Origin of the sequence: Arthrobacter stackebrandtii (assembly GCF_017876675.1) — a bacterium.
Classification (GTDB): Bacteria; Actinomycetota; Actinomycetes; order Actinomycetales; family Micrococcaceae; genus Specibacter; species Specibacter stackebrandtii.
The window spans coordinates 745,916-802,353 of record NZ_JAGIOI010000001.1; the positions used below are offsets into that span (position 1 = coordinate 745,916).

The 56,438-nt window shown below is 66.0% G+C and carries 52 protein-coding genes, 1 pseudogene and 1 riboswitch (1 of these 54 cut by a window edge); of the genes and pseudogenes, 14 read left to right on the plus strand and 39 right to left on the minus strand.

Annotated elements, in window-relative coordinates:
- Positions 1-141 precede the first annotated feature (141 nt).
- Positions 142-690, plus strand: a complete 549-nt coding sequence (gene idi, locus JOF48_RS03070) for an isopentenyl-diphosphate Delta-isomerase (protein WP_209677190.1) — start codon at positions 142-144, stop codon at positions 688-690.
- A gap of 73 nt (positions 691-763) precedes the next feature.
- On the opposite strand, the gene JOF48_RS03075 is transcribed toward idi, so the two are convergent.
- Both JOF48_RS03075 and JOF48_RS03080 read right to left on the minus strand, forming a co-directional pair.
- Complete coding sequence (locus JOF48_RS03075) at positions 764-1,582, minus strand: SDR family NAD(P)-dependent oxidoreductase (protein WP_209677192.1); 819 nt, start codon at positions 1,580-1,582, stop codon at positions 764-766.
- Between the two features lie 71 nt (positions 1,583-1,653).
- Positions 1,654-2,460: a hypothetical protein gene (locus JOF48_RS03080; RefSeq protein ID WP_209677194.1), complete on the minus strand. Its 807-nt coding sequence runs from the start codon at positions 2,458-2,460 to the stop codon at positions 1,654-1,656.
- A 629-nt stretch (positions 2,461-3,089) separates the two neighbouring features.
- On the opposite strand from JOF48_RS03080, the gene JOF48_RS03085 reads away from it, so the two are divergent.
- A complete protein-coding gene (locus JOF48_RS03085; protein WP_209677196.1) occupies positions 3,090-3,884 on the plus strand; it encodes a hypothetical protein in 795 nt (264 codons plus the stop codon).
- 140 nt (positions 3,885-4,024) lie between these two features.
- Here the strand turns inward: JOF48_RS03085 and JOF48_RS03090 are convergent, their stop codons facing one another.
- The 3 genes from JOF48_RS03090 to JOF48_RS03100 all read right to left on the minus strand — a co-directional run bounded on the left by JOF48_RS03090 (position 4,025) and on the right by JOF48_RS03100 (position 8,753).
- On the minus strand, positions 4,025-6,973 hold the full coding sequence (locus JOF48_RS03090; RefSeq protein WP_209677198.1) for a glycoside hydrolase family 2 TIM barrel-domain containing protein: 2,949 nt from the start codon (positions 6,971-6,973) through the stop codon (positions 4,025-4,027).
- A gap of 162 nt (positions 6,974-7,135) precedes the next feature.
- Complete coding sequence (locus tag JOF48_RS03095) at positions 7,136-7,876, minus strand: hypothetical protein (protein ID WP_209677200.1); 741 nt, start codon at positions 7,874-7,876, stop codon at positions 7,136-7,138.
- 115 nt (positions 7,877-7,991) lie between these two features.
- Positions 7,992-8,753, minus strand: coding sequence for a TetR/AcrR family transcriptional regulator (locus JOF48_RS03100; protein ID WP_209677202.1), 762 nt, complete (start codon positions 8,751-8,753; stop codon positions 7,992-7,994).
- 156 nt (positions 8,754-8,909) lie between these two features.
- On the opposite strand from JOF48_RS03100, the gene JOF48_RS03105 reads away from it, so the two are divergent.
- A complete protein-coding gene (locus JOF48_RS03105; RefSeq protein WP_209677204.1) occupies positions 8,910-9,965 on the plus strand; it encodes a hypothetical protein in 1,056 nt (351 codons plus the stop codon).
- Between the two features lie 123 nt (positions 9,966-10,088).
- Here JOF48_RS03105 and JOF48_RS03110 read toward each other — a convergent pair whose 3' ends face one another.
- The 11 genes from JOF48_RS03110 to JOF48_RS03160 all read right to left on the minus strand — a co-directional run bounded on the left by JOF48_RS03110 (position 10,089) and on the right by JOF48_RS03160 (position 22,624).
- On the minus strand, positions 10,089-10,886 hold the full coding sequence (locus JOF48_RS03110; protein WP_209677206.1) for a CE1759 family FMN reductase: 798 nt from the start codon (positions 10,884-10,886) through the stop codon (positions 10,089-10,091).
- 41 nt (positions 10,887-10,927) lie between these two features.
- Entirely contained in the window at positions 10,928-12,064 is a 1,137-nt protein-coding gene (locus JOF48_RS03115) for a VanZ family protein (protein WP_209677208.1), read from the minus strand.
- 48 nt (positions 12,065-12,112) lie between these two features.
- Positions 12,113-12,586 carry a hypothetical protein gene (locus tag JOF48_RS03120; RefSeq protein ID WP_209677210.1) on the minus strand — a complete coding sequence of 158 codons (474 nt, stop codon included), beginning with the start codon at positions 12,584-12,586 and terminating at the stop codon, positions 12,113-12,115.
- A gap of 285 nt (positions 12,587-12,871) precedes the next feature.
- The gene (locus JOF48_RS03125) at positions 12,872-14,014 is read right to left on the minus strand and encodes an IS701 family transposase (protein ID WP_425353731.1); all 1,143 of its coding nucleotides are present in this window, start codon (positions 14,012-14,014) and stop codon (positions 12,872-12,874) included.
- A gap of 149 nt (positions 14,015-14,163) precedes the next feature.
- Entirely contained in the window at positions 14,164-15,708 is a 1,545-nt protein-coding gene (locus JOF48_RS03130; protein ID WP_209677212.1) for an amino acid permease, read from the minus strand.
- A gap of 73 nt (positions 15,709-15,781) precedes the next feature.
- Positions 15,782-17,215, minus strand: a complete 1,434-nt coding sequence (gene aspA / locus JOF48_RS03135; protein WP_209677214.1) for an aspartate ammonia-lyase — start codon at positions 17,213-17,215, stop codon at positions 15,782-15,784.
- Between the two features lie 56 nt (positions 17,216-17,271).
- A complete protein-coding gene (locus JOF48_RS03140) occupies positions 17,272-18,234 on the minus strand; it encodes an asparaginase (RefSeq protein WP_209677216.1) in 963 nt (320 codons plus the stop codon).
- A complete protein-coding gene (locus JOF48_RS03145) occupies positions 18,231-18,935 on the minus strand; it encodes a FadR/GntR family transcriptional regulator (protein WP_209677218.1) in 705 nt (234 codons plus the stop codon). Before JOF48_RS03145 ends, JOF48_RS03140 begins: the two co-directional genes overlap by 4 nt.
- A 224-nt stretch (positions 18,936-19,159) precedes the next feature.
- Positions 19,160-21,181, minus strand: a complete 2,022-nt coding sequence (locus JOF48_RS03150) for a DUF5107 domain-containing protein (protein WP_209677220.1) — start codon at positions 21,179-21,181, stop codon at positions 19,160-19,162.
- A gap of 280 nt (positions 21,182-21,461) precedes the next feature.
- Positions 21,462-21,962 carry a hypothetical protein gene (locus JOF48_RS03155; protein ID WP_209677222.1) on the minus strand — a complete coding sequence of 167 codons (501 nt, stop codon included), beginning with the start codon at positions 21,960-21,962 and terminating at the stop codon, positions 21,462-21,464.
- On the minus strand, positions 21,959-22,624 hold the full coding sequence (locus tag JOF48_RS03160) for a TetR/AcrR family transcriptional regulator (RefSeq protein ID WP_209677224.1): 666 nt from the start codon (positions 22,622-22,624) through the stop codon (positions 21,959-21,961). The genes JOF48_RS03155 and JOF48_RS03160 overlap by 4 nt, the downstream gene beginning before the upstream one ends.
- Positions 22,625-22,829: 205 nt before the next feature.
- Here JOF48_RS03160 and JOF48_RS03165 point away from each other — a divergent pair, with 205 nt between their 5' ends.
- Positions 22,830-23,447, plus strand: a complete 618-nt coding sequence (locus JOF48_RS03165; RefSeq protein WP_209677226.1) for a hypothetical protein — start codon at positions 22,830-22,832, stop codon at positions 23,445-23,447.
- Between the two features lie 12 nt (positions 23,448-23,459).
- The gene (locus JOF48_RS03170; protein ID WP_209677229.1) at positions 23,460-23,966 is read left to right on the plus strand and encodes a hypothetical protein; all 507 of its coding nucleotides are present in this window, start codon (positions 23,460-23,462) and stop codon (positions 23,964-23,966) included.
- An 18-nt stretch (positions 23,967-23,984) separates the two neighbouring features.
- On the opposite strand, the gene JOF48_RS03175 is transcribed toward JOF48_RS03170, so the two are convergent.
- The 6 genes and pseudogenes from JOF48_RS03175 to JOF48_RS03200 all read right to left on the minus strand — a co-directional run bounded on the left by JOF48_RS03175 (position 23,985) and on the right by JOF48_RS03200 (position 27,957).
- Complete coding sequence (locus tag JOF48_RS03175) at positions 23,985-24,395, minus strand: helix-turn-helix domain-containing protein (RefSeq protein ID WP_209677231.1); 411 nt, start codon at positions 24,393-24,395, stop codon at positions 23,985-23,987.
- 578 nt (positions 24,396-24,973) lie between these two features.
- The gene (locus JOF48_RS03180; RefSeq protein ID WP_209677233.1) at positions 24,974-25,735 is read right to left on the minus strand and encodes an ABC transporter permease; all 762 of its coding nucleotides are present in this window, start codon (positions 25,733-25,735) and stop codon (positions 24,974-24,976) included.
- Positions 25,732-26,569, minus strand: a pseudogene (locus tag JOF48_RS03185) (ABC transporter ATP-binding protein). The gene JOF48_RS03180 and the pseudogene JOF48_RS03185 overlap by 4 nt, the downstream one beginning before the upstream one ends.
- An 11-nt stretch (positions 26,570-26,580) precedes the next feature.
- Complete coding sequence (locus JOF48_RS03190) at positions 26,581-26,946, minus strand: DUF1048 domain-containing protein (protein WP_209677235.1); 366 nt, start codon at positions 26,944-26,946, stop codon at positions 26,581-26,583.
- The gene (locus JOF48_RS03195) at positions 26,946-27,278 is read right to left on the minus strand and encodes a PadR family transcriptional regulator (RefSeq protein ID WP_342591141.1); all 333 of its coding nucleotides are present in this window, start codon (positions 27,276-27,278) and stop codon (positions 26,946-26,948) included. Before JOF48_RS03195 ends, JOF48_RS03190 begins: the two co-directional genes overlap by 1 nt.
- Before the next feature lie 409 nt (positions 27,279-27,687).
- Positions 27,688-27,957 carry a helix-turn-helix transcriptional regulator gene (locus JOF48_RS03200; protein ID WP_209677237.1) on the minus strand — a complete coding sequence of 90 codons (270 nt, stop codon included), beginning with the start codon at positions 27,955-27,957 and terminating at the stop codon, positions 27,688-27,690.
- A gap of 83 nt (positions 27,958-28,040) precedes the next feature.
- Here JOF48_RS03200 and map point away from each other — a divergent pair, with 83 nt between their 5' ends.
- Positions 28,041-28,811 (plus strand): type I methionyl aminopeptidase, encoded by a 771-nt coding sequence (map, locus tag JOF48_RS03205; protein WP_209677240.1) that lies wholly within the window; start codon positions 28,041-28,043, stop codon positions 28,809-28,811.
- Between the two features lie 186 nt (positions 28,812-28,997).
- A complete protein-coding gene (locus tag JOF48_RS03210) occupies positions 28,998-29,162 on the plus strand; it encodes a hypothetical protein (RefSeq protein WP_209677242.1) in 165 nt (54 codons plus the stop codon).
- A gap of 2 nt (positions 29,163-29,164) precedes the next feature.
- Here JOF48_RS03210 and JOF48_RS03215 read toward each other — a convergent pair whose 3' ends face one another.
- The 5 genes from JOF48_RS03215 to speB form a co-directional block, all read right to left on the minus strand.
- Positions 29,165-29,791: a CG0192-related protein gene (locus JOF48_RS03215; protein ID WP_209677244.1), complete on the minus strand. Its 627-nt coding sequence runs from the start codon at positions 29,789-29,791 to the stop codon at positions 29,165-29,167.
- 119 nt (positions 29,792-29,910) lie between these two features.
- Positions 29,911-32,802, minus strand: a complete 2,892-nt coding sequence (locus tag JOF48_RS03220; RefSeq protein ID WP_209677246.1) for a hypothetical protein — start codon at positions 32,800-32,802, stop codon at positions 29,911-29,913.
- Between the two features lie 92 nt (positions 32,803-32,894).
- Complete coding sequence (locus JOF48_RS03225; protein ID WP_209677248.1) at positions 32,895-34,733, minus strand: HSP90 family protein; 1,839 nt, start codon at positions 34,731-34,733, stop codon at positions 32,895-32,897.
- Positions 34,734-34,873: 140 nt separating this feature from the next.
- A complete protein-coding gene (locus JOF48_RS03230) occupies positions 34,874-36,568 on the minus strand; it encodes a thiamine pyrophosphate-binding protein (protein ID WP_209684087.1) in 1,695 nt (564 codons plus the stop codon).
- Between the two features lie 20 nt (positions 36,569-36,588).
- Positions 36,589-37,671, minus strand: a complete 1,083-nt coding sequence (gene speB / locus JOF48_RS03235; RefSeq protein WP_209677250.1) for an agmatinase — start codon at positions 37,669-37,671, stop codon at positions 36,589-36,591.
- A 312-nt stretch (positions 37,672-37,983) separates the two neighbouring features.
- On the opposite strand from speB, the gene JOF48_RS03240 reads away from it, so the two are divergent.
- On the plus strand, positions 37,984-39,963 hold the full coding sequence (locus JOF48_RS03240) for an APC family permease (protein ID WP_209677252.1): 1,980 nt from the start codon (positions 37,984-37,986) through the stop codon (positions 39,961-39,963).
- 170 nt (positions 39,964-40,133) lie between these two features.
- On the opposite strand, the gene JOF48_RS03245 is transcribed toward JOF48_RS03240, so the two are convergent.
- Entirely contained in the window at positions 40,134-40,718 is a 585-nt protein-coding gene (locus tag JOF48_RS03245; protein ID WP_209677254.1) for a helix-turn-helix domain-containing protein, read from the minus strand.
- Between the two features lie 153 nt (positions 40,719-40,871).
- Between JOF48_RS03245 and JOF48_RS03250 the strand changes: the two genes are divergently transcribed.
- The gene (locus JOF48_RS03250; protein WP_209677256.1) at positions 40,872-42,395 is read left to right on the plus strand and encodes a sodium:solute symporter family protein; all 1,524 of its coding nucleotides are present in this window, start codon (positions 40,872-40,874) and stop codon (positions 42,393-42,395) included.
- 164 nt (positions 42,396-42,559) lie between these two features.
- A riboswitch (SAM riboswitch) is annotated at positions 42,560-42,670 on the plus strand.
- A 12-nt stretch (positions 42,671-42,682) separates the two neighbouring features.
- Entirely contained in the window at positions 42,683-42,967 is a 285-nt protein-coding gene (locus JOF48_RS03255) for a hypothetical protein (RefSeq protein ID WP_209677258.1), read from the plus strand.
- A gap of 15 nt (positions 42,968-42,982) precedes the next feature.
- Here JOF48_RS03255 and JOF48_RS03260 read toward each other — a convergent pair whose 3' ends face one another.
- The 6 genes from JOF48_RS03260 to JOF48_RS03285 all read right to left on the minus strand — a co-directional run bounded on the left by JOF48_RS03260 (position 42,983) and on the right by JOF48_RS03285 (position 47,397).
- On the minus strand, positions 42,983-43,357 hold the full coding sequence (locus JOF48_RS03260) for a VOC family protein (RefSeq protein ID WP_209677259.1): 375 nt from the start codon (positions 43,355-43,357) through the stop codon (positions 42,983-42,985).
- Between the two features lie 276 nt (positions 43,358-43,633).
- Entirely contained in the window at positions 43,634-43,867 is a 234-nt protein-coding gene (locus JOF48_RS03265) for a biotin/lipoyl-containing protein (RefSeq protein ID WP_209677260.1), read from the minus strand.
- Positions 43,864-44,931, minus strand: coding sequence for an alpha-ketoacid dehydrogenase subunit beta (locus tag JOF48_RS03270; protein ID WP_209677261.1), 1,068 nt, complete (start codon positions 44,929-44,931; stop codon positions 43,864-43,866). Before JOF48_RS03270 ends, JOF48_RS03265 begins: the two co-directional genes overlap by 4 nt.
- Positions 44,928-45,950 (minus strand): thiamine pyrophosphate-dependent dehydrogenase E1 component subunit alpha, encoded by a 1,023-nt coding sequence (locus JOF48_RS03275; protein WP_209677262.1) that lies wholly within the window; start codon positions 45,948-45,950, stop codon positions 44,928-44,930. The genes JOF48_RS03270 and JOF48_RS03275 overlap by 4 nt, the downstream gene beginning before the upstream one ends.
- A 185-nt stretch (positions 45,951-46,135) precedes the next feature.
- Positions 46,136-46,912: an IclR family transcriptional regulator gene (locus JOF48_RS03280; protein WP_209677263.1), complete on the minus strand. Its 777-nt coding sequence runs from the start codon at positions 46,910-46,912 to the stop codon at positions 46,136-46,138.
- A gap of 266 nt (positions 46,913-47,178) precedes the next feature.
- Entirely contained in the window at positions 47,179-47,397 is a 219-nt protein-coding gene (locus JOF48_RS03285; protein WP_209677264.1) for a hypothetical protein, read from the minus strand.
- 195 nt (positions 47,398-47,592) lie between these two features.
- Here JOF48_RS03285 and JOF48_RS03290 point away from each other — a divergent pair, with 195 nt between their 5' ends.
- Positions 47,593-48,684 (plus strand): VIT1/CCC1 transporter family protein, encoded by a 1,092-nt coding sequence (locus tag JOF48_RS03290; protein ID WP_209677265.1) that lies wholly within the window; start codon positions 47,593-47,595, stop codon positions 48,682-48,684.
- Between the two features lie 158 nt (positions 48,685-48,842).
- Here JOF48_RS03290 and JOF48_RS03295 read toward each other — a convergent pair whose 3' ends face one another.
- Positions 48,843-49,964 carry an LOG family protein gene (locus tag JOF48_RS03295; RefSeq protein ID WP_342591142.1) on the minus strand — a complete coding sequence of 374 codons (1,122 nt, stop codon included), beginning with the start codon at positions 49,962-49,964 and terminating at the stop codon, positions 48,843-48,845.
- A 168-nt stretch (positions 49,965-50,132) separates the two neighbouring features.
- On the opposite strand from JOF48_RS03295, the gene JOF48_RS03300 reads away from it, so the two are divergent.
- A complete protein-coding gene (locus JOF48_RS03300; RefSeq protein ID WP_209677267.1) occupies positions 50,133-50,441 on the plus strand; it encodes a rhodanese-like domain-containing protein in 309 nt (102 codons plus the stop codon).
- 307 nt (positions 50,442-50,748) lie between these two features.
- On the opposite strand, the gene JOF48_RS03305 is transcribed toward JOF48_RS03300, so the two are convergent.
- Positions 50,749-51,576 carry an aldo/keto reductase gene (locus JOF48_RS03305; RefSeq protein ID WP_209677269.1) on the minus strand — a complete coding sequence of 276 codons (828 nt, stop codon included), beginning with the start codon at positions 51,574-51,576 and terminating at the stop codon, positions 50,749-50,751.
- A gap of 69 nt (positions 51,577-51,645) precedes the next feature.
- Positions 51,646-52,881: an MFS transporter gene (locus JOF48_RS03310; RefSeq protein ID WP_209677271.1), complete on the minus strand. Its 1,236-nt coding sequence runs from the start codon at positions 52,879-52,881 to the stop codon at positions 51,646-51,648.
- 147 nt (positions 52,882-53,028) lie between these two features.
- Between JOF48_RS03310 and JOF48_RS03315 the strand changes: the two genes are divergently transcribed.
- Entirely contained in the window at positions 53,029-53,487 is a 459-nt protein-coding gene (locus JOF48_RS03315; protein WP_209677273.1) for a MarR family winged helix-turn-helix transcriptional regulator, read from the plus strand.
- Between the two features lie 54 nt (positions 53,488-53,541).
- On the plus strand, positions 53,542-54,912 hold the full coding sequence (locus JOF48_RS03320; protein WP_209677275.1) for a pyridine nucleotide-disulfide oxidoreductase: 1,371 nt from the start codon (positions 53,542-53,544) through the stop codon (positions 54,910-54,912).
- Between the two features lie 152 nt (positions 54,913-55,064).
- Here JOF48_RS03320 and sucD read toward each other — a convergent pair whose 3' ends face one another.
- Together sucD and sucC are read right to left on the minus strand one after the other, a co-directional pair.
- Complete coding sequence (gene sucD, locus JOF48_RS03325) at positions 55,065-55,967, minus strand: succinate--CoA ligase subunit alpha (protein WP_209677277.1); 903 nt, start codon at positions 55,965-55,967, stop codon at positions 55,065-55,067.
- A 14-nt stretch (positions 55,968-55,981) separates the two neighbouring features.
- Positions 55,982-56,438: the 3' end of an ADP-forming succinate--CoA ligase subunit beta gene (gene sucC, locus JOF48_RS03330; RefSeq protein WP_209677279.1), read on the minus strand. It continues 713 nt past the right edge of the window; 457 of the gene's 1,170 nt are visible here — the last part of the coding sequence; its start codon lies off the right edge, out of view; it ends in the stop codon at positions 55,982-55,984.

Genomic DNA, 56,438 nt, shown 5'->3' on the forward strand with positions numbered 1-56,438 from the left:
GTTCGGCTGTTTCCACCAACGCCGCCGGCCCAAAATTCCAGCGGCGGGTACGACGGATACACTGGACCACAATGCTACTTGCCCGGCGGAAAGACCTACCGGCCCTGTTGAGCTTGGACTGCGCGGAAGGATTTGTGCCCCATGGGTGAAAACGTTGAACTTGTCAGGCTGCTCGATGAAGGCGGAAACGAGATCGGCACAGCCGACAAGTCAGTGGTCCACACCGCCGACACTCCGCTGCACCTGGCATTTTCCTGCCACCTTTTTGATGCCCAGGGCCGGACGCTGCTGACCCGCCGGGCACTGTCCAAGGTGACGTGGCCGGGTGTCTGGACTAACTCCTTCTGCGGCCACCCGGCGCCGGGCGAGAGTTTCGAGGACGCCATCATCCGCCGCGCCGCCGTGGAGCTGAACATCATCGTGAGCAACATCCAGCCCGCACTGCCGGACTTCCGCTACCGCGCCACGGATGTCACGGGCATCGTTGAGAATGAGATTTGCCCGGTGTTCACGGCCGTTTATGAGGGCGACGGCGACATCTCGCCCAATCCCGACGAGGTCGCCGACTGGGGATGGTCCGACGTCGTCGATGTCGAGGAAGCCGTGTCGGCGGTCCCCTTTGCGTTCAGCCCGTGGATTGTGGAGCAGATCGCCGGGGGAATCTACACCGGCGGACGCCTGCAGTCATAGCCCGCCGGCCGGGATGCCCCGCCCCAAGGCTGTCCCGCACTGCCCGCACAAGCGGCGGCCCCGGGCCCGCGGTTCAGCCGTCCACCATGGCGGCGCTGTGCTCCCACAGTTGCACCGCGAGGGCACGGTCCTGCGCCAGCCTGCTCGTCTTGGCCGGTTTGCGCCGGGCGTAGTATTCCCCCGGTTCCCAGTCGATGCCCGGCTGCGTGGTTGCGAGCCAGACAAGCGTGTCCGCCCCCTGCTCCGGGGACAGCATGAATCTCTTGGCCAGCCCGCCGTAGGTGAGCTTGACGGCCCTGGTCGACTCGGCGGAAAAGTTGCTGCCCACCACGCCGGGGTGGAATGCCGCGGCGTTGACTCCGTGGTCGCCGTGGCGGCGGTGCAGTTCCTTCGTGAACAGGACGTTGGCCAGCTTCGCATTGCCGTAGGCTGCGTTGGTTCCGTAGCGTTTTTCGGCGTCGAGGTCGTCGATGTCAAACCTGGCCATGGCCTTGTGCGCGGCGCTGGAGGTGTTGATGATGGTGGCCCTCGACGCCGCCAGCCGGTCAATCAGCAAGGTGGTCAGCAGGAACGGTGCCAGGTGGTTTACCTGGAACGTCTTCTCATGGCCGTCGACCGTCAGCTCGCGGTGCCCCATGATGCCGCCGGCGTTGTTGGCCAGGACGTCAATCCGCGGGTACTTTTCCGCCAGGGCGGCTGCGAGCGCCCGCACCTGCGACAGCTCGGTGAAGTCGGCCAGAAAATAGTCTGCGTCCAGCTCTTCCGCGATGGCTTTGGTCTTCGACGGCGAACGGCCCACCAGCACGAGAGTGTCCCCGGGGTAGGCCAGCATTTTTGCTGCCGCGGCGCCGATCCCGTCGCTGGCACCTGTGATGACTGTTGTGCGTGGCATTGAACGTCCTTAGATTGGTTTTCAGCCTACATCCGTCCTCTGGGAAGAACGTAGGAACCAGGGCTGGAGCGCTACTTGTCCGTCAAGGTCTCCAATGCCTGCCGCACCCAGCGGAGCATGATCTCCGGGTTGGTCAGGACCAAGCGCGCCGAGACCCGCAGGCAGGGCAGGCCCTCGATCATCATCAGGTTGTTGCGCACCAAATCCTCTTCCCAAGCCGTGGGGTTGTTATGGTACGCGGCGCCATCGGTTTCCAGTCCGAGCAGCCCCTCGATGAGCAAGTCAACGTGGCCCATATTTCTGACGTGGAACTGGCTCTGGACGTTGTACCCCGCTTGGCGCAGGTAATACCTGGCTAAGGTTTCAACGATGGACATCGACTGCGGATCGATCATGTCAATGATGGCCCTGCCGTTGGCCCTTTGCCGCCCGGCAAAGGCGGCCCGCAGCTCCGGAATGGTGCAACGCTTGAGCACAACCGCAGACTCCAGCACCGCCAGTGCTTCCACCTCGGTGCCGCACTGGACACATTGGCGCAGGATGTCAAAGAGCGTTGGTACTCCGCTGATCTTGTGCACCACGCATCCTGGCACCGGGCGGCCGTGGGCTGTGGCTACGTGCGGCTGATCCGGGGGCTTGACAACCCAGAGGCCCAATTCTTCGGCTTGGCTGAAGCATGCCCGCCTGGCTTGGTGTTGTGCGAGCCGGACATCCAACGGGTGGGCACCCGGCAGCGCAAAGTATCCCGGCGCTACCTTGGTAATCAGCCCGTCCCTCTGTGCCACCGCGATGCCCCAGTCGGTACACCCGTTCTCGATCAAGTCCCTGCGCCGGGCAACCTTGCCGAACTGCGCAATGTGCTCCACCACTAGATTCATTTCATTCCCTCCGCCGTTTGAGCACCATGTTTCCGGCTCGGAAACATTGCAGTAAGGGCCGTCTGCTCGATTGTGCACAAGGGGGCCCGCGGCATAGCCTGTGGAGGAATGAATGCGGGCTCACCGGCCCGGGCCAGGGTACGTCCTGGCGCCTGCGATGCGATGTGCAGGTCGAATCCAGGGTGAATCTTTGGGCATGCGCCAGCCAGGCCGCCGGCATTGTGCATGCCCACGGGTCCACTTTGCACATGCGAACGGCGGACCCCCTGCGGTTGCGCCACCATGATGGTGGCGCATTGCCGGCCCCCAAGCCGGAGCATGTCCAAAGTCGGTGGGCGATGGCAGGGATGGTCGGTGGGCGATTGCAGGGATGGTCGGTGGGCCATTACAGGGAGACGCGGCAGGAAATCGCACAGAAACCATGGATTCCGGAGCGTGTGCGTGCGTACAATCAACTCGTCGTGACCGCGGTCTTACGATCCGGCAACCGTCACGCATCCCATGCGCAGATCCCCGGCCTGCCGGGCCTCCCCGCCGCGGCCACACCCCGTCCCGCCCCGCCCTTTCCGGGCGCAGCGCACCGGCCTTGGCCTGCGGAAAACTGCACCACCTTTCCAAAAGGTCCCAACATGAAACACCTCAGAGCATTGCTTCTTGTCCTGTTCGCCGCATCCGCCATGGTCGTCACGGCCGGTTCCGCCAGTGCAAGCCCGGCACCCACATCCACGTCGTGCTCCTCCGGGAACATCGCCTCGGGCAGCTATGCCAGCCTGTCCATCACGGGCAACTGCACCATTCCCGACGGCGCCGTCGTCACCGTGGCCCGCCAGGTCACGCTGGCCAGGGGCGCCACCCTGAACGCCATGACGGCATCCACCGTGCACATCAGCGGCAACATCCTGGTGGTTCCCGGGGCAACCCTCTCGCTGGGCTGTTCCTTTGAGCTGACCCAGCCGCCGTTCCCGGGCGGGCCAGTTTTCTGCCCGGCAGGCGTTTCGCATGACCAGGTGGACGGCAACATCGTCGCCACAGGGGCCAAGACACTGAAAGTCAACGGCATCATGCTGAACGGAAACCTGGTGTCAGTTGGCGGCGGAGTGGCCGTCACCGGACCGGACGCCAGCACCTGCGAGCAGCATCCGGCACCCCTGAACTTCCCGATCAAGGACAACACCATCAACGGCAACGTGATGATCGCCGGCTGGCAGGGCTGCTGGCTGGGCTACATCCGCAACGTCCAGAACGGCAATGCGATCATCTTGGGCAACCACACCGGTGACGCCGACTCCACGGAAATCGTCACCAATACGATCCATGGCAACCTGATCTGCCGGGCCAACACCCCGGTGCCCCAGATCGGCGATTCCCATGGCGAGGTGAACACCGTTTCCGGCCACAAGTTGGGCCAGTGCGCGGCACTGTAGCAGGCACACGGCGCAGGCACGCCAAATAACCGCAAGGGGGAAACGGCCAGGCGTCCGCTCCCTGCCAGGCCGGCACCCGTACGTTCCCCGCACCGGTGCCGGCCTTCCCGCGTGGCGACATGTTCGCCGCGGCCGCGGTGCTACTCCATGACCACCCGGAAGTCGACCGGCCCGGGCGCCAGCTGGTAGGCCGGCAGCACGCCGGGCCCGCACGATGCCGTGCCGATTCCGTGCACGGCGGCATCCAGCGTCAGGTGGCTGATGCCGTCCGCCACCAGGTCCGGGGTGTGCCGGGCCGCGGCGAGCGCCTCCTGCGACCAAGGGCGGAGTGCAAATGACATGCCGTCGGACAGGAACGAGATGCCGCCGTCCGGCCCGTCCAGCCTGAGCGCCGACACCCCGGCCCTGGCGCCGTTTTCCTGCGGCCGCACGTACGGCACCTGCAACTCGTCAATCGAGGCGCTGAACCACCCCTGCTTCGCGGCCATGCCGGTGTCCGGGTACTTCTGCCCCGGCCCGAACCCTGTCCACGACGCCTGCCCAAAGCCGCCAGGCAGCTCAAAGTCGAAACCCACCCGCGGCCAGTTGCGTCCCCAGCCCGGCCCCGGCTCCACGTGCGCCGACAGCTCCAGCCGCGCACCGTCCGAGGCCCACACGTACTCCACGTCAACGTGCGTCCTGGCCACAGGCACACCGTAGCGCACCCGCACACGCAGCCGTCCGCCGTCGTCCTCCATGGACTGCAGGCGCCCCTCCAGCAGCGGCAGCCCGGCGGCGGCCCATACCTCGGCGTCGCGCGCCTGGCCCGGAACCGTCCAGTCCTTGCCGCGGTCGTTGTCGGTGGGCGCACGCCACAGGTTCAGCCTCGGCCCGTTGACCGGCACGCCGCGGAAGCTGCTGAGTCCGCCCGTTGCCACGTCAAACTCGGCCGGCCCGAGCCGCACCTCACCGCCGCGGGCCTCCACCCGCCCTGTGGCACCGACCGCCGGGACCGGTGCGGCGGGGCTGCCCTGCTGCCCCCACGCGACCTCATGCCCGGCCGGCGCCCAGGGCTGGTCCGCGGCCAGCACGGCGCTGACAGAAAGGACCCGCTGTCCGCCCAGGTTCTCGCGGATTTCTTCGGGAAGCACGACGGCGGCCACGTCGCCTGCCGCCGTCGCCGGCACCTCGAGCGTGCCTTCCGAGTGACGGCCTTCGGGGGTGTCGATGCGCCAGGTGAAGGCGAGGTGGGAGGTGCCCAGGAAGTCATGCTTGTTGTGGATGCCGGCAGTGGCCCAGTCCGCGGAGATCGCAATGGCGACGGGCTCCACGGCCTTCTTGAAGTCGAGCAGGCCCGGGCGCGGCTCCAGGTCCGCGGAGACCAGGCCGTCGATGACAAAGTTGCCGTCGTGGACCTTTTCCCCGAAGTCGCCGCCGTAGGCAAAGTAGGCTTCGCCGTCGAGGGTGTGCTGGCGGATGCCGTGCTCGATCCATTCCCACACGAACCCGCCCTGAAGGCGCGGGTACTTTTCGAAGAGGCCCTGGTATTCGCGCAGGCCGCCGGGGCCGTTGCCCATGGCGTGCACGTACTCGCACAGGATGAAGGGCAGCTGGCGGCGGTGTGCGTCCTGGGCCGCATCAGGCAGCGGCACCTCCTCCTGGCGGCCGATGAGCTCAACCTCGGCCGGGGTGGCGTACATGCGCGAGTAGACATCCACGTAGGGGCTGGCCCAGTCGCCCTCGTAGTGGACCAGCCGTTCCGGGTCCCGCTGCTTGGTCCAGGCGGCCATGGCTGCCAGGTTGTCCCCGGTGCCGGCCTCGTTGCCCAGCGACCACATGATGACGGACGGGTGGTTCTTGTCCCGCTCAACGATCCGAGCCATGCGGTCCAGCAGCGCCTCCCGGTACTGGGGTTCCGCACTCGGGTTGCCGGCCCAGTTCTGGTGGGCAGGACCGCCGTCCTCAAAGCCGTGGGTTTCGTAGTCGCACTCGTCGATGATGTAGAAGCCCAGTTCGTCCGCGGCATGGAGCAGCGCCGGGTGCGGGGCGTAGTGGGCGGTGCGGATGGCATTGATGTTGTGCTGTTTCATCAGGTGCAGCTCCGCCAGCAGCTGCTCCCGCGGCACCACACGGCCCAGGTCCGGGTTGTGCTCGTGCCGGTTCACCCCGCGGAACAGTAGGGGAACGCCGTTGAGCTTGACCTGGGCGTCCTCCACCGTGATGCTGCGGAAGCCGACGTTCAAGCGCAGGGTTTGCTTCGGCGTCGCAATTTCCAGGGCATGCAGCGAGGGCGATTCGGCGCTCCACGGGCTGGCCGGCCCGACGTCGAACACTTGGTCCGGGCTGCCGTCGAGCGTTGCGGTGAAGCCCAGGGCGGGGATGGTTGCCACGGCACCCGGCACCGGCGGATCCAGCTCGACGCGCAGCGTGCCGCGGCCGTCGGCCGTGTAGCCGGCCTGGACAAAGACGTCGCGGACGGCGCCGGCCGGGTGTGCCAGGAGCGTCACGTCGCGGAAAATTCCCGGCAGCCACCAGGCGTCCTGGTCCTCGAGGTAGCTGGAGGCGGAGAACTGGGAAACGCGGACCGCAAGGACGTTCTCCCCGGCGCGCAGCACACCGGTGACGTCGAATTCATGCGGCAGCTTGGATCCGCGGGTGGTGCCCAGCAGCGTGCCATTGAGCCAGACGGTGCCTGCATTGTCGACGCCGTCGAGGCGCAGCAGCGCGCCGTGCTGGAACTCCGGGCCCGCCAGAAAGCGGAGGCGGTGGTCGCCCACGGGGTTGGCGTCCGGCATGTGGGGCGGGTCCAGGGGGAACGGGAATTGCACGTTGGTGTATGTGGGGGCGCCGTGCCCGTGGAGGTTCCAGCTCGAGGGGACGGGCAGCGTGTCCCAGGCTGCGTCGTCGAACGTCTCCTCTTCAATGCCCTGAGGCGCGGCGGCGAGGGTGGGCGAGAAGTGGAAGCGCCAGTCGCCGTTGAGGGACAGCGTGGGCAGGCCGCTGTCCACGTGCGCCCGCGGGGCAGTGCTGCCGCGGCCGGGCCCCGGATTGAGCAGGTCCATGGCGCCCTCGTAGGGGCTGGCGGCAAGATTGGGGCGCGTGCTCGTCACGTCGGTGACTCCTTTGTCAGGTGGCATTCGGGTTTTGCGGGGTGCGATGGCGCGGGCGGGGGCTGTGCAGGATGGCCGGGCGGGCCTGTTTCAGGACGGTCGGCCCGGTTTCAGGTGGGGCGGGTGTCAGGCCGGGCTGGCGGGGTGCCGCGCGGGATCCGGCTAGGGAGCCGCCTGCTGTGGGCCGCTGGCGATCATGCGGGCCACCTGCTGCTCGAGGGCGGCGAGGGTGACATCCGGCAGGACTATCACGCCGTCCAGTTCACGCCGGACCCTCTTGAGCGCTGTCTGGCGTTCGGCCGGGGTGGCGCCTTCGTTTTCCGCGATCTTGATGAGCTTGCGGGCGGTGCCCAGGCGTTGCTGCTCATCTGCGTTGAAGGCGGAATCCTTGATCCGGTGGGCCTCCTTCTCCGCCACTTCAAAGGCGACGGCGAAGGCGTTGACGGCGTTGCGGTAGTCGTCCCAGCGGCTCTTGGCAGGGACCTCGGTGCCATCCAGCGGGCGCAGCGCATCGGCGTCGCGCTTGGCCCGGAGGAAGCCCACGGTCAGGGGCTCGCGGACGTCGCTCATCATGGGGAAGTCGATCAGCTTGGCGACGTCGAGTTCATAGCTGAGCCAGCGCTTGTTGATGGCGTCATGTTCGGCGAGGGTCTTGGCAACATCCGCCTCCGAATATCCGGTGCCGGCGGCCGGAGCGGCAGCCGCCTTCCCGTCCGCGGCGGCCGGCCGGTGTGTGGAGACATCGAGGCCGGCCACCTCGGGGTGCTGGAGCTTGTACAGCTCAATCTTGCGTTCGTGAGCCCGTTCCCGGGAGCCCAGAAAGGCGCGGAACCCGCCGGCGGCCATGCCTCCGAGGGGGAAGAGGAGCCACCAGTACGCGGAAAAAAGTTCAGGAAAGGACATATTCCCATCGTGTCACCTTGCCGGCAGGGCACCAATAGTTACGGCGGGGTGTCGGCGGTGATTGTTCGCCCCGCTTCCGTTCAGGACCTCGCAACGCGGAGGGCGGAGCCGTCGACTACGCGTCCGGTTCGGCCGGCCCGGCCAATACCGTCTGCCCGGCCAGGGCCTTCAACCCCACGGCGGAATTGCTGATGAGCTGGTAAGCGACCTCGATGATCCGGTCCCTGTTCGCGGTGGTGCCGCCCAGCACGGCGTCGATCAGCATGTTGTTGACCCCGCCCACCATGGACACTGCTGTCAGCCGGGCAACGTCCAGGACACCCGCCAAGGCGTCATCGCCCGGGTTGGCAGCGAGCCGGGCGTCGGCTTCGGCGGCGTCGATCCCGCTCAGGAGCAGCAGCTGGCGCCTGGATTCCTCGGCGAACGCCGTCATGGATGCGTGCCGCTTGGATTCGAGTTCGTGCGAGACCCCCACAATCTCCACCAGGATGATCTGCGCGTGGCGGGGGTCCACCAGCATGTAGTTGACCACGGCGGCCATGCCCGCACGGACGGATTCATGCACATCGCTGGCCGGCGCCGACAGCGCCGCCACAACATCCTGCATCAGCCCGGTGGAGAGGGAGTCATAGACGGTGGTGAGCAGCTCTTCGCGTGATTCGAACGACTCGTAGAAATAACGTTCGCTCAGCCCCGCCTGTTGGCACAGCACCTTGATCTTGGCCGCCCCGTACCCCACGGTGCCGAACACCTCGATGCCGGCCCGGACCAGCCTCGCGCGCCGTTCCTTGGCGCGTTCGGAGGGCTGCAGACCGGAGTAAATCCTCCCCGCGGCTGCTGCCCGCGGGCGCTTCGTTCCGGTACCGGCCGCTTCCATGCCCTCATACTAATGGACAGTCCCGCCGCAAACACGAAGGATCGTGCATGTTCTGCACTTGTTGCCGGATTGTCACATTCGGCCGCCCCGGCGCCCGGCGCCCAGCGGCTGGCCGGGTTTCGGGTGCGGGGCGTGGAAGAATGAGGGGGAGCCACCATGACAGTCAGAACAGCTTCCCCCAGCACCGCAGACCCGGGCGGCGGCCCCGAGCGCCCCGTCCCGGAGCCCCGGCACACCCGGCAGATTCCGGACGTGCCGCGGCGGCTGTTTTTCCTGACCATGGGGGCTGCAGCCGCGACTACCGCATTCCAGGCCAACATTGCCGCGGACACGCTGCTGACCGAGCGCACCCAGTACCGCGTCACCACCCCCGACAACGACGAGAACCGGGCGGCGGCGGAACAGTTCCCGGGCCGGACCTGGTACCTGCTGGCGGGTTTCCGGGTCAGCTACCGCGACGCCGGGCGCAAGCTGGCCGCGCTGCAGCCGGCCATGAACAAGCGCGCCCCGGCCTCCTACATCGGCTACTCCAATGAGGGAATTGACGTGGCGCAGCTGTTCATCGCCATCCAGCGTGACGTGTACGCCCGCAACCTCGACACGATCTACTTCTACGGCGACAGCTTTGGCGGCATGGTGGCGGTGGTCCTGGGCTCGCTGCTGGCCTCGGCAGGGTTCAAGGTGAAGATGGTCGTCATGGGCTCCAGCCCCAGCAACGTTTCCGACACCCTCGACCCGGGCAAGGAGTACATCGACCTGGCCGGTCGGGTGGTGCCGTACCTTGGCGTTGTGGGGCGGATCGGTGCAGGCATTTGGGGCGGGCTGGCCAACCCGAACGGGCAGGGCATGTACCAGGCCGCGCGCCGGGGCATTTCATACTCCTTTGACCCCAGGAACAATTCGCTCATACTGAGCACCACCCAGGCAACCTTCCTGGCCGCCTTCCCGCGCCAGTACGACGGCGGACTGCCCGCCTCCACGGGGATCGGTCTTATCTACGACCCCGACGACTTCATTGTGAACGCCTCCGCCGCCATCCGCGGCTGGGAGGCGCTGCTGCCGCGCAACCCGCGCTTTGAATACGGCGTCCCCAAGACCGGCCATGCCAGCCCGGAAATCCACCCGGATGTCTACCGCACGGCGCTCTCCGTGGTGCTCGACGAGCTGGACCCGCCGCCCGTCACGTCCAGGCCGGTCCAGCCCATCTTCTAGCCGCTGTGTGCGTCAGGGGACCCCCGTCCGTCCCCGCTCCGACTATGACGCAGTTGTTGCACGAAAAGTGCTAAAGTAAGCGCTTTCCACTGCAATAACTGCGTCATAGACGGCCGGGAGGGGTCAGCGGCGCTGGGTTTGCGCCAGGAGTTCCTCGAAGGGCAGGGACGTCATCTTGGCGGCCTCGTGCTGGGCGCGCCTGGCCTTGTGGTCCGGGAACGCGCTGCCGGCAAAGCCCACGGCCGGGCCCTCGCGGAACTGCCGGCCTCCGCGCACATATCCGCGCACGCCGCCGTCGGCGTCACCGGGCCCGTCCCCGGCGGAAGGTGCCGGGGCAGCGCTGGTGCCGTCCGGCGTCGGGCTTCCCATGGCGCCGGGGATGTGGCTGGCGATGACGGCGGCAAGCTCGGCGGCGCCTTGTCCGATGCGGCGTTCGAGGGTGTTCTCACCGGAGCCGCCCCAGTCCTCGGGCGAGGCGTAGATGGCGGTGGGCATCGTGTGGGCGCGCAGGTAGCTGAACAGCGGGCGGATGGCCATGTCCAGGACAAGGGAGTGGCGGGGCGAGCCGCCCGTGGCGCCGAAGAACACGGGCATGCCGTCGAGGAACTTCGGGTCAAGGATGTCGAAGAAGCTCTTGAACAGGCCCGAGTAGGAGGCGCTGAACGTGGGGGTCACGGCGATCATGGCGTCGGCGGCCTCGACGCGGCGAATGGCGCCTGCGACGTCCTGGCCGGCGTACCCGGTGACCATGTTGTTGGCGATGCCGGTGGCGAAGTCGCGCAGGTCGACCACGTCAAGCCGGGCGTCAATCCCCATGGAGGCGAGCCTGGACTGGACGTCGGCACCCATCTGGTCCGCCAGCATGCGCGTGGATGAGGGGACGCCGAGACCTGCCGAAATGACCACTACAGTACGCTGCATACTGACTCCTTTATTTATGCGTTTGCATCTAATGGGGTCAACTAGGCCTTACCCGTTGTTATTCCCTCGCGGCTGGTACCCGCACGAGAGCTGCGGGAATCCACCATGCGCGCTCCACTGAGAACCCCGGACAGCCCACGGCGTTCCTTGCCGAAAAGGACCATCAGGAAGTTCGCTGCCAGAAGCAATCCGCCCAGCATGGTTGCCAGCCCGGTCATTTTCGCACCGGTCCCCTGCGCCAACACCTGCAGGGCTAGGTAGAGGCCACCCACAACGCTGGCTCGCCATAGCCGCAGCAGCAGCGACGGCCGGGCCCACGACGGCGCGAGCCAGACTGCCCGCTGCCCCAGTGAACCACCGGCACCAAACAGGGCTGGCAGATAAAAGACGACAAGTGCGGGCACACCATAAGAGAGTGTCGCCTCAACCCAGGATGGCAGGGTATCGGCGTTCCAGAACAATCGAGCAATCAGGCGGGCTGCAATGGCCAGCACGGAACCGATGAATCCCAACAGGGCGAAGTCGACGATCATGCCCACCCAGCGCCGCGCCACGGTGACGGGGCGAGCCACGCTCCTGGCCGCCTGCAATTCCCGTTGCCTTGGCATAAACCAGAGCACGGCTGGGGCAACAATGGCGCCGAGGAGTGCTCCCAGGGTGTTGGTCATGACGTCGTCAATATCTGCCACACGATAAGCACAGTCATAGATGCCCCAGAGCCCGGTGAACTGTGTCGTCTCGATGGCCACCGAGGCCAGGAGCCCCGTCAGCGTCGCGGCCATGATCCCGCGGTCGAGATAGCGCCGCACAAAGATGCCCCACGGAATGAACAGCACAACGTTGAAGGCAACCTGCAGTACTACCCGGCTGCTCGCCGCTGCCACGGTTCCCATGCCGGTGGTCTCTCGTCGAATGTCGGCAAGAAAATTGAACGGCACGAGCTGCGCCGTCGAGCCTCCCGGCGAGCAGAACATTGCTGCGGGGTCCGGAAGCGGCAGCAGCGTGTAGGCCACCAGCGCCGTGGCATAGATACCGGCGGCGGCCGCCCCTAGGAATCGACGCCAGGTAAAGCGCCCGTACCGGCGGTATTGGATAACGACGATAGGAACGGTCAGCACGGCGAACAGCCCTATTCCGCCTAGTATCCCCACATATGCCGGCCATACCCACTCGCCCACGCCATCCTCATTCCCTCTGCTACTGTCGTCGTCAATCCAACGCCGGAACTAGCCTTGTTTCGTGAACTCCGGCGTTGTCGCCGTGCACGTCACCGCCTCCCCGGCGGGTGCGGTTTCACTTGCGATTTCCCGCGTTTCGTCCAGCAGAATACGGCAGCTGGCACTCGTTCCCTGACTCGGAGTGGCCGTTATCGAGCTCTCCTGGGTGGCCGTCACCAGGGCGATAGTACTCCACACGGCCTTGCTGGGATCGTCGGCCACGTTGCTTGTCGCAACGGTGCCCGCAGCCACGGTTTCCGAATCTTCTCCCCTGGAGGGCGCCTCCAGATAGGACACGTCATCGAGGCGGTTCAACTCTTCACCCACCACGGTAATTTCATAGCTCACGGACCAGGCGTCGCTTGTCTGTTTCTCTACGAATGAGCATCCGCTCATGGCGAGCACGCCGACGAGGGCGGCCACCAGCGTCACCGACATCCGAGTTCGTCGTTGTTTCAAAGGCAGGCTAAAAGACTTCTTCATAAGATTTATCCTCGCAGGATTAGCCACTCAAGTCCTCCGGCTGTGGTAGCTGATCCTGCGGCAATTTCTCATCCCTGCGGCTGAGAATCAGACTCGGCGGCGGTCCCACCCCCTAGTACTACAGTCGCGTTTGTGGGGTGTGGCCGCGGGCTTTGTAGTGGCATTGCTGGGCGCGGTATTGGTGTCGTCGTCGCCAAAGTGACCAGCGGATCACGTGGTGTGGGTCCGGTTCCCGATGCCAGATGATGCGGGTGATGAGGTGCCTGATTTCTGGCAGGGAGAGTCTTACCAAGTGCTCGGAGCCTGGGTGCGGGCCCCCTTTTTAGAGCGGATGACGCTCAGGAATGCGTGGGCGAACATGGAGAGGGTGATGTGCCTGTACCAGCCGGTGTATTGGCGCACCTGGTAGTGATCGAGTCCCGTTTCGCCCTTGGAGGTTTGGAAGGTTTCCTCGATGGCCCAGCGGGCCCCGGCGACTCGGGCCAGCTCGATCAGGGTGACGTTCTCGGGGGTGTGGCAAATGAAGTACGCCAGGTCGGTCGGGTCTTTCAGGGAGCGGCGGGCCAGCAGCCAATGCTCGCCGGTTTCGGCAGGGCCGTTAATGCGGATCCTGGCCCAGGCGTAGAGCCGTTCACCCTTGGTCCCGGTCCCGGCGGTTCGGGTGCGCCAGGCACGCCTGTCTAGGGCAGCGAAGAGCTCATCGGCACGGCCGTCCCCGCCCACTGAACCACGCGCCCGGGCGATGGCGTGTTGGTTCATAGGTACCGCCATGACGTAGTGCATGCCCCGGGCCTCGAGTCGGCGGCGCAGCCCTGTGTGTTGGCCGTAGACGGCGTCCCCGGTGGTCCATTCGGCCTGGATTCCAGCGTCCAGGGCACGTTCAATCATGTCCCCGGCCAGCACCGGCTTGGTGGCCATTTCCCGCTCTTCCGGGATGCCAGCGCGCTTGCACCGGGCCTCGTCCTCGATCCAGGCCTTGGGCAGGTAAAGCTCCCGATCCAGGAACGTGCGCCCCGCCGGTGAAGCGTAGCTCAGGAACACCCCGATCTGGCAGTTTTCCACCCTCCCGGCGGTGCCCGAGTACTGGCGGGCCACCCCGGCAGAAGCCGTCCCCTTTTTCAGGAAACCGGTCTCATCAATCGCCAAAATGCCTTCTGGATCACCGAGGTGCTTTTTCACGTAGCCGAACAAAGCATCACGGACCTTATCCGGGTCCCAATCGGTCGTCGAGAGTAGCCGCTGCATCCCATCCGGCGTGCCCTGCCCAGCGCGCTCGGACAGCGTCCAAGAGTTCTTCCGCTCCTCATCCGAAAGCAGCCCCCGAATGTAACTAACCGCGTTATTCCGCGGCTCAGTACGCGCAAACTGATCCCCGATCAACTCACGGATTTCCTCCAGGCCATCAGCCCATTCCTGTATCTCTGCCACCCAAATATCATCGCTCACCCATCATGATTAACAGGATTCTCGCCCAAAGTCCGATTAAACCGCCGACACGACCAAAAATAAACGCGACTGTAGTACTAGGAGTCCGTCTTACCTGCTGCCCCGGCCCCGTTCCCGGTGGCGCGTGCCGCTTAACCCTGTTCCCCGCCGTCGGCAGCGTCCCGTGCAGCGGTGGCGGCGCTGTGGTGGGCGATCACGGGATGGGCGCCGGTGTAGCCGTCGCGGGTGGCGGCGATGGCGTTGATGCGGCCGCGGCTGAGGTACCAGCCGATGACGAGCGCCGGGACGATGACCACAATGGAGGCGACGGTCCAGGTGCCGACCGGGCTGTCGAACGCCATGAGGACCAGCACAGCCAGCAGGAATGCGAGGGTGAGGTAGCCGGTGTAGGGCGCGCCGATCATGCGGAACGCGGGCCGGATGGCCAGGCCCCTCTTGGCCAGCCGGTACAGGGCCAGCTGGCACAGCACGATCATGGCCCACGAGGCCAGGATGCCCAACGCCGCCATGTTCAGCACAATTTCAAAGGCCTGTGACGGCACGATCGCGTTGAGGATGACGCCCAGGAACGCCACCGCCGCGGTCAGCGCAATGCCGCCGTACGGCACTCCGCGGCTGTTCAGCTTGGCCGCGAACTTCGGGGCGGAACCGGACATGGCCATGGAGCGCAGGATCCGGCCGGTGGAGTACAGCCCGGCGTTCAGCGAGGACATGGCGGCCGTGAGCACCACGAGGTTCATGATGGCGTCGATCCCCTCCACGCCGATGGAGCCAAAGAATGTCACGAACGGGCTCTCCCCCGCCTTGTACGCGGTGTACGGCAGCAGCAGCGAGAGCAGCACCAGCGAACCAACATAGAACACGGCGATGCGGATGATGACCGTGTTGATGGCCTTCGGCATGACCTTTTCGGGGTTCTGGGTCTCGCCGGCCGCCGTGCCGATCAGCTCGATGGAGGCGTAGGCAAACACCACGCCTTGCATGACCACCACCACCGGAAGCAGCCCGTTGGGGAAGAACCCGCCGTTGTCCGCGATCAGGCTGAAGCCAACTTCCTGCCCGGCCACCGGCGTGCCGAAGATGACGAAGTAGGTGCCCACCAGCAGGAACGACACGAGCGCCACCACCTTGATCAGCGCAAACCAAAACTCCAGCTCGCCAAAGACCTTGACCGAGACCAGGTTGAGCCCCAGCACCAGCAGCAGCGCCGCCAGCGCCCACACCCACTGCGGAATTCCGCCGATCCAGGGCACGTACTTTGAGAAGAAGTGCATGTACAGCGCGACGGCGGTGATGTCCACGATCGCTGTCATCGCCCAGTTGAGCCAGTACAGCCAGCCGGAGACGAACGCCGCCTTTTCACCGAAGAACTCGCGGGCGTAGGAGACGAACGATCCCGAGGACGGGCGGTGGATGACCAGTTCGCCGAGGGCGCGCAGGATCAGGAATGCGAAGAATCCGCAGATTGCGTAGCTGAACATGAGTGCCGGGCCGGCTCCGGCCAGGCGCCCGCCGGCACCCATGAACAGTCCGGTGCCGATGGCCCCGCCAATCGCGATCATCTGGATCTGGCGGGCTTTCAATCCCTTGTGGAGCCCAGCGTCCTCCGCCGTGAGGGCGGCGCTGGGCTTGTCTTGAACTAAATCATCTGACTCTTGCGTTTGCTGCTTGCTCATGGTTGCTGTGTCCTTTGTTGGGTGGAGCAGCCCTGCACCGTTGGAGGGCTGCTGTCATCTTGCAGTGCCGGGGTCAGTCGCCGAGGTTGGCGAGGTGTTCGGGGCGGAGCAGCCGGTCCAGCTGTTCCTGGGTGAGGAGTCCGTGTTCCAGCACCAGTTCGGCCACGCCGCGGCCGGATTCCAGCGCCTCGAGGGCGATCTTGGTGGAGGTGGCGTAGCCCAGGACCGGGTTCAGCGCAGTGACGAGCCCGATCGAGTGCTCCACCTGTGCGCGCAGCTTGTCCTCGTGGGCGGTGATGCCGCGGATGCACTTGTCGGCGAGGGTGGTGCAGGCGGCCTCCAGGTGGCGCATGCTCCTGGTCAGGCTGTAGACGATGACGGGCTCGAAGGCGTTGAGCTGCAGCTGCCCGCCCTCCGCTGCCATGGTGATGGTGACGTCGTTGCCGATGACCTCGTACGCCACCTGGTTCACCACTTCGGGGATGACCGGGTTGACCTTGCCGGGCATGATCGAGGAGCCTGCCTGCACGGCGGGCAGCGTGATCTCGCCGAAGCCGGCGCGGGGGCCGGAGGAGAGCAGGCGCAGGTCGTTGCAGATCTTGGAGAGCTTGACGGCCACGCGCTTGAGCACGCCGGAGAGGTGCACGAATGCGCCGACGTCCTGGGTGGCCTCGATCAGGTCCACCGAGGTGGTCAGGGGCAGGCCGGAGATTTCCACCAGGTGGCGGCAGGCCAGGGCCGAATAGCCGACAGGCGCATTCAGGCCCGTGCCGATGGCCGTGGCGCCGAGGTTGATCTCGTGCACCAGCAGCGTGGATTCGGCCAGGCGGGCCCGGTCCTCCCCCATCGTGACCGCGTAGGTGTTGAACTCCTGGCCCAGCGTCATCGGCACGGCGTCCTGCAGCTGGGTGCGACCCATCTTCACCACGGTGCGGAACTCCACGGCCTTCTCGGCGAACGCGTCGCACAGGTACTCCATGGCACCCACCAGCGACTTCGCCGCAAAGATCGTGGCGACGTTGACCGCGGTCGGATAGACGTCATTGGTGGACTGGCTCAGGTTCACGTGGTCGTTCGGGTGCAGGAACTGGTATTCGCCCTTGCGGTGGCCCAGGATTTCCAGGGCGCGGTTGGCGATGACCTCGTTCGCGTTCATGTTCGACGACGTCCCGGCACCTCCCTGGATGACGTCCACCACGAACTGCTCATGCAGGTCCCCGGCGATGATTTCCTGGCAGGCTTGGATGATCGCCGCGGCGCGGGTGCCGTCGAGCAGCCCGAGTTCCTGGTTGGCCTGCGCGGCAGCCTGCTTCACCATGGCCAGGCCGTTGACCAGGTGGGTGTTGTTGCTCAGCGGGATGCCGGTGATGGGGAAGTTTTCCACGGCGCGCAGCGTGTGGACGCCCCAGTAGGCGTCCGCGGGGATGTCGCGGTCGCCGATCAGGTCGTGTTCGCTGCGGGTTGCCTGGGTGGGGATGGAACTGGTGGTTGCTTCGGTGATGCTCATGATGCTCCTTGCTGCGGGCGCGCCGTTGCGCCGGGTCGGGTTGGTTCCTGCCTGGTTCAGTTGTGAATGGGGAGGCCGCGGAGTTCGCCCACGGGCCGTCCGCCGCCGAAGACGGGGAGGTTGTTGAAGGGTGCCAGCGCGCCGGGCTCGACGCCCAGGGCGAGCAGCGCCGGAACTGCCGCCGGCATGCGGGCCCGGTCGCCGCCGTCGGAAACCTTCAGCGCCACGGCGCTGCCGTCGGCAAGGGCGATGAGCTGAATGCCTTCGAAGCCGTCCTTGGCCAGCAGCCCGGGGACGGCCTGCATGAGGGCGGTGACGTCGCGGCCCTCGCCGGCAACAAGGACGGGGTGGGCGCGCATGGCGTCGGCGACGCGGCGTTCCGGGGTGCCGGGCTCGGCGGTGGCCAGCCGGCTGAAGGCGCGGGCCATTCCGGTCAGGGACAGGCCAAACACCTCCGTGCCGCAGCCGTCGGTGCTGATGGCGGTGATGGCCTCGCCGGTGAGGTCGGCGACGGTTTCACGGATGAGTGCGGTGATGGGATGGTCCGCATGCAGGTACGTGTCCAGCGGCCAGCCATTGCGGGCGGAGGTAGCCAGCAGCGCGGCGTGCTTGCCGGAGCAGTTTTGCGCCAGCTGGGTGGGGCCGTGGCCGTTCCTGAGCCAGGCCTCGCGTTCGGCCGTGCCGTAGGGCAGGTCGGTGGAGTTGCGCAGCTCGGACGGGGTGAGACCCGCGTCGGCGAGGATCTTCTCGGCGGTTTCCTGGTGCACCGCGGCGCCCGAGTGGCTGGCGGCGGCCAGGGCCAGCTGATCGTCCGGCAGCTCGAGGCCGGCACGCAGCATGGCGACGGCGATCAGCGGCTTGAGCGCCGACCTGGGGTACATGCGGGAGGTGGGCTCCCCCAGCGAAAGGAGGCTCCCGCCGTCGTGCTTAAGGGCGGTGAGCGAGCCGAAATGTACGCTCTCCACGAGCGCGCCGCGGGTTTGGACGGCGAGGGGTGCGTGGGCGGGGAAGGTGTTCATGCGTTTTCTCCCATAATGAGGCCGAGCGCGGTGTCGACGGCGGACAGGTGGACGGACATGGCGCGGCCGGCGTCGGCGGTGGCGCCGCGGGTGATGGCGTCGAGGATTTTTTGGTGTTCAAGGTTGGACTGGCGGGCGCGGCCGGTGATCAGGTTGATGGTTTCCGACTGGCTGGCCATGGCGTCGCGGATGTCGTTGACGACGCTTTCAAAGACGCCGTTGCCGCTGGCGCGGGCGATGGCGGCGTGGAAGGCGGCGTCGAGGTTGACCCAGATTTGGGGGTCGTCCTCCTCGGCCATGAGGTCAAGGATGCCGCGCATTTCCTCGAGCTGTTCGGCGGTGCGGCGGGTTGCGGCGAATTCCGCGGCAGGAACTTCGATGTGCGGGCGGGCCTCCATGAGGCTGCGTGCGGAGAAGTCGCCGAGGACCAGGTCGCTGGAGGCCCGGTTGGCGATGACGAAGGTGCCCTTGCCGGTTTGCGTTTCGGTGAGGCCCAGGGCGGTGCAGGAGCGCAGCGCCTCGCGGATGACCGAGCGGCTGACGCCGTATTGGCTGGCGAGCGCGGTTTCGCTGCTGAGTTTGGCGCCCACTTGCAGCTGGCCGTTCTCGATGGCGGCGCGGATGGCTTGGAATACGGCCTCGGCCGCGCTCACCCGGACGATCTGCTGCTGTCCGGCTGTCCAGTTGTCTGACAGGTTCATGGTTATGACTATGACAGGGCTCACAAGGTGCTGTCAATGTTGGATGTGGAGCAGGGTGATGCCAGGCAAGCAGGCCCTCCCCCGCCCAACGCCCTCCGCTCCCTCCCCAACGCCAGCGCAGCAATGGCCGTTAAAGGCGGAACGCCATCGCACCGGGTGCGATGGCGTTCCCAAAAAACCGACCAATGCTGCGACAGCGTCGGGTGGGCGGGTCAGTGGGCGGGTCAGTGCATGCTGAACTGGTACTCCGCCGGGACGGGCTCACCCGGGCAGACCCGGTTCCACAGGTCTGAGAGTGAGTTCACGCCTTCGCGCAGGTCGGGAACCTCGATCCCTTCCTTCATGATCGCTGCGGCCGCCGCGGCTTCCCCGGTGTCCGCCAGTGCGGAGGCCTGCAGGAACCGCACCCGCCCGAGGGACGCCAGCGATCCATCGGCACCGTTGAGCAGGCCAAGCGCCAGGTCGGGCTGGCCGTTGTCCAGCGCCAGCGTCATGGCCTCGACCAGCAGGTTCCGGTTGCCCGGCTCCAACGTGCAGGCGACGGCGCTTTCGGCCAGCCCGCCCGGCAAGTCGCCGGCGGCCAGCAGTGCCAGCCCCAGGCCCCGGTGGGCCAGCGCCCGGCTCCGCACGCCCAACGGCTCGCCGGCAAATGTTTCTTCCAGTGCCTTGCGGTACAGCGTTGCGACAACTGCCAGGTCGCCGGCGGAGTCGGACGCCCGGGCATGCACCATGACGGCGTGATGGAACGCCCCCTCGGCGCTGACGTTCCGCCCCGCCGTCAGCAGGTCCTCCCAGTCAACACCGCGCACAAACGCCCCCGCCCCGCCGAACGGCTGGCTGGGCGCCTCGCCGGCGGTCGCCTCGAACGGCTTCTCCACGATTCCCTCGTTGGCGCGGAGGAGCTCAAGCCACGGCGCCTGGTCCGCGGTCAGCGTCTCGTCCCCAAAGGGTGTGCCGGCCTCGTCGATCCAGTTCGCCTGCGAGTGCTGGCGGCGCACCCGCTCCAGGGCACCCCAGCCATTGCCGGCCACCACAAATTCCGACGGCGGCAGATCGGCCCAGCGTCCGGCGTCGGCCAGGGCGGCGTCAATGTCCGCGACGGAAACCAGCGCCTCCACCCGCTCGGCACCGTGCGCCACGGCGGCATCCCACTCCCCGGCTGCGAGCGCCGGGTCCAGCGCGGCGTTGCCGTAGGCCTCAACCCACTGCCAGCTGGCACCGGCGGGCATGGGCACGTGCTCATACTGGGTCTGCGCGATGCCGGCCTGAATTTCCGCATAGGGCTGCGGTGCGCCATCCCCGGAGGGTGTCAGCCATTCCTGCCAGCGGTGCCCGCCCACGGTCTCTCCCCACACAAACAGCTTCCGGCCGCGCAGCAGGGCCGAGGACACCAGCGCAAGCCCGTCGCCGCCGTCGTCCGCGGCAACCTCCCAGCGGCGCTCATCGGGGGCGATGTCGAAGAAGAAGTCGGCAGCCTGTGTGTTGCGCATGGGCCAGGTGGCGTCCACGCCGCGGAGGTTGGCCGTGTCCACACGCGTCATGGAACCGTCGTAATCCGTGGCGTACGACTTCCCTGCCGGCGCGATCACACGGGTCTGCGGCGTCTGCGGGACAGCCGCGTTGGTCCACCAGTACATGGGCACGGTCTTGTCATTGGGGTTCTGGATGCGCACGGCCACCAGCACCACTTTGGAGTCCTCAGGCAGCCACGCATCAATCTGGAACACCACCTCGCGCAGGCGGTCAAACTCCCACATCCGCAGGATTTCCTGCCCCTCCGGAGTGCGCACAATGGCGGTGTGCAGCGGGGCGCAGGTGGTGGGCGAATGCCCGCGTGTGCCGATGTTGTACTCAATGCCGCCGGCGAACCAGGCGTTGCGCAGCGCCAGGTTGGCGAACTGGATGCGGTCCTGCGTGTGCAGCATCTCCTTGCCGCTGGACTTGTCCGTCAGGCTCCAGAGGCGCCCGCCCAGCTGGGGCAGGAACGTCGCCTTCACATGCGCATTTTCAAGCACGACGGCGGTCAGCTCGCGTTCGCTTGTCTCGCGGCCGTAGTCCTCCTGCATGGAGTAGGGGTACAGGTTGCGGGCCTTGCCCCAACGGGAACCGGCGGCGATCTCCTCCGGGATGTCGCCGCCCACAATGTAGGGCGGCTCCAACATGGCCTGGACCGAGGGCAGCGGGGAGTCCGGGCCCAATTCAGCAAGCTCAATGGTCTGGGTGGTCAGCGACAGGGAGGAGGTCATTCAACGGTTCCAATCGGAGGTGGTTCGGCGGCACTGCCTTGGTCTCACCTTGAACCCTATAGGATTTGTTGCCGCTCCGGACGGCAGATTGGGTGCTTCCGGGGGGGGCGTTTCGCCGGGCAGTCATCTGGAATCGAAACAGCAGCAGATGCTATGGGCGCCTTCGAAACAGCAGAAGGCGCGATCCGCGAGTTTGAAGGAGCAGGACCTGCGGTGGTTTTTGTCGCAGGTGCTGCAGTCTCAACCTACGTGCCAGCCCGGAATCACATCAGCTGCTGATTCAAATCTGCGCAGGCGGCAGGGCGCCGGCAACCGGCAGGTTGCGCCGGGCAACCATCCCCATGACGCTGGCCCGGCCCATTGCGGCACTGACGGCAGTCCACAAAGCCAGCAGGAGAACCCACCATCCCGCCCCTTTGTCAAAACCGGAGATCAACGCCGTCGCGAGAGCCATGGCCGCACCAACCCCAAGCGCGAACCCCGCAACATGAAGCCACTGGTTGTCAACTCTCCGCAGTGGCCACGCGATCAGGATGGCCAGCGGCAGGCCGACGACTACCGCTACCGGAAAGCCGAAGATCAATGCCAGCGTCAGGAAATTCCATCCAAACCCGGTGCCGCCCTCGGCCACAACGTGGGCCGCCGTCAGGCCCAGGCAAAACACAAGAAACGTCACGAACCACCCAGTGAGCAGCGCGGTCGCGCCGTAGCGCATGCTGAACCGGTCCTCCTTGGCCCACCGCGCCGCCTGGGCATGATGACGGCCGGCCTCGGCCATCACGACTGCACCCGGGCCTTCAACGCAAGCGCCTCCTCAACCAGCGGCTTCACGACGGGCAGCTTGGAGAACGCCACCAGCTTCGCCATGAGCGGTGCCGCGCCGTCGATCAGCATTCGGGTGCGGCGCTGGCTGTCGGAACGGTCGTACACCCAGAACAGCACCACGCCCATGTACCCGAGCCACAGCAGCTCGGGCAGCTGGGCCCGCAGGAATTGCGGCACTTTCGCCCCCTCCACCACGTCACTGAAAATTCCGACGGCGGACTCCCGGACTTCCCGCGACGGCTCACCAAACGGGTTCACGGCCGACTCCGGAGGCAGCGCCCTGCCAATGAACGCGCCGCCGAAGCCGTGATACGGAGTGAGCGCGTCGATACCGGCGTGCATCGCGGCATGGATGCGCGCCGCGAGTCCGCCCGCGTTGGCCAGGGCTTCGGTTGCTGCGGCCCTCTGCTCGGTGACGGATTCTCGGTAGAGCTCCAGGACCAGGTCGTCCTTGGAGGCGAAGTAGTAGTAGGCACTGCCCAGGGAAACCCCGGCCTCTGCAGCAATGGCGCGCATGGTGGTTTTCGCGTACCCCTTGGCCCGGAACATGCCGAGTGCCGTTTCCAGGACGAGCGCCTTCGTTTGTGCGCCCTTGCCGTCCTGTTGCCTGCCATCCATGCCGAACCCCTTCTTTTGAACGTGTTCAGTTCCAAGTACAGCACCATTCTTGAACGCGTTCAAATAGCGCTGAGGCTCGTGGGGTCGTTTGGGGTCTCATTTTGGATGTCACCGCTTTGCATTTCGGAGCGGGCCCAGAATGTCAGACCCTCATGCAAAGCTGAATTCACTCCGCCACCGCGGCGGACAGGCAGAGGAGGCACAGATGTGGGGATCACTTGAAGACGGCGTTGAGATTGATATTGAGGCGCTGGCGCCAAAATTGCTGCGGGAATGGCTGGGGCGGGACTCGGCCGCGGGCTTAATGGACTACCTGTGGACCTCGTTTCTGGGCGACCGCGCCGTTGCGGAAGAGGGTTTGGAGAATGCCGAGGATGCGTTGCATTTTCTGGCCATCGCCAAGCTGGCAGCGGAGGCGCTGGATATTGCCTCCGGGTCGGACTCGGATGATGCCTGGGCCTGGGTGGAAGTGCCGGAGACGCTTATCCACCCCTTTGCGGTTGGCTACCTGCTGGCTACACAGGGCCAAGCAGCCGACCTTCAGAACGGGCTCGGCGGCAACCTCACCGCACTGATCGAGACTTACGAATCCGAGGTATTGCGCAGCCTGGCTTCCAAGCTTAGTGAAACCGACTTCTTCATTGCCATCTGGTCTGCGCACCTGGGCATTCGGGAGTTCCCTCCTGGCGGCCCAGACATGGCCGAGCACGACTTCTACCTTGACACGGCGACGGCGGACCAGGGCCGGCTCTTGGACCAAGTCAGCAACGCGTGGCCTGCTGTGCCGCGTGCGATTGCCTACGCAGGCGACCCGTTGTTCTGAGGTTAAGGCAGCATGGGACCGGACCCGAAGCAGCGCAGGGAAGCGAAGAAGGCTCGTCAGCCGACGGCCGCTTCCGGAGTTCCTGCTGCGGCCCCGAATGCCGACGATGAACATGCCATCGCCTACTTTCAGAGGCACGTGCTTGATGATCCCAACGAAACATCTCCTGGAAGGGTGTTCCTGAGGTCATGTCCACCGAAGACAAGGGCCAAGCTAAGTTCAATCCTGGTTGCAGTGGCCGCAGCGCCGCCAAGGAGGTTCTCAGGCGGCGGGTATTGGGAGGCCATGCACGGCACCATGGCCGGATGGTTCGAGATCCGCGTCGACGGCCCAAATCGGCATCACTACCGGCTCTTTTGTCAGCTTGACTACGAGGCAAGCGGAATTTCAAAGCCTTTGTTGGTTGTCATCGATGGACGTGACAAGCCTTTTCGAACTGCACTGGCAGAGTCTGACTACACCCGCATCCGTGCCTACGGCCACGAATACTACAAACGAAATCCGCGCTCCATTATTTAGTCCGTCGGTTCGCCGGGGTTACAGGACATGGCTTTCCGGGTGGCGGAATGTCGCCAGGTATCGCGCGAGTTTTTGGGTATCAACCGCCTCCCCGTCGATCAACGGGCGTGTGACTTGGGACCGCTCAATTTCTGAGAATGGCTCAAGTTTGACCTTCAGCCCCAGTGCAGCCGCCACTTCAGCCAAGGTTCCGAGTGTGGGGTTGCTGGCGCCGCCCGAAAAGAGCCTCCGCATTGTCGCAGGATCCATGTTGATTGCGCGTGCGAGAGCCGCTTTTGAAAGCCCGGAAGATACTCGAGCGGCATCAAGCTCATTCACCATTGAATCCACTGCTGCAATGCGGATCGATTCAACAACGTATTCACGCAAGAACTCGGGATCCTTTAGATCCTCTGCCAGATCGGCCCAAAAGGCACCCGGTGCGTCCATGCGATGCACCTCCCTCGAAATAACACAAGCGTAACATATACGCAACACTGTCGATGGTTGGGGCCACACATGACCTCAACGCCGGGCCTGCTGGAAGTAGCGCATGGGCGTGTGAAGTGCGACTGAGACGCCGGCACCCCCCGCAAAGGCGACAAATACCACCGTGGCCTGGCGAATTCGACAACACTTCAGCATTCGGCCTAGAACGGGAGTCTGGTCATGGATGCTCGGCGATGGCAAGTGTGGGCAGATCTCGCCACTGGTGGCCTCGACGAAAATGAGGTATCTGGCAACTCAGTGGCGATGGGCATGCTCGGCTTCCTGCTCTTGTTCACGGTTGCGGTGATCGCATATGTCGCGAGCCTTCCCCGTGCGGAGCAGGAACCAGTCATCCAGCACTAGGACCCGCCCAACATCGCCTCCGCAAACCGTGAAATCCGTCCACTTCCCCAACCCCTGAGCTCGACAATACAGACAAGGCCCCCAAAACACGGTTTTGGGGGCCTTGTCTGTGGTCCCAATCTGGAGTCAGGGCCTTATCTGCACACTCGAGCTGTGATGCAGTGGTGTGGCGACAGCTATGCGGTCTTCTTCTTGTAGACCGCCATCGCCACTGCATAGGCCACCACCAGGATGCCGACGCACCAGGCGAGGGCAATACAGATGTCGGCACCCACGGGCTGCTGCTCTAGCAGGTTCCGGATGGTGTTGACAATGGATGTCACCGGCTGGTTTTCGGCGAACCATGCCAGCGGGCCGGGCATGGTGCCGGTGGGGACAAAGGCGGAGCTGATGAACGGCAGGAAGATCAGCGGGTAGGCGAAGGCGCTGGCGCCGTCGATCGACTTTGCCGTGAGGCCCGGAATGATGGCGATCCAGGTCAGGGCGAGGGTCAGCAGGAGCAGGATTCCGGCCACCGCCAGCCAGGCCAGCACACCGGCACCGGAACGGAATCCGATGGCGAAGGCCACCAGCACGACGACGATGACGGCCACCATGTTGGCGACCAGCGACGTCAGCACGTGCGCCCACAACATGGCGGAGCGGGCAATCGGCATGGACTGGAAACGGGCAAAGATGCCGCCCTGCATGTCTTGGAACAGCCGCAGGGCGGTGTAGGAGATGCCGGAGGCGATGGTGATGACCAGGATGCCCGGCAGCAGGTAGCTCACATAGGACTCCGAGCCGGTGTTGATGGCGCCGCCGAACACGTAGACAAACAGCAGCAGGAACGCGATCGGCATCAGGGTCGTGGTGATGATGGTGTCCATGCTGCGCGTGATGTGCCGCAGCGAGCGGCCCAGCAGGACGTTGGTGTCGGAGAGGAAATGGGTGCTCATGACAGTTCCGTCCCGTTCGTGGCGGCATCGTGGGCGCCGTTTTCGGACGCTGCGGCGCCGTTTCCGGCACCGCCCCCGCCGACGACGGCGAAATAGACGTCTTCCAGGGTGGGCTGCTTCTCCACGTATTCAATCTTGGCCGGCGGCAGGAGTGCCTTGAGCTCGGCCAGGGTGCCGTTGACGATGATGTGGCCCTCGTGGAGGATCGCGATCCGGTCGGCCAGGTGCTCGGCCTCGTCAAGGGTCTGCGTGGTCAGCATGACGGTGGTCCCGGCGCCTGCCAGGGCCTTGACGGCGCCCCAGACTTCCAGGCGCGCCTCCGGGTCCAGGCCGGTGGTGGGCTCGTCCAGGAAGATGACCGGCGGGTTGCCGATCAGGCTCATGGCGATGTCCAGCCGGCGGCGCATGCCGCCGGAGTAGGTGGCTGTCCGCCGCCCGCCGGCCTCTGTCAGGGAGAAGCGGGCCAGCAGCTCGTCGGCAATCCCGCCGGGGTTTGGCAGGTGCCGCAGCCGGGCCACCAGGACCAGGTTCTCCCGTCCCGAAAGGATTTCATCGACGGCGGCGAACTGCCCGGTGAGGCTGATTGACGCCCGCACGTCCCCCCGCGGCGGAGGTGACGTCGAAGCCGTTGACGGCGGCAGCACCGGCGTCGTGCTTCAAGAGCGTGGAGAGGATGTTGACGATGGTGGTCTTGCCCGCGCCGTTGGAGCCGAGGAGGGCGAAGATGCTGCCGCGCGCCACCTCGAAATCAACGCCGCGCAGCACGTGCACGTCCTTGTATGACTTTTCCAGGCCCGCCACCGTGATGGCGGCCTGCGTTGTTGAAGTTGCCATGGCTGGCTTCCTTAGTTTTCCGCGTCCGCGATGCCGTTGATGGCATTGACCAGGCGCTGGCGTTCCTTGCTGATCCACTGGCCTTCGGAATAGTTGGCCAGGAAAGTTTCGACGAATTCGACGGGGTCGGCGCCGACGATGCTGCGCACCGGCGTCCCGTCCGCGGCGGCCTGTTCGAAGAGCTCACCGAGGTCGTCCAGCATGGTGAGCATGACCCCACCGTCGCTGATGTTGCCGAAGTACATCAGGTAGCGCTCGATCGCCTCGGCGGCCGTGCGGTATGGGGCCGGCAGCGCCTTCACGAGTGCTTTGTGTTCACGGTATTGCTTCTTTTGCTCGAGCGATCCGGTGACCGTCTCGATCCACTTTGCAGCCATTATTTCTTGTCTCCTTCGCGGAGCGTTTCGAGCCGTTCGGCCACGAAGCCCCAAGTTTTCCAAAATTCATCCAGTTCCGCCCGGCCCTGCGGGTTGAGCGAATACACCTTGCGCGGCGGGCCCTTTTCAGACGGCTTCTTTTCGACGTCGACCAGCCCGTTGCGCTCGATTCTCACCAACAGCGCATAGACGGTGCCTTCGGCGATGTCGTCAAAGCCCTTGGCCCGCAGCCGCGAGGTGATCTCGTAGCCATAGGCCGGGGCCCTGGCCAGGATTGCCAGGACGATGCCTTCGAGAGTGCCCTTGAGCATCTCTGTCATTTGCTTTCCCACTGTGCCGCTCCTTTCTACTTAGTAACGCTGACTACCAGTACATAGTAGCGTTAAGTAGTGAGGGTGCAACAGTGCGAGGGAAGTTTTTTGGGAAGTTTTTGGCTCTTGGAACCTGTCCTGGCAGCGATGGCGCGGCCTGCGCGGCCCGCCATGGTTCTGGAGCGGGGCCGTGCGCCGAGAAGGGGCTCAAACCGCGTGCTGTGGGGCCCGTTTTGCCGAAAATGGGTTAACCCCGCGAAATAGGTGTACGACCTGCACCTGTCTCGCAGGCCATGGCCCGGGTGGGTGAAGGGGGCGCGGCATGGTGCGGGTTAGACCCCGGTTCGGCAATGGCGCCAGGGCGGCGCTGCGGGTTTGACCCGAGGCTCAGCGCCCAGGGCCGGCGGAAAGATCCACAAGAGTCAAATTTTTAGGAGGCCAGGGCGGATTCGTTGCCGGCTTCGCCGGCGGGCGACCCGAGGTTGTCCATTGACATGCCCAGTTCGGCGCAAATGCGCAGGATCGTAAAGAACTCCGGCGAAGGACTGCGTCCGGTTTCGATTTTTCGCAGCGTTTCCACTGAAACTCCGGCACACAGGGCCACGTCGACCATGGTTCGCGCACCCCTCGCCATGCGCAGTGCAGCACCCAACTCCTGTCCGCGCTTGATTTCTTCCGCAGTGAGCGGCACCCGTACCATGGAACCAATACTACCGCCGGTATGGTTATACCGGTAATGTTTTACCTGCACTGTTGTACCGACTGGCGGAAAGGCCGGATCCCATGATCGAACTGCACTCCATGAAAGTACTCGGGGAAATGAAGGCTGCCGGCAGCTTCGTGGCTTCGACGCTCACGGCATTGAAGGAACATGCCGCTGTTGGCGTGGACCTCCTCGAACTCAACGCCATGGCCCACAACCTCATTCGGGAGCGCGGCGCCACTTCCTGCTACCTGGACTACGCACCGTCCTTCGGCTCCGGCCCGTTCGGCCACGTCTTGTGCACCTCGGTCAATGATGCGGTGCTCCATGGGCTGCCGCACCCCTACCGACTGCGAGACGGCGACCTGCTGACACTGGATTTTGCCGCCAGCGTGGACGGCTGGGTGGCCGATTCCGCCATTAGTTTCGTCGTGGGAACAGCCCGTCCGGAGGACCTGGAACTGATCGAACTCACGGAGCGGGCCCTCGAGAAGGCAATCTCCGTAGCCGTGGTGGGCAACAAAATCGGTGACATCTCCTACGCCATCGGCAGTGTCGCCCGGGAAGCCGGACTCAAGGTCAACATGGAATTTGGCGGCCACGGCGTGGGCCGGACCATGCACGGGGACCCGTTCGTTGCCAACGACGGGCGGCCCGGCCGCGGCTTTCCCCTGAAACCGGGGCTGGTCATCGCCATCGAGCCCTGGTTCATGCGGGGCACCGACAAGCTCAAGAAGGCCCCCGACGGATGGACCCTGCTCAGCGCCAACGGCAGCCGCACCGCCCATTCCGAACACACCATTGCCATCACCGAGGACGGGCCCCTGGTCCTGACACAGCGCGGCAACTAGGCGTCTGTCCGGCGTGATTGATGGCGCCGGCCCGGCTAACCCGGCTGGTTCGTTGTACTGGCGGGAACGGCAAATCCAGCGGTGGCTCCGGGACACATGATGGACGTGGCGCCGGGTTTTCACCGGTTGCCACAACGAGACCGTTCCGTGCTTGCAACCGCCGCCGCCATAACATTGACTGGAACCATGAGCCCGCTAATCCTGCCGCTGAGTTGTGTCAGCGGCGTTGCCGAGTGCCATGACACGCACGGTGTCAGCATCGGCTGGCCGGAGCTTCTGCTGTTCCTGCTGGTTGCCGCAGTAGTTGTGGGCGCCTTTGTCCTGATGTTCAGGAGCCAACGGCGCCGCTGACCCTATGCCGGGACAGTGGTTGCAATGACGACAGGAACATCCTGGCCGGCCCAGGTGACGGCGAGGAACGGCACGGCCGCGGTGGCATCCGCGTCAAGAACCCGCTGCAACTCCAAGGTCAGCGGCCCGGCGGGGACAGTGGTGACTCCCCCGGACGTCACGGCCGCGCCGAAGCGCAAGTCCGGCAGATCGGCGTCGGGCATCCCGGTGCTGGAAAGTTCAGCGGTGTGCGGCAGCACGACCATCTCACCGTCCACCTCCTTGTACTCCACAGCCTGCGGCTTGGCGGCCAGGAGTGCGGCGGCCAGTTCACCGGCGTAGACGGGATCGCCGGCGGCGTCGTACACCCACCGGCTGCCCAGGACAGAGTGCTCCATGGTGCCGACCAGGAACGCCTCGGCGCCTGCCAACGGTGTGCCCCGGTACGTCAGCGGCACTTGGTAGACCTCGTCCCCGGCACCCACGATGTGCGTCTCGATGCCCACCTCGCCGGCGGGGTCGTCGAAGCGGAACGACCCCAGCCGCACCAGCGACGAAGCATCCCCTTCAAACCAGGCCTGCTTCGGCAGCCAGTCAGCGACAAGTTCCATTTTTGACGGCTTCAGCTGTGCCGCATAGACAATTCCCATGCGGCCCAGTCTAGGCGGGTCAGGTCCCGGAAAGGCCCGGTTCCCGGCGGCCCGCGGCCGGAAGTGGTGCAGCGTCCGGGAAAACTGGTGTTTATGTGGTGCGGCGTCCGGGAAGTGGGCTACTTTTGGCGGCCCGCCTCCGCCTCGGCACGGACGGCGAGGGCCTCGGCGCTGCGGCCGGCGGACTCGAGGCAGTCGGCCAGCTGGTGGCGCACTATCTCCAGCCCCTGGGCGTCCCCCTCCAGTTCGTCGATGACGCTGTGGTAGATGGCCACGGCGTCGTCGTGCCGCTTGGCGTTGTCCAACATGTGCGCCGCCTGCAGGAGCGCCACCACCGACTGCTGGCCCGCATCTTCGAGCGTTTCCAGGGCGCTGGAGGCCTGCAGTGCATTGGCCACGGCCGCGTCGACGTCGCCCGCCCGGAACAGGTGGCGGGCCCGGATGAGCTGGATTTCGGCGGCCTGGACCGGCGAGTCCGCCTGGACGGCCAGCATCGCTGCCGCGTCCATGACGCCCTCGGCGGCTTCGTCGTCGTCCATGCTGAGCGCCTCGGCCAGCTGCATGTGGGCGGCGATCAGGAGTTCCGGGTCGATCCCGGGAGCTTCATCCTTCAAAGCCTCATTCAACGAGTCCACGGCGGCACGGGCGCTGCGGGCGGCCATGTCGTGGTGCCCGGCGCCCTGGCAGAGGGAGCTGGCGGCAAGGTGCAGCTGCGCCACGCGGTCCGCCTCCCCGTTGGCCGCGAAGCTGTCCACGCCGAGCTCCCAGGCGTTTAGTGCCCCGCCAAGTTCCCCGGCACCGCGCAGTGCGTTGCCGAGGAGGTCGAACAGTTCCCCTCGGTCGTGGTCGCCGATCTCCAGGCCGCCGTTGAGGGTCTCGTCCAGGAGCTCCACTGCTTCGTCGTGGGAACCGTGCTCCACCAGGTCCCGGGCCAGTGAGTGGGCCAGGCCCAGCACGTGCGGGGACTCCGCCAGCTGGGCCTGCTGGATGCCGAAGCGCAGCCGTGCCCGGAATTCCTCGGTGCGGCCCATGTCGTTCAGGATGGCGGCCGACAGCTGGGTCGACTGGGCCGCGGCTTCCCGCGCACCCAGGCCCAGCAGCAGCTCGGTCGATTCCTCGGCGTCGGACAGGGCCCCGGGCAGGTCGCCGTCCTGCGCCTTCAGTCGGGCACGCAGCCCGATCGCGGACGCCCTGCGGACCACCGAGGTTTCCTGCCCGAGGCTGGTTGCGAGCCAGGAGCGCATCTCGGGCAGGTTGCCGTCCTCGATGGCCAGGCGCAGCATCATCGACGAGTGCATGGCCCGGGCGCGGCAGCGCGCATCAGCCATGGCTTCCGCGCCATGCCCCTCCGGCAGCGGTGCGGCGTCCCATTCCAGCAGGGCCGCATCCATCCCGGCCAGCGCGGCGCGCGCCTGCCCTATTCTGTCCAGGCCCATCAGGACCATGGACTTCTCGGCGAACAGTTCAGCCTTGGCTTCCGCATGGCCGGAGAGAGCCTGCAATTCACGGTCAATGGCGTCGAGCTTGCCGGCGTTGGTGTCCTCGTCGTCCGGTCCGGCCAGCAGTTCGGCGGTCCGTTCGGCCAGCCCGGCCAGTTCCTCCTCACCGGCTTCGCGCAGTGCGGCGGCCCGCAGGGCGACGGCCTCCCGCAGCAGGGGAAGGTTCCTCTCATCGCCGATGCCGCCGATGATGCCGATCACGGCACCGTGCAGGGCGGCGGCTTCCCGGGGGTCATCCGTGCTGCGCAACCCGCTGGCGCAGGCTGCCATGGCGGCATCGCTTTGGCCGGTGGAGGCAAGATCGACGGCGTGCTGGCGCCACTGTGCGCCCGTGCGCGGCTCCTCGCCGGCCCGGGGTGCGGGCGGGGCAAAACTTTCCGTGCCAAGGCTCAGTTCGTGGCTCTCGGCTGCCATCTCCCGGCGCGCGGCCACGAGCCGGGCATGCCAGTCGTTGCCGTTGCGGGTGTCAAAGTCCGCCGCCAGTGCGTCCGCCGCAGCCCAGCACAGCGGCGCCAGTTCGACGGCGGTGAGGTCGCCGCTGCGCTGTCCGAAGAAGGGTGTGAGCAGTGCGCTGCCTGAGCCCCGGACCGGGATGTCGCCATGCCCGGCGGCGTCCACCTTGTCCAGCAGCAGTGCCACGGCGGTCAGGAAGCCCATGTGGCTGCGGTGCGAGAGCACGTCGTGCGCGAGCCAGGCGAGGTGGCGTTCGGCCAGGGCCAGGCCGCGGGCCTCGTTGCCCGTGATGGCGCAGAAGGCAATGTGGTTGGCGATGATGCCGATGTTGTCGGCATTGCCGCGGGCGTCGCGGTAGCTGCGCCGGTGCAGGGAAGCCAGCCCTTCGACGTCGCCCTTGCGCAGCAGCGGCACCAGGGCCGTGGACATGGCGTTCTCCGGCTCCTCCGCGCAGCTGAGGCCGCCCTCCATGATTTCGGTGAACTCGGCGATGCCCCTGTCCACCTCGCCGGTGCTGAAGTGGTAGTCCATGGCGACCGAGCGGACGCAGGCGTCGCAGTGCGAGTACTCGTCGCGGCTGGTGGACTGCACCGTCTCGAAGGCTGTGCGGGCCTGGTCCAGGTGCCCGTTTTGGAAGGCGGATTCAAAGCGTGCCGTGGCCACCCCGGACAGGCCCAGCCCGGCGCGGCGGTAGTGGGCGTCCATGTCGGCCATGACGGCGTCGATTTGTTCCGTGGAGAACTGCGGGTCGGCGCCCAGGGCACCCACCATCCACTTGAACTGCCACATCAGGTCGCTGCCCGGATCGGGTTCGTTGGGGAACCGCACGGGGTCCTCGTCGTGCTTGGCGAGGCACCAGGCGAAGTTGCTCAGCAGCCTGTCCGTGTCCCCGGTCATCTGGGCGTTGTTGCCCAGCTGCAGCCGCACCCGGTACTCGCCCGACTCATCCCCCTGCTCGACGGCCAGGGCCAGTGCCTTGTCCAGGATCTCGTCGAGGCCGGCACCCCAGTTCGTTTCCGTGGCTTCGGCGATCAGGTCTTCAAGTTCTTCAGAGCTCATGGCTGCTTTCTCCCCGGGGCGGGTGTCTTGCGGGGCACGGCCCCGCACGGCGGCACCGCCCGGGCGGGCGGCACACGGTTGGTCGGTTGGTCTTAGTGGTTCAGGCTCAGCTGGACGAGGTCGCCCAGCGATTCGGTCAGCAGGCTGCGCTGGGCCGGACCCAGGGGCAGGTGCGCGGCCAGCATCGACTGCACGTACAGCAGCTTGATGGTCCGGTTGAACACGGCCTCGTCACTGCTTTGGGCCAGGGTGCGGACCAGCGGGTTGTCCCAGTTGGCGCACAGCGTTGCCCTGGCCAGCTGGCTGTTGAGCTCCGCGGCGGCATCCATGGACTTCTCGGCCTTGGCGAGCACGCTGTTCCACAGTGTATTGGACACGCGCCGGGCGGCGTTGCGGTGCATGCCGCGCAGCACCGAGTCGTCGGCCAGGTAAAGGGCAGACACGTCCGCGGGTGCGAAGCTGCGCACACTGACCTGCATGTCCAGGCCCGCCAGCACGGCGCCGGCGCGCTGTTCAAAGGCGGCCACCGCGGCACGTTCGGCCAGGGCCGGCACCGCGAGCGAATCCAGCAGCGAGGCCAGCTCCACCTTTTCCACCGTGGTGCCCTCAAACAGGAACGGCAGGCGCCGGATGATCTCCGAGTCGTACACGTACCCGCCGTTGACCACGGGCGATTCCGCCGGCACAATCGCGGCAATCTGGCGGAACTCCTCCAGCGAATCGGTGTAGCGGATGTTCTTGCCCCGCGCGACCAATTCCTCGATCGTCATCCGTCCCGCAGTGGTCTCCACGCTGAGCCAGCGCGTCAGGAACGAGGCAAGGTCGTCGTCGTGCGCCACCAGGGACTTCAGACCCAGGTGGTGGACCGCCACAAACGCGGCCAGTTTGTCCGGGCTGCCGGTGCCCATGCGCATGATCCACGCCCGCAGCGCCGCGCCGAGCTCCTCGCGGGTGGCCTCCAGGGATTCGTCGGCCACGAGCGATTCGCGAGATGCCGTGGGCTTCAAGCCGGTGGAATCGACCACGGCGCGCGCAAAGAACGCCCACTCCGGCAGCAGGTCCTGGCAGCGCTCCTCCACCAGCATGCCGCCCACATGGACGGCGTGCGCGGCTCGTGCAGAGGGCGGCGGCGCGAACGGCAGGATGAACGCGGTGCCGCGGGTGCCGGTGGCGGGGCTGCTGAGCTCGACGGCGTCCAGCGGGCGCGCGCCAAGCAGGGCGGTGCCCAGCTCCATCAGCTCGCTGCGCCGGCCGGCCCTCTCCTCGCCCGCCACGGCAAATACCGGCGGGCGGTTGATGGTGTCGAAGCCGCCGGTGCCGTCCGCGACGAGGATGGGCACGGGCAGGTAGCGGGCGTAGCGGGTGGCCAGTTCGGTGACCTGCGTCCGGTGGCACAGCTCGGCGTCGTCGGCGCGCGGGCGCAGCTTCACGCTGGTTCCCACAGGAAGGTCGACGGCGTCCAGCACCTCCACCGTGAACGTCCCCGATGCGCTCCCCACCCACCGGACGGCGCTTTCGCCTTCCTTGCGCGAGACCACCGTGATTTCATCCGCCACCATGAAGCAGGAGAGCAGGCCGATCCCGAACTGGCCCAGCAGGTCCTGGCGCGGCAGGTCGAAGAGGTCGCGCTTGGAGCTGCGGCCCACGGTGGCCAGCAGCTCCGTCATTTCGTCGGCGTTCAGGCCCACGCCGTCGTCGTCGATCCGGAATTCGGGGTTGTCGGGGCCGGCCGGGAAGATGCGGATCTCGCGGCGGCCCGCGGCGTCTGGACCCTCAGCCCCGCGGCGGGCAACGATGGCGTCGCGCCCGTTTTGGATCAGTTCGCGCAGGTACACCTGCGGCCCCGAATAAATGTGGCGGCTCAGCAGGTCAACAACGCCGTGGAGGTCAACCTGAAACGGACGGGACTGCGCCCCAACAGTGTTACTCATGGGTTTCATCCTATCGACCGCCACCGACACGCAGGCATCCGTCCGTCTCCCGGACACCAGCCGTCCGACCGCCGTCGAACGTACAGAAGATGCCGATGTTGGCGGGCAGCATCGGCATCTTCTGTACGTTCGGCGGGTGCTTAGATGTCCAGGTGGGTGGGCCCAAACATCTTCAGGAGCACGTCCACCACGACGACGTTGGGCCCATCGGCGGCGAAGCCCGCCCTGAGCGCGTCCCCGACTTCTTCGGGGGCCACGCGCCGGGCCGGCACCCCGAAGGCCTCCGCGAGCTTGACGAAGTCCGGCCGGGCCAGCTCCGTGTGGGTGGCCTTGCCGAAGGCTCCCACCATGTACTCGCGCAGGATCCCGTAGCCGCCGTCGTCCACGATCAACCAGGTGACCGGGGCATTGTGCTGCTTCGCCGTGGCCAGCTCAGAGATGGAGTACATCGAGGAGCCGTCGCCGGCAACTGCCAGCACCCGGGCAGGCTTGCCCTGGCTCTGCAGGCCGAGTGCGCCGCCGATCGCCGCCGGGAAACCGTAGCCGAGGCCTCCTGCACCCTGGGCGGAGTGGAATTCTCCGTCGCGCGAATCCCAGCAGCTCCAGCCCCAGTAGGCGGAGATGGTCATGTCCCAGAACGTCTGCATGTCCGCGGGGACGGCCTCGCGGATGTCGGCCATGAACTTGCGTTCCAGTGTCAGGTCCTGCTCGTCGAGCCGGGCCTGCACCTTGGCCAGCGTTTCAGCGACAACGGCCTGCGGCGTGGACCCGTGCCAGTCGGCGTCGGCACTGAGCGAGGCGTCGAGCGCCTCATCGAGCGCACTCAGGGCCTGGCCGGCGTCGGCGCGGATGCCCAGGGCCGGGCGGTTGGACTCGAGGACGCGGGGTTCGGCGTCGATCTGGATGATGCGCCCGCGCGGCTCCATGGTGAAGTAGTTGCTGGACACCTCCCCCAGTGAAGATCCGACGACGACCAGCACATCGGCGTCTTCCAGGACCTCGGTGACGTAGCGGTCCTCCATCCACGACTGCAGCGAGAGCTCATGGTTCCAGGGGAAGGAGCCGTTGCCGCCGGGCGTGCACACCACGGGGGCGTTGAGCTTTTCGGCAATGGAGAGCAGGGACGCCTCGGCGCGGCCGCGGCGGGTGCCGCCGCCGGCCACGATCGCCGGGCGCTTCGCGTCGGTTAGCCACTTCACGGCCTCACGGACAAGCTCCACGCGCGGCGGGTTGTCAAAGGGCTCGGCCAGCGCATCCTCCACGGCCGGGACAAAGATGGGGTCCAGCAGCACGTTCTGCGGCACCTCAACCCAGACCGGTCCCTGCGGGGAGGACACGGCCTCGGTCCAGGCATCCTGGATGGCCGAGGGGATGCCGGAGGCGTGCTGGATGAGCCGCTGGCTCTTCGTCACGTTCGCGGCGGAGGCCTTCTGGTCGTCGAGCTGGTGCAGCATGCCCTTGCGGCGCGCTCCCAGCCCTTCGAGCGGGATCTGGCTGGCCACAACGATCATGGGCACGCCGGTCGCGTACGCTTCCTGCAGCCCGGCGAGTGCCGTCAGTGCGCCGGGGCCGGTGGACAGGAACAGCACGCCCACCTCGCCCGTGGCGCGCGAGTAACCGTCGGCGGCGAACGCGGAGTTGTTCTCCACGCGCGAGGAAACAAAGTGCAGGGGCGAGCGGCTGAGCGCATCAAAGAGGCCCAGGGCGTGCTGGCCGGGGATGCCGAACACCGTCTTCGCGCCGAGCGCGGTCAGGGTTTCAACGACGAGGTCCCCGCCGTTGCGCTGCATGGTGTCCTTCGTCGGGGCCGGCGCCCCGGGGTCAAAATCGGTCATGTGGCCGGTTGCCGCGTCGTTCACTTGCTCTCCCCTTCGGTGGTGGCGGCGGCGCGGAACCCGGCCGGCCGGCGTCGTGCTTCTGCGTCAAGGGCCTGGGCGGCGTAGCCGTTCGGCGTGCCGAAGCGGTCCCCCGCAACATGGTTGTCCGCCATCAGGGTGACGAGTTCGTAGCCGACATGGCTGGCCGCGATGCCCGTGATCTCGGCGTGGTCGTAGGCGGGCGCCACTTCCACGATGTCGGCGCCCACCAGGTTCATGCCGCGGAAGCCGCGGATGATCTCAATGAGCTCGCGGCTCGTGATGCCGCCGGCCTCGGGGGTGCCGGTGCCGGGCGCGTGCGCGGGGTCCAGGACGTCAATGTCCACGGAGATGTAGAGGGGGCGGCTGCCGATGCGGTCGCGGATCTTGGCCACCGTTTCCAGCACGCCCTGGTAGTAGACGTCCGCGGCGGTGACGATGCCGAAGCCGAAGCGGTGGTCGTCGTCGAGGTCCTTCTTGCCGTACAGCGGGCCGCGGGTTCCCACGTGGGAGATGGCCTCGGTGTCCAGGATGCCTTCCTCGACGGCGCGGCGGAACGGGGTGCCGTGCGTGTACTCTGCGCCGAAGTAGGTGTCCCAGGTGTCCAGGTGGGCGTCAAAGTGCAGCATGGCCACGGGCTCGCCGGCGCGCTCGGCGGCGGCGCGCAGCAGCGGCAGGGCAATGGTGTGGTCGCCGCCGATAGTCAGCAGCTTGGCGCCATCCGCCGTCAGGTCCAGCGCGTTCTGCTGGATGGTCTCGATGGCCTCGTTGATGTTGAAGGGGTTCACGGCCATGTCTCCGGCGTCCGCCACCTGGCAGTTTTCAAACGGGGAGACGTCCCAGGCCGGGTTGTACGGGCGCAACAGGCGTGAAGCCTCGCGGACGTGGTTCGCACCGAAGCGCGCGCCCGGGCGGTAGGAAACGCCGCTGTCAAAGGGAACACCGACCACGGCGACGTCCGCCTTGCCAACCTGGTCCAGCCGCGGCAGGCGCGCATACGTCGCAGCACCGGCGTAGCGCGGGATCTGGGAGGAATCGATCGGGCCAAGGTTCCCGTTGGCCTCGATGCGGATCTCTTTCATGGACGTCCTCGTTTCGTGTGGAAGCGTTTGGCGGCGGGTGCGCACGATTAGACGTGCGTCACACCGAAGTTGTTCACCATCGTACAACCGATGTTCACCAATGTGAACCAAAAGTTTTCTGGAAGGTACATTTTCGCGACCGTCCGCACCCCGCGGCGGCCTGCCGGCACGAAGTGCCGTGTCGGGCATCCCTTTTGGGGATTCGGCGCAAGAATGTCCGTAAAGATTTCGTCAATACAGGGCTCCGCAACCCCCAGCCGGTGCTAGTCTCCATAAGCCGCCAATGGACGGCCGGACAACGAAAGGCCGCCCGTGACATCCCTCGCCAAAGCTCCAGCAGACCCCGGGGCAACCGGAAAACCGCGGGGCAGGGCAGCCCTGCGCCACTGGCTGCTCGAGGGCATGCCGGAAAGTTCCGGCAAGCGGCAGGGCCCCCACGGCCGCCCGGATGAACACCACAAGCGTCACTCGTGGTGGCGTGTCATGTGCCTGACCGGCCTCGACTACTTCTCCACCCTCGGCTACCAGCCCGCCATCGCCGCGCTCGCTGCGGGCGTGCTCGCCCCGCTGGCCACCATCGTGCTGGTGATCGTGACCCTGTTCGGAGCCCTGCCGGTTTACAAGCGGGTGGCCCGCGAAAGCCCCCACGGCGCCGGATCCATCGCCATGCTCGAGCGCCTCCTCCCCCGCTGGTGGGGCAAACTGTTCGTCCTGGCCCTGCTCGGTTTTGCGGCCACCGACTTCATGATCACCATCACGCTCTCCGCCGCCGACGCCACCGCCCACGTCATCGAAAACCCCTTCGCACCCTCATTCCTGCAGGGGCACAACGTGGCCATCACCCTCGTGCTGATCGCCGCCCTGGCCGCCGTGTTCCTCCGCGGCTTCAAGGAGGCAATCGGCATCGCCGTGGCGCTCGTGGCGGTCTTCCTCACGCTCAACCTGGTGGTCATCGCCGTCGCGCTGGTCAATGTGGCGGGCAGCCCGCTGCTCACGGCCGACTGGTGGACGGCCCTGACCACGCAGCACGGCAACCCCGTCATGGTGGTGGCCGTGGCGCTCCTTGTCTTCCCGCGGCTGGCCCTGGGCCTGTCCGGCTTTGAAACCGGCGTGGCCGTCATGCCCCAGATCAAGGGCCGCCCCACGGATACGGAGGAAAACCCGGAGGGCCGCATCAAGGGCGCCCACCGCCTCCTGACGACTGCGGCGCTCATCATGAGCACTTTCCTCATCACCTCCTCGCTCGCCACCACCATCCTGATCCCCGCCAATGAATTCCAGCCCGGCGGCGCAGCAAACGGCCGCGCCCTGGCATTCCTGGCCCACGACCTTCTCGGCGAGGGCTTCGGCACCGTCTACGACATCAGCACCATCGCGATCCTCTGGTTTGCCGGCGCCAGCGCCATGGCCGGACTGCTCAACCTCGTCCCGCGCTACCTGCCGCGCTTCGGCATGGCCCCGCAGTGGGCCGCCGCGGTGCGCCCGCTGGTGCTGGTGTTCACCGCCGTCGCGGTTCTCATCACCATCATTTTCAAGGCCGACGTCGATGCCCAGGGAGGCGCCTACGCCACCGGCGTGCTGGTGCTCATCACCTCGGCCGCCGTCGCCGTGACGCTCTCCGCCCGGCGCAAGCGCGAGCGGGCCAAGACCATCGGCTTCGGCGCCGTGTCCGTGGCGTTCATCTACACCACCGTGGCCAACTCGATCGAGCGCCCGGACGGCCTGAAGATCGCCCTCCTGTTCATTCTGGGCATCGTCATTGTCAGCCTGCTCTCCCGCATGCGGCGCTCGTTTGAACTGCGCGCCACGTGGATCCGCATGGACGAGGCCGCCATGAACTTTGTGGCCGCGGTGGACGAGGGCACCATCCGCATCATCTCGCACGACCCCAAGACCCGCAGCGCCTCCGCCTACCGCCGCAAGCTGGCCCACGCGGCGTCCGTCAACGAGATCGGCGACCCCCGCGAGGTGCTTTTCATGGAGGTCATCGTGGACGACTCCTCCGACTTTGAAACCGCCCTCGAGGTCCGCGGCATCACCCGCCACGGCTTCAAGATCCTGCAGGTCCACTCCTCCAACGTCCCCAACACCATCGCAGCCGTCCTTCTTCACATCCGCGACGCCACCGGCCTGATCCCGCATATTTACTTCCGCTGGACGGAGGGCAACCCCATCAAGAACCTGCTGAAGTACCTGTTCATCGGCGAGGGCGAGATCGCACCCGTCACCCGCGAGGTCCTCCGCGAGGCCGAGCCGGAGCTGACCCTGCGCCCCTGGGTGCACGTGGGCTGAGGAACGGGGTAGCGCCCGACGGTGCGTGCTCCCTGCCGACCCATCTATGACGCCGTTGTTGCAGCGGAAAGCGCTTGCTTACTCGCTTTTTGTGCAACAACTGCGTCATAGTCGGAGAGACGGGCCGGCAACTCGGCTTCCACCACAATGCCGGGTGTCATGGGAAGCGCCTAGCCGCCGGAGCCCGAGGCGGCCGGCACCAGGATCCACAGCGCCTCAACAGGCCTGTCCGTGAGGTTTTCCCAGCTGTGCGGTTCCCGGCCCGGGAAGGACAGGGTGTCCCCCGCCTTGAGGTCATAGGATTCCTGCGTCATGCGCAGCCTCAGTTCGCCGCTGACGATGTGCAGCACGTCCACGTCGCAGTCCACGGCATAGAGTTCCGATTCCCCGCGGCCGAACGGTTCAATGGTGGCGCCAAGGATCTGCAGGCGCCGTTCGGAACGCGACGTCAGGAGCCGCTCGACAATCCCCTCGCCGCCCAGGGAGATGCGGGGGCCCTCCCCGCGGCGGGCCAAATGGATTTCCGGGGCGGAAAAGAGGTCGCCGATGGAAATCGAAAGCACCTGGCACAGTGTCACCAGTGAGGCCACACTGGGTGAGGTCAAATCCCGCTCGACCCGGCTCAGGAACCCCTTGGTGAGCCCGGTTGCATCGGCCACCTGCTCGATCGTGAGCCGCTGGTCCTGCCGAGCCGCACGGATCCGTGATCCGATCGCCACCGGATCGGTGCTGGGTTCCAGGGGCAGGGCTTTCATGGGGCTCCTTGCAGGACGTGGCCGCCCCGTGTTTTCAGACGGCATATTGACTGTAACTACCATCACAGTTTAGCCTAATAGACAACAATTGTTGCTTTAGAGGCAATTTATTACTTGGGGACCAATCATCAACTTCGCGCACTGGAGCTTCGCATGGACTTAAACATAGCCATTGTTGTCTTATATTTGGTGGCCATGCTGGCCTTTGGCTGGTGGGGAAAGTCCCGCACCAAGAACAACAGCGACTTCCTCGTGGCCGGCCGCCGCCTGGGACCCTTCCTCTACACCGGCACCATGGCCGCCGTCGTCCTTGGCGGCGCCTCAACCGTGGGAGGCGTGGGCCTGGGCTACAAGTTCGGCATCTCCGGCATGTGGCTCGTGGTGGCCATCGGCATGGGCGTGCTGCTGCTCAGCCTGCTGTTCGCGCCCACCCTGCAGAAGCTGAAGATCTACACGGTCTCGCAGATGCTCAGCCTGCGCTACGGCCAGGAGACCACCAAGATGTCCGGCATCGTCATGCTGGCCTACACCATCATGATCTCGGCAACCTCCACCGGCGCCTATGCCACCATCTTTGTGGTGCTCTTTGGCTGGGACCGCTGGCTCGCCATCGCCATCGGCGGCGTGATCGTGCTGATCTACTCCACGATCGGCGGCATGTGGTCCATCACCCTGGCCGACCAGGTGCAGTTCATCATCAAGACCGTGGGCATCTTCTTCCTCATGCTGCCCTTCGCCTGGAACGCCGCCGGCGGCCTGTCCGGCATCCAGGACAGGGTGGAAGCCAGCTTCTTCCAGTGGGACGGCATCGGCACGCAGACCATCATCACCTACTTCGTCATCTACACGCTGGGCCTGCTCATCGGCCAGGACATCTGGCAGCGCGTCTTCACCGCCCGCACCCCGCAGGTGGCACGGTGGGGCGGCGCCTCGGCCGGCATCTACTGCGTCCTGTACGGCATCGCCGGCGCCCTGATCGGCATGGCAGCCGCCGTCGCGCTGCCCACCATTGACGTGGCAAACCTTGGCAAGGACGCCGTCTACGCCGAGGTCGCAACCTACCTGCTGCCCATGGGCATCGGCGGCATCGTAATGGCCGCCGCCGTGGCCGCCATGATGTCCACCGCCTCCGGCGCCCTGATCGCCGCCGCCACCGTGGCCCGCAAGGACGTCGTCCCGTTCGTGGCCAGCTGGTTCGGCAAGAAGATCGACACCTCCGACACCTCCAACCCCGAGCACGACGTCAACGCCAACCGCTGGTACGTCCTGGTCCTTGGCATTGCCGTGGTCGCCATCTCGATCGTGCTCAACGACGTCGTGTTTGCCCTGACCATCGCCTATGACATCCTCGTCGGCGGCCTCCTGGTGGCCATCATCGGCGGCCTGGTCTGGAAGCGCGGAACCGGCCTCGGCGCCGCCTGGTCCATGGCCGTGGGCTGCATTGTCACGATCGCCTCGCTGATCCTGTACGCCACCGGCGCCATCCCCAGCGCCGACGGCATCTACGCCAACGAGCCGATCTACTTCGGCCTGGCATCCTCGCTGATCGTCTACGTGGTGGTGTCCCTGCTGACCCCGCCCACACCGGCGCACATCCGCAAGGCCTGGGACGACCGCCTGGCTGCAGCCGCCACCGACTCCAACCCGGACGAGGAAGCCCCCGCCCTGGCGAAGTAATCTGGCCCCCAGCATCCGGCCCGCAGAAAACGCCGGGAATCCGCAATTCTTCAAGGATTCCCGGCGTTTTTTGGTGCCGTTTATTAATGGTCGACGGCGGCGGGTTCCGTAATATATTTCGGAACCCGCCGCCGTCGCGCTTAAAGGACGTACAGTGGGACCAGCTTCAAGAGATGCGGCGCCAAGCTCCGACTGGCCGCACGCCAACCCCATGCTTCACGGGTGGTTCGGATGAGGAAGCGGCCGGCGGGGACCTCCGCAGGCAAGAGCAAGAGAAGGTTCAGGCCATGTCATTTTCCGTTGTCGCCCCCTCCACCCGCCCCGCCGCCGCCCACACGCGCGGGATTTCGGTGCTGCCCGCCGTTGACGTCAACCTCGGCGCCGTCACCTTCCTGACCCCGAACGGGCACCGCGCCTTCTGGTCGCCGGACCCGGCCCTGCTGGTCTCCGCCCTGGGCCAGGCGGTCCTGCCGGCACGCTGGATTCCGGAGATCAGCACCCTGGTGATCACAGTTGCGCAGACCGGGGTGCGCGCCGGGCGCGGCATTGGATTCAAGCTGGAAGCCTACTAAGCACCCGCCCCGCTTCTAAAAGTACGGCTGCGTGATGAGTTCCAGGCCGTGCCCGGCAGGGTCCCTGAAGTAGACGCCGCGGCCGCCGTGCTCGGTGTTCGTCTCGGCTGCGCGCGCCATCTGCGGGTCGGCCCAGTATTCGATGCCGGCCTCCTTGAAGCGGTTGAGCGCGCGGTCAAAGTGCGCGTCGTCCACCAGAAAGGCGTAGTGCTGCATCTGGATCTGAACCGGCGGCTCGGCAAACTGGAGCATGACCCCCTCGGCCAGGGTGATGTTGGTGAACGGGCCCCAGGACTGTGCGGGCTCGGCTTCCAGGATGTCGCAGTAGAAGCGGGCCGAGGCAGTCCGGTCAGTGGCCGCGATGATGGTGTGGTTGAAAGTTGCTGGCATGGTGTTTTCTCCTTCGCTGGGTGGTGTCGCCCGCCGTGCGGCGCGGTTCGCCGCGGGCGGGGCTGGGTTCAGCGGTGCGAAGGAGGTGCCCGGCTTCGGGCGCGGCCGGAACGGGCGCGGTTCAGGAGCCCGCCGGCTTGCCAATCCGTGCGTGGCGCGAGGCCGATCCGGTAATCACAAGCTCATATTACCTGGGCCGTCCCATGACACGGACACGAAGAACACCTGCCGCATGCGGCAGGTGTTCTTCGTGGGCCGGCCGGCCGCTTGGAGGAGTCAGGGCTCGATCACGGCGATGACAGCGCCCTGGGCCACCTCGTCACCCTCGGCCACCCGAAGCCGGACGGTGCCGGAAACGGGGGCGTAAATCTCGGCGTCGACCTTGTCTATGGCAACCTCGGCGAGCAGGTGCTTTTCCGCAACCACTTCCCCGTCGGCCACGTACCAGGTGGCCAGGACGCCGGGCTCGGAGCCATCCCCTGTCATCATCGGGAACAGGACTTCACTCATGCGGCAACCGCCTTTCGGACCGCGGCCTCAATGCGTGTGGCCGTTGGCAACACAGCATATTCGAGTTCTTGGGCGTATGGAATGGGTGTATCCGGCATGCAGACCCGGCTGAAGTGCGTCAGCAGGGTGGGGCTGTGCTCGGCGATCGTGGCCGCAATCTCGCCGGAAAGGCCAAAGGACTGGTAATCCTCGTCGACCACGATGACCTTGCCGGTCTTCGAGGCCGTGGCGATGATGGTCTCACGGTCCAGCGGAACCAGCGACCGCAGGTCCAGGACCTCGACGCTGATGCCCTCGTCCGCCAGCTTCTCGGCGACGTCCAGGCTGTGGTGCACCGAGAGTGAGAGCGTCACAATACTGACGTCCGTCCCCTCACGAACCACCTTCGCCTTGCCCAGCGGGACCTCATAGTCCTCCTCGGGCACGGCACCGATGGAGCGCTTGTTCTTCGCCATCCAGGCCAGGCCCATGACACCCTTGTGGAACATGTAGACCACGGGATCGTCGGAGCGGATGGCCGCCGTCATGAGCCCCTTGGCGTCGTAGGGGTTCGACGGGATCACGACCTTCATGCCTGGCAGATGTGCGAAGGTGCCCCACAGCGCCTGGGAGTGCTGGGCGCCGTCGGAATAGCCGCCGCCCACGGCCGTCATGAGGACCATGGGAACGCGGACGTTGCCGCCGGACTCGTAGTGAATCTTGGCCATGTGGTTGTAGATCTGGTCCATGCAGACGCCGAAGAAGTCCACGAACATGAGCTCCACAATGGGCCGCATGCCCTCCACAGCTGCCCCGATGCCCAGCCCGATGAAGGCCGACTCCGAGATGGGCGTGTCAATGATCCGCTCCGGCCCGAACTTCTCCAGCAGGCCAGTTGTGGAGGAGAAGATGCCGCCGTAGGCTCCCACATCCTCGCCCATGACAAACACGGACGGGTCCTGCTCCATTTGCGAGCCGATGGCCTCCTGCAGCGCCTTGGCCGTGTTGAGCCGGCGCGTCCCAGCGGGCGGTTCAAGCGGCAGGGACGTACGTGCCGCCGTCGTATTTTCCGTTGTTGCGCTCATGACGAGGCTCCTTCCACAAAGACGTACTTGAGTGCCTCGGCAGGGTTGGGCGTTGGCGAATTTTTGGCATGCTCGACGGCGTCCTCCACCTGGGCGCGTGCCTCATCTTCCATGGCGGCGACTTCAGCCTCGGTGACGGCTCCAGCGTCGAGCAGTTTCTGGCGATAAACAGGGATGGGGTCTTCGCCCGGTACGGTGGCCAGATCGGTCCGATAGCCCTGGGCGTCGCCCTCGAAGTGGCCCAACAGGCGCAGGGTGTGAACCTCGATCAAGCTGGGACCTTCCCCTGCCCGGGCCCGGGCAACAGCCTCGGCGGCCGCGGCGTAGACAGCTTCCACGTCGTTGCCCTCGATCCGAACACCCGGGATCCCGTACCCGGCGGCGCGGACGGCATTGGAGGGAACCGACGTCGAGGAGCTCCGAGGGACGGAAATGCCCCAGTCATTGTCCTCGATGACGAAGATGACAGGCAGCTTCCAAAGGGCGGCCAGGTTCAGGGACTCGTGGAAGGCGCCGGCATTGGCCGCACCCTCACCGGCCACAGTGACGGCGATGTTGTTGGTGCCGGCGTTGCGGAAAGCGAACGCCTGCCCCAGCGCGGGTGGAAAACCCTCGGCGACGATGCCCGAGCAGGAGAAATGGATCGACGGATCGAAGAGGTGCATATGCCCGCCGCGTCCGCGGCCCAACCCGGATTCGCGGCCGAAGATCTCACCCGTCAGCGAGCGCAGATTCATCCCCTTGGCGATGGCCAGGTGGTGCGGGCGGTGGGCTGCTGTGAGCCCGTCCCCTTGTTCGAGGTGGGCGCATATCCCGGCAGCCACGGGTTCCTGCCCGGCGGCCAGGTGCATTTCACCCGGAATCAGGCCCTTGCCAATGTCGAACCCCGGCCCTTTGTCCGCATGATATTCGCGGAGGATGGCCTCTTCAAAGGTCCTGATCAGAATCATCTGGCGCAGCAGTCCTTGGCGCTGCTCCGCACTGAGCGCCATTGCGGCCTCAGTCGTTTCGGTGGTCATAGCGACTCCTTTGTCCATCCATCGTGTCCGAACAGGTTGCGTCGATACCGGTGGTGGCATTGCGCATCGCGCTGCTCATTGCCGGATCAACGTCCCTGTCCTCAGAGCGTAGGCGGGCGGCGCGCCAGAAGATACGGCCCAGATTTCAGCCTGTGAAAAGGCGGGCCTTGACCGTGGCGCTCGGGTCAGGGCAAGTCCGGGCCGGTGCCAAGCACCAGCGATAGTTGCCCGGCCGCCTCGTGAAGCGCTTTGGCATACTCTGCGCGGGATGTTCCGGAGGCGGCGTCATGCGGTCCGGAGGGCAAGGAAAGCGCCAGGGCCCCAATCCACGAAGAGGTGGACACTGGAACCGCAAGGCAGGTGAAGCCCAGGGCGTACTCTTGGTGGTCCATCATGGCCGTGGAATTCTGTTCCAGTTCCCGCAGGAATTCCTTGGGTGATCGAATGGTGTAAGGCGTCAGTTCGGCCAGCGGATGGCGGGTGATGTAGTCCATGCGGGTGTTGCTATCCAGGGCGGCCAGAATCTGTTTGCCGAAGGCCGAGGCATGCGCACTATCTTGCATCCCCACCCAAAGATCCACGCGCGGTGTCAGAGGCGTGTCCACAATGTCCACCACCTCGATCTCACCATCCGTGAAGCGGCTGAGGTAAACGGCAGCACGCACCTCATCGCGCAGGCCGTTCATGATCCCACGGCTGCGTGCAAGCGTGACGGCCTGGCTGCCCGTGGCGAGTGCGGGGTGTGCCGGGCCCAGAACGAAACCGTCCCGCTCGGCCGCCACGTAGTTCGAGTGGGCCAAGGTGCGCAGTACGTTGTAGGTGGTTCCCAGGCTCTGGCCCGTGGCGCGTGCAATGGACTTGGCCGACAAAGGGCGCGAGGCCGATCCAATACAGTCCAAAACCGTCAGGGCACGGCCCACCGACATCAATAGTGTGCCCGGTTTCCCGCCCTCAGTAGCCATCGTGTGCATCGTTGCGCCTCCACTGCCAGAGTACATCGTGGGCCTGCTTTCGCGGGAGCCATGACTTGGTCACCTTCGCCGAGGCCGATGGCTTTGCTCTCAAAGTACGACGGCGGGAATTCACTTTTACCGCCAAAGGTGAACTCCCCGTTCACTGCCTCCCACCGCTCGCAAGCTCGCAGCGGGCCCCTCGGCAGCCATCTTACGCAGAATCGCCGAGATGTGAGAAAACGCCCACTAATAGAGTGGCGATCACATCGGTGGGGTCAGGCTGCAGCCTTCTTCTTGGCTGCCACGCTGGTCGAGGCCCAGGTGGCACCCAGCAATGCTGCGCAGCTGGAGGCCATGACCGTCATGCCGGCGCTGCCCTGGACGAGTCCGGCAATGAACAGCGCCGCCATGCACGCCAGACCCATGGCCATCCCGATCCCCATAATGCGGGTGGCGTAGTAGTCGTGGGTCCTGGTCTGTGTGGTGGTGTCCATGGTGTTCTCCTTGGTTGCGTTGCTTGCTTCGTTGACACAACTATACGAAAGTACTTTCCGTTACGTCAAGTACTTTCTGTAGATGGATTTTCGGGCCGTTATTCCGGTGTGCCGAAACTATTTCACGAGGGATCCCGGCCGAAAATCCGCGCGGATCCGAGCTACAGTAAGGGCTGACTTTGAGGAGCTTGACCCATGCCTGAACGGATTCCCACCCCAACGGAAATCAAGCGGTGGCGGCAGTATTTGGCCGATGAACGGGCCGAGGCTGCCGTATACCGCGACCTCGCCAAGCGCCGCGAGGGCGAAGAACACGCCATCCTGATGGCCCTTGCCGCCGCAGAGGGCCGCCATGAACGGCACTGGCTGGAACTGCTGGGCGAGCACGCCGGGCAGCCCGTCCGGCCGTCCATGAGGAACCAGCTTTTGGGTTTGCTGGCCCGCCGCTTCGGCTCGGTCTTTGTCCTGGCGCTGGCGCAACGGGCCGAATCGCGTTCCCCCTACGCGGAAGATGTCGACGCCACGGATGCAATGGCCGCGGATGAATCAATCCACGAAGAAGTGGTGCGTGGATTGGCGACGCGCGGGCGCAACAGGCTCGCCGGATCGTTCCGTGCTGCTGTATTCGGCGCAAATGACGGCCTGGTCAGCAACCTTTCCCTTGTTGCCGGCATGGCCGCCACGGGCGTCTCAAGCCAGGTTGTGCTCTTCAGCGGCATTGCCGGACTCCTTGCCGGGGCGCTGTCCATGGGCGCCGGCGAGTTCGTCTCCGTCCGCTCGCAGCGCGAACTCCTGGATGCTTCCCAGCCCACCCAGGTCACCCTGACGGCCGGACCGTCACTGGACGTGGAAAACAACGAACTCGTGCTTGTCTACCTCGCCCGCGGCATGTCCCGGGAGGCGGCCGAACACCGCGCCGCCGAGCGCATGGGGCAGTTCACCTGCGATTGCGATCCCAGCCTGTCGTTGAAACCGGAGAACTTCGAGGAAGCCGACGAACACGAAACGCTCGGCACGGCCTGGGGTGCTGCCTCTTCCAGTTTCTGTTTCTTTGCCTCGGGCGCCATCATCCCGATCCTGCCGTTCCTCTTTGGCATGACGGGCATCGGTGCGCTCGCGCTGGCCTGTGTCCTGGTGGGCGTGACGCTCATGGGCACCGGCGCTGTGGTGGGCCTGCTCTCCGGCGCGTCCCCGCTGTGGCGCGGCCTGCGCCAGCTGGCCATTGGCATGGGCGCCGCCGCGGCGACGTACCTGCTGGGACTGCTGTTCGGCACCGTGGTCGGCTAACCCCCGCGGCGCCCTCGCAGCAATGACGGCTTTCCTTGAGACGCTGTCGCAGCAATGACGGCTTTCCGGCCAACGCCCTCGCATTTGCCTGCGCTGGGGTCCCCGAAAAACCCACCATCGCTGCGAGGGCGTCTGATGTCAGCGCACGGGAGGCCGACTTAGCCGTGGTGGCTGCCGAGCACCTCGCAGGCTTCTTCCACCGTGTCCACGATGAAAACGAAATCTTCCATGGCGCGCCCCTGGGCCAGGGTCTTCAGCAGCGGCATCACGGGGACTTCAACCTCCCAGTACTTCCGGCCCACCAGCACCATGGGTGAGATGGCACCGTCGGCAGCGTAGTAGTTCTCGCAGGCGTCCTGGAAAACCTCCTGCACAGTTCCGGCCGCGCCGGGCAGGAACACGATCCCGCCCCGCGAACGCTGCAGCAGGATCGCCTCCCGCAGGGCGTTCGTGAAGTACTTGGCAATGGAACTGGCAAACACGTTGGGCGGCTCGTGGCCGTAGAACCAGGTTGGAATGCCCAGGCTTGCCGCACCGTCGGGATGCGCATCCACAACGTCGAAGGCCGCGCGGGCCCACTCGGTGACCGAGGGGCGGAAGCTGGGGACGGCAGCCAAGGTGAGCAGGGCGCGGTCCAGCGTTCCGGCGTCGTACGCGGAAAGGTATGCACCCAGGTTGGCGGCCTCCATGGCGCCGGGCCCGCCGCCGGTTGCTACGAAAAAGCCGGCCCGGGTCAGCGCCCGTCCCAGCCGGGCGGCCTGCGCGAACTGCTCGCTGCCGCGCGCTGCGGCATGCCCGCCCATGACGCCGACCACCGGAGCCTGGCGGCGGGAGAGGAATTCGTCGAGGGCGTCGGTGATGGCGTGGTCGTGGATTGCGCTGGCGAGCGTGGAGTGCAGCGCGGGCCCGGTCTGCAGGCTCCACTGGTAGATGCGGGCATCCGGCACGCGCTCGTATTCGCCGCCGCGAATGCCGTCGAAGAGCTCGGCGCCGCTGTACAGGCGGCCGCGATAGGCGTTGAACGGCACATGCGGAAGGGCCGGGAAAATGAGTGCGCCGCGGCTGCGCAGGAGGTCCTCCACGCCGGTGGCGAAGCGGCAGCCCATGAAGATGGCGCCGGGCGCGTGCAGCGAGACCAGCACTTCGGATCGCCCCCGCAGGTCCACGGACTGGAAATGCCAGCCGTGCATGGACTTCGCGCCGCCGGCCACGAGCTCATCGAGGCGGTCCAGCTGGTCGATCTCAACGTCGCGGGGCCGGGGTGTCAAAGGTGCATTCACACAGCCAAGCCTACCGGCCGAGGGGCCCCGGGCGAGCTGGCGAGTCCGGGGAGGGCGGTGGGCGCTACCGGCCGAGGGGCCGGGGAATCGGGCATAGGCTGGATGCAGTCATTCCATGCACGACGCCGGAACCCGGCACCGCGCATCAGCCCACCTTGAGGAGCACCCATGCAGGAAGTCACCACAGCCGACATTTTGGCAGCCGACCCCGACGTCCAGATCATCGACGTCCGTGAATCCGGCGAGCTTGCAACCGGCATGATTGAGGATGCAGTCCATATTCCGTCGGGCGAGATCCTGGAGCGTTCCGGCGAGCTGGACAAGTCCCGGCGCATCATCGCCGTCTGCCACGGCGGCGGGCGCAGCGGGCGGGTGGCCGCAGCCCTGACCGAACTCGGCTACAACGCCGACACCCTCATTGGCGGCATGAGCGGCTGGGAAGCCGAAGACCTGCCAATGGTGGCGCCCGGGGCATAACCCGCCAGGGCAGGGCCCCAGGCGCAGCCCGCCGGATCGTGAAGCCCGGGGCGGGAACATCCCCGACCCTGAACACAGGCGCACCACTCGCCGCCACTTGTGCGGCAAGGTGCCTCTACGCACCAGTAGGGTCGGCTGGTGCGTATGAGTTCATGATTTGGCCGGCCTCGGACATGAATTCCGCTCACCGCACGGGCGGAGAATGCCGCCGTTTGACGCAATTGCCAAGGCTTGAGCTGTGGCATTTGTGTCAAACGGCGGCATTCTTGCGTGCCGGCCATCGCCTCAATGGCCGGAACGCTCCAGGTCAGCCGTTGAAATCGGCCGGGTGGGGCCCAATCCGGCCGTCGCACTCCAAGGCGTCAATGGCAGCAAGCTCCTGGGGGCTGAGCTCAAAGTCCAGGATGCCCACATTCTCTGCCATCCGGGCCGGGGTGACGGACTTCGGAATGATGATGCGGCCCTGCTGCAGGTGCCAGCGCAGCACGACCTGGGCGGGCGTGCGCCCATGGGCTGCCGCGGCAGCTGCCACGGCGGGATCCGACAGCACGGTTCCCTGGGCCAGCGGGCTCCACGCCTCGGTGGCGATGCCGTGGGCGGCCCCGAACCCGGAAATGCCGCGCTGCTGCAGGGCCGGATGGACCTCGACCTGGTTCACGGCGGGCACGGTGCCGCCGAGCGCAATGACCTTCTCCAGGTGTTCCGGCAGGAAGTTGGAAACGCCGATGGCCCGCACACGTCCGGCGGCCAGCAATTCCTCCAACGCCTGCCACGCCGCCACATAGGCATCGGTGGCCGGTGCAGGCCAGTGGATCAGGTAGAGGTCAAGGTAGTCCAGGCCCAACTTGGCCAGGCTGGCGTCGTAGGCGGCCAGGGTTTCCCCGCGGCTAAGGTCGGAGATCCACACCTTGGAGGTGATGAACAGCTCCTCCCTCGGAAGGCCCGAGGCGGCAATGGCGCGCCCCACACCTTCCTCGTTGCCGTAAATCGCGGCGGTGTCGATGCTGCGGTACCCGGCCGCCAGCGCTGCAGTGACGGCCTGCTCCGTTTCATCGTTGGGCACCTGGAACACGCCAAAGCCGATCTGCGGCATGGCGACACCGTTGTTGAGCGTGATGGAGGGGATCGATTTCATGGGGTTCTCCTGTAGTTGTTGGTGCAAATTGTGGGGAAAGTTTAAAGGGAATGTATTGAAGATCGTGGGCTAGCGGTGTGCGGGTTGCGCAGCACGGCCGGCGGGCCGCCCGGGAAGGGCTGGATGTCCGACGGCGGCAGGCACCTTGTGTGCCTTGGCCGTCAGTTTGCGCCCGTCGGCTGCGGCGAACGCCATCACCGCCACCGCGAGGACCGTCAGCCCGGCGCCGGCCCAGATGGGCGAGGTGTAGCCAAGTCCGGCGGTGATGGTGACCCCGCCCAGCCAGGCGCCAAGGGCGTTGCCCAGGTTGAAGGCACCGATGTTGGCGCCGGACGCGAGGGTGGGCGCCGCTGTCGCCCATGTCATGACACGCATCTGCAGGCCGGGCACGGTGGCAAAGCCGAACCCTCCCATGAGGACGAGGGAGGCAATGGCCATGAATTGGCTGGAGGCGGTCAGTGCGAAGACGACCAGGATGACGGCGAGGATGGAGAGGACCACGAGGAGCGTCTTGTCGACGTTCCTGTCCGCAGCTTTTCCGCCGAGGGTGTTGCCAATGAACAGGCCCACGCCGAAGAGGATGAGCAGCCACGGCACGGTGGTGGCCGCGAAGCCGGAGACGCTGGTCAGGGTGAAGGCGATGTAGGTGAACGCGCCGAACATGCCGCCGTAACCCAGCACGGTGACGGTGATGGAGAGCCAGACCTGGCGGGATTTGAACGCGCGCAGTTCCCCGCGCAGGCCTGCGCTGCGTTCGTGGGCAATGTTGGGGACGAGTGCCAGGATGCCGATCAGGGCGATGATGCCGATGGCCGTGATGGCCCAGAACGTGGAACGCCAGCCGGCCTGCTGGCCGAGGAGGGTGCCGAAGGGGACGCCGAGGACGTTTGCCGCGGTGAGTCCGGTGAACATGATGGCGATGGCGCCGGCCTTCTTGCTGGGGGCCACCATGTCGGCGGCGACCACCGCGCCAATGCCGAAGAAGGCGCCGTGGCACAGGGCGGCGATGACGCGCCCGGCCATCATGGAGGTGTAGTCGGGCGCCATGGCGGACATCATGTTGCCGGCGATGAACAGGACCATGAGCCCGGCCAGAACCGGTTTACGCGGAAGGCGGGTGACGGCGGCCGTCAGCAGCAGGGCGCCGACCACAACGGCCAGTGCGTAGCCGGAGATAAGCCAGCCTGCCGTGGCTTCGCTGACTTTGAAGTCGGCGGCAATTTCCGGGAGCAGTCCCATGATGACGAACTCGGTGAGTCCGATTCCGAAGCCGCCGACGGCGAGGGCTATGAGGCCAAGTGGCATGATTCTCCCAAGAAAGCTTGTTTGGACGCGCATGGCGTAAACTATTAGTTGCAGACGCTGGGTAAATCATTGCACACGCAACTATCCAGCGCAAGCAACTATCTATGCTTGTGCTGCACCGCATGTTTTTCACGAAGGGAACCGACCATGGGCATCAGGGACGACGCCGTTGAAATCCGCGCCCAGGGCTGGCGGACCCTTGCGGCGCTGCACGGCCTGATTGAATCCAGCATGGAGAAGGCACTGCAGGGCGCTGCGAAGCTGTCGGTGGTTGAGTACACGGTGCTGGACGCCCTGGCCCGCCAGGATGGCTGGCACATGCGCATGCAACAGCTGGGCCGGGCCACGGCCCTGAGCCCCAGCGCCACCACGCGCCTGGTGACCCGCCTTGAAGACCGCGGCCTGCTCACGCGGATCCTGTGCGCCGACGACCGCCGCGGCATCTACACTGAGCTGACGGCGGCGGGCTCGGAACTGCTGGCGGCGGCACGGCCGGTCCACGACGAGGCGCTCGAGTGTGCGCTGGCCGAGGCCGCAGCGCTGCCGGAGCTGGCCCCGCTCGTGGAAGCACTCCCCCAGCTTCACGCCAAAGCGGCTGCCGGCTGACCCGGTTCGCCGCAGCCCATTGCCTGCGCGACCTCCCGGTGCTTGGATTGGTGCATGACGCGCGGAGTGCAGGCGGACTACCTCGTGGTCGGGGCCGGCGCCGCGGGCATGGCGTTCACCGATGCACTGATTGACCACTCCACGGCCCGCGTAGCCATGGTGGACCGCCGGCAATGGGCCGGTGGACATTGGCTTGACGACTACCCCTTCGTCCGACTCCATCAGGCATCATCCTTCTACGGGGTCGCCTCGACCCTGCTGGGCGGAGGCCGGACGCAGCAGCACGGTCCCGAGGCAAAACTGCACGAGCGGGCGGATGTCACCGAGATCTGCGCCTACTACAGCCACGTCCTTGGCAACCACATGCTGGCATCCGGACGGGTGGAATTCTTCGGCGGTTGCGAATACATCGCCAACAGGCGTTTTGCCTCCCGCATTTCCGGGGAACATTTTGAGGTTCCCCGGGAGTGCCGGATTGTCGATGCCAGGTACCTCTCCCCCACCATTCCCGCAGACACCCCTCCACCATTCAAGGTCGCAGCCGGCGCGCAGGTCATTCCGGTCAACGGCCTGGCACGCATGGAAGAAGCCCCGGGCCAATATGTGATTGTTGGTTCGGGCAAGACAGCCACCGATGCCTGCATTTGGCTCCTGGCCAACGGCGTCGACCCCGGAAGCATCTGCTGGGTCAGGCCGCGCGAACCCTGGATGCTCAACCGGGCAAGGGTCCAGCCCGATCCCGCAATATTTCTCGGAATGGCCGCCGACGTCATGGAATGCGCTGCATCGTCAACGTCGCCTGAAGAGCTTTTTCTTGCTCTGGAGGATGCCGGCATCATGATTCGCATCGACCGTTCGCTCATGCCCACCATGGCTAAGGCACCCACCCTGGCCATGTGGGAGCTCGAGCAGCTGCGCAGCATCGAGCACGTGGTGAGGCTGGGCCATGTCCGCCGGGTGGACCCTGGCCGCATGACGCTTGAGGACGGGACCGCGAGGATTGCCAGGGACGCCGTCATTGTCCACTGCGCCGCGTCCGGCCTGAGGAACCCGCCCACCATCCCCATTTGGGGAAGCCAGGAAATCACGCTTCAGCCGATCCGGGCCGGGTTCCCCTGCTTTGGGGCCGCCCTGGCGGGGTATGTGGAGGCCACCCGGGGCGGCGACGGGGAAAAGAACCGGCTGTGCCCGGCAACTCCGTACCCGAACGACCTTGCCGGCTGGGCCCTTATGAACCTGCTCGGCACGCGGGCGGCCATGTCATTCAACGCGGAACCCGACATCAGGCAGTGGGCCGACGGCGTTGCCCTCAACCCGGCTGCCCTGCCGCCGGAGCAGGAACGCAGCCCACAGCTGCAAGAGGTCCTCGCCCGGCTCAGTGCAGCAGTTCCCCGGGGGCTGGAAGCACTCGCCCGGCTCAGCTGAGCCCGGCTGGCGAACTCAGCCAAGCACAGTGGCAGGAAGGCAAACGGCGCAAGGCGACTGCCGCCGTCGTACTTTTCAAGCCGCGGGGAAACAAAAAGCGCGGCCGCCCACCGGAAAACCAGTGGAGCGGCCGCGCCTGAAGCGAGAAGAACTTACAGTGCTGCGTAAACTTCGCGCAGCAGTGTTGCAGTCTCGGACGGCGTCTTGCCGACCTTCACGCCTGCAGCCTCGAGGGCTTCCTTCTTGGCCTGGGCCGTGCCCGCGGAGCCGGAGACGATGGCGCCGGCGTGGCCCATGGTCTTGCCCTCGGGAGCGGTGAAGCCTGCAACGTAGCCAACAACCGGCTTGGTGACGTTGGCCTTGATGTACTCGGCTGCGCGCTCTTCAGCGTCGCCGCCAATTTCACCGATCATGACGATGGCCTTGGTCTCGGGGTCCGCCTCGAACGCAGCCAGGGCGTCGATGTGGGTGGTGCCGATGACAGGGTCGCCGCCGATGCCGATCGCGGTGGAGAAGCCCAGGTCGCGCAGTTCGTACATCATCTGGTACGTCAGGGTGCCTGACTTGGAGACGAGGCCGATCGGGCCCTTCTGCGTGATGTTGGCGGGGGTGATGCCAACCAGTGCTTCGCCGGGGGTGATGATGCCGGGGCAGTTCGGGCCGATGATGCGGGTGACCTGCTTGCCGTCTGCGTCAACCTTGGACTGTGCCAGTGCCCAGAACCCAGCGGAGTCCTGAACCGGCACGCCTTCGGTGATGACAACAACCAGCGGAACCTCGGCCTCAATGGCCTCAACCACTGCGTCCTTGGTGAATGCCGGGGGGACGAAGACGATGGAGACGTCTGCGCCCGTCTCGGCAACAGCCTGTGCAACGGTGCCGTAGACGGGCAGCTCAACATCGCCGTGGACAACCGTGGTGCCGGCCTTGCGTGCGTTCACGCCGCCGACAACCTGGGTGCCGGCCTTGAGCATGAGGGCGGTGTGCTTGGTGCCTTCGCCGCCGGTGATGCCCTGAACGATGACCTTGGAATCTTTGTTCAAGAAGATAGACATAAGTTTCTAAACCTCTACTTTGCAGCGTGGGCGAGTTCGGCAGCCTTGTCGGCGCCCTCGTCCATCGTGGCGGCCAGGGTGACCAACGGGTGGTTGGCGTCGTTGAGAATGCGGCGGCCTTCTTCAACATTGTTGCCGTCCAGGCGGACAACCAGCGGCTTGTTGGCGGCTGAGCCGAGCTCGGCCAGTGCGCCAACGATGCCCTTGGCAACAGCGTCACAGGCGGTGATGCCGCCGAAGACGTTCACGAACACGCTCTTGACCTGGGGGTCGTTGAGGATGACGTCCAGGCCGGCGGCCATGACCTCGGCGGATGCTCCACCGCCAATGTCCAGGAAGTTGGCGGGCTTGACGCCGCCATGGTTTTCGCCTGCGTAGGCAACAACATCCAGCGTGGACATGACCAGGCCGGCACCGTTGCCGATGACACCGACTTCGCCGTCGAGCTTGACGTAGTTCAGGTCAGCAGCC

Coding starts and splice junctions, on each gene's coding strand:
- JOF48_RS03130 (WP_209677212.1), bottom strand. CDS start 15,708: ATGAGCAAGCAGCAAACGCAAGAGTCAGATGATTTAGTTCAAGACAAG.
- JOF48_RS03260 (WP_209677259.1), bottom strand. CDS start 43,357: ATGCCAGCAACTTTCAACCACACCATCATCGCGGCCACTGACCGGACT.
- JOF48_RS03075 (WP_209677192.1), bottom strand. CDS start 1,582: ATGCCACGCACAACAGTCATCACAGGTGCCAGCGACGGGATCGGCGCC.
- JOF48_RS03080 (WP_209677194.1), bottom strand. CDS start 2,460: ATGAATCTAGTGGTGGAGCACATTGCGCAGTTCGGCAAGGTTGCCCGG.
- aspA (WP_209677214.1), bottom strand. CDS start 17,215: ATGAGCATCACCGAAGCAACCACCAGTTCCATCCCCACCCAGGCAACC.
- JOF48_RS03210 (WP_209677242.1), top strand. CDS start 28,998: ATGAGCCCGCTAATCCTGCCGCTGAGTTGTGTCAGCGGCGTTGCCGAG.
- JOF48_RS03300 (WP_209677267.1), top strand. CDS start 50,133: ATGCAGGAAGTCACCACAGCCGACATTTTGGCAGCCGACCCCGACGTC.
- JOF48_RS03120 (WP_209677210.1), bottom strand. CDS start 12,586: ATGAAGAAGTCTTTTAGCCTGCCTTTGAAACAACGACGAACTCGGATG.
- JOF48_RS03280 (WP_209677263.1), bottom strand. CDS start 46,912: ATGGCTACTGAGGGCGGGAAACCGGGCACACTATTGATGTCGGTGGGC.
- JOF48_RS03320 (WP_209677275.1), top strand. CDS start 53,542: ATGACGCGCGGAGTGCAGGCGGACTACCTCGTGGTCGGGGCCGGCGCC.
- JOF48_RS03100 (WP_209677202.1), bottom strand. CDS start 8,753: ATGGAAGCGGCCGGTACCGGAACGAAGCGCCCGCGGGCAGCAGCCGCG.
- JOF48_RS03310 (WP_209677271.1), bottom strand. CDS start 52,881: ATGCCACTTGGCCTCATAGCCCTCGCCGTCGGCGGCTTCGGAATCGGA.
- JOF48_RS03315 (WP_209677273.1), top strand. CDS start 53,029: ATGGGCATCAGGGACGACGCCGTTGAAATCCGCGCCCAGGGCTGGCGG.
- speB (WP_209677250.1), bottom strand. CDS start 37,671: ATGAAAGAGATCCGCATCGAGGCCAACGGGAACCTTGGCCCGATCGAT.
- JOF48_RS03095 (WP_209677200.1), bottom strand. CDS start 7,876: ATGTCCTTTCCTGAACTTTTTTCCGCGTACTGGTGGCTCCTCTTCCCC.
- JOF48_RS03190 (WP_209677235.1), bottom strand. CDS start 26,946: ATGGCTGCAAAGTGGATCGAGACGGTCACCGGATCGCTCGAGCAAAAG.
- JOF48_RS03265 (WP_209677260.1), bottom strand. CDS start 43,867: ATGAGTGAAGTCCTGTTCCCGATGATGACAGGGGATGGCTCCGAGCCC.
- idi (WP_209677190.1), top strand. CDS start 142: ATGGGTGAAAACGTTGAACTTGTCAGGCTGCTCGATGAAGGCGGAAAC.
- JOF48_RS03170 (WP_209677229.1), top strand. CDS start 23,460: ATGGGACCGGACCCGAAGCAGCGCAGGGAAGCGAAGAAGGCTCGTCAG.
- JOF48_RS03245 (WP_209677254.1), bottom strand. CDS start 40,718: ATGAAAGCCCTGCCCCTGGAACCCAGCACCGATCCGGTGGCGATCGGA.
- JOF48_RS03160 (WP_209677224.1), bottom strand. CDS start 22,624: ATGGATGGCAGGCAACAGGACGGCAAGGGCGCACAAACGAAGGCGCTC.
- map (WP_209677240.1), top strand. CDS start 28,041: ATGATCGAACTGCACTCCATGAAAGTACTCGGGGAAATGAAGGCTGCC.
- JOF48_RS03145 (WP_209677218.1), bottom strand. CDS start 18,935: ATGAACCTGTCAGACAACTGGACAGCCGGACAGCAGCAGATCGTCCGG.
- JOF48_RS03270 (WP_209677261.1), bottom strand. CDS start 44,931: ATGAGCGCAACAACGGAAAATACGACGGCGGCACGTACGTCCCTGCCG.
- JOF48_RS03285 (WP_209677264.1), bottom strand. CDS start 47,397: ATGGACACCACCACACAGACCAGGACCCACGACTACTACGCCACCCGC.
- JOF48_RS03220 (WP_209677246.1), bottom strand. CDS start 32,802: ATGAGCTCTGAAGAACTTGAAGACCTGATCGCCGAAGCCACGGAAACG.
- JOF48_RS03225 (WP_209677248.1), bottom strand. CDS start 34,733: ATGAGTAACACTGTTGGGGCGCAGTCCCGTCCGTTTCAGGTTGACCTC.
- JOF48_RS03200 (WP_209677237.1), bottom strand. CDS start 27,957: ATGGTACGGGTGCCGCTCACTGCGGAAGAAATCAAGCGCGGACAGGAG.
- JOF48_RS03215 (WP_209677244.1), bottom strand. CDS start 29,791: ATGGGAATTGTCTATGCGGCACAGCTGAAGCCGTCAAAAATGGAACTT.
- JOF48_RS03255 (WP_209677258.1), top strand. CDS start 42,683: ATGTCATTTTCCGTTGTCGCCCCCTCCACCCGCCCCGCCGCCGCCCAC.
- JOF48_RS03305 (WP_209677269.1), bottom strand. CDS start 51,576: ATGAAATCGATCCCCTCCATCACGCTCAACAACGGTGTCGCCATGCCG.
- JOF48_RS03085 (WP_209677196.1), top strand. CDS start 3,090: ATGAAACACCTCAGAGCATTGCTTCTTGTCCTGTTCGCCGCATCCGCC.
- JOF48_RS03105 (WP_209677204.1), top strand. CDS start 8,910: ATGACAGTCAGAACAGCTTCCCCCAGCACCGCAGACCCGGGCGGCGGC.
- JOF48_RS03290 (WP_209677265.1), top strand. CDS start 47,593: ATGCCTGAACGGATTCCCACCCCAACGGAAATCAAGCGGTGGCGGCAG.
- JOF48_RS03140 (WP_209677216.1), bottom strand. CDS start 18,234: ATGAACACCTTCCCCGCCCACGCACCCCTCGCCGTCCAAACCCGCGGC.
- JOF48_RS03175 (WP_209677231.1), bottom strand. CDS start 24,395: ATGGACGCACCGGGTGCCTTTTGGGCCGATCTGGCAGAGGATCTAAAG.
- JOF48_RS03150 (WP_209677220.1), bottom strand. CDS start 21,181: ATGACCTCCTCCCTGTCGCTGACCACCCAGACCATTGAGCTTGCTGAA.
- JOF48_RS03180 (WP_209677233.1), bottom strand. CDS start 25,735: ATGAGCACCCATTTCCTCTCCGACACCAACGTCCTGCTGGGCCGCTCG.
- JOF48_RS03165 (WP_209677226.1), top strand. CDS start 22,830: ATGTGGGGATCACTTGAAGACGGCGTTGAGATTGATATTGAGGCGCTG.
- JOF48_RS03230 (WP_209684087.1), bottom strand. CDS start 36,568: ATGACCGATTTTGACCCCGGGGCGCCGGCCCCGACGAAGGACACCATG.
- JOF48_RS03250 (WP_209677256.1), top strand. CDS start 40,872: ATGGACTTAAACATAGCCATTGTTGTCTTATATTTGGTGGCCATGCTG.
- sucD (WP_209677277.1), bottom strand. CDS start 55,967: ATGTCTATCTTCTTGAACAAAGATTCCAAGGTCATCGTTCAGGGCATC.
- JOF48_RS03110 (WP_209677206.1), bottom strand. CDS start 10,886: ATGCAGCGTACTGTAGTGGTCATTTCGGCAGGTCTCGGCGTCCCCTCA.
- JOF48_RS03275 (WP_209677262.1), bottom strand. CDS start 45,950: ATGACCACCGAAACGACTGAGGCCGCAATGGCGCTCAGTGCGGAGCAG.